The 57,671-nt window shown below is 44.0% G+C and carries 55 protein-coding genes (2 of these 55 cut by a window edge); 21 read left to right on the top strand and 34 right to left on the bottom strand.

The features are described from left to right. The 3 genes from ATB76_RS10790 to ATB76_RS10780 all read right to left on the bottom strand — a co-directional run. On the bottom strand, positions 1–156 hold the 5' end (the start) of the coding sequence (locus ATB76_RS10790) for a TonB-dependent receptor (protein ID WP_061035170.1). Its footprint begins 2,937 nt before the window's first position; the window shows 156 of its 3,093 coding nt (coding positions 1–156); its start codon is at positions 154–156; its stop codon lies beyond the left edge, outside the window. 105 nt (positions 157–261) lie between these two features. Continuing rightward, on the bottom strand, positions 262–1,200 hold the full coding sequence (locus ATB76_RS10785) for a FecR family protein (RefSeq protein WP_061035169.1): 939 nt from the start codon (positions 1,198–1,200) through the stop codon (positions 262–264). 1 nt (position 1,201) lies between these two features. Further along, a complete protein-coding gene (locus ATB76_RS10780) occupies positions 1,202–1,720 on the bottom strand; it encodes a sigma-70 family RNA polymerase sigma factor (RefSeq protein ID WP_042600287.1) in 519 nt (172 codons plus the stop codon). A gap of 530 nt (positions 1,721–2,250) precedes the next feature. Between ATB76_RS10780 and ATB76_RS10775 the strand changes: the two genes are divergently transcribed. Continuing rightward, positions 2,251–3,930 carry a FapA family protein gene (locus tag ATB76_RS10775; RefSeq protein ID WP_061035168.1) on the top strand — a complete coding sequence of 560 codons (1,680 nt, stop codon included), beginning with the start codon at positions 2,251–2,253 and terminating at the stop codon, positions 3,928–3,930. 65 nt (positions 3,931–3,995) lie between these two features. Here the strand turns inward: ATB76_RS10775 and ATB76_RS10770 are convergent, their stop codons facing one another. Continuing rightward, positions 3,996–4,649 (bottom strand): CatB-related O-acetyltransferase, encoded by a 654-nt coding sequence (locus tag ATB76_RS10770; protein WP_042600285.1) that lies wholly within the window; start codon positions 4,647–4,649, stop codon positions 3,996–3,998. A gap of 92 nt (positions 4,650–4,741) precedes the next feature. On the opposite strand from ATB76_RS10770, the gene ATB76_RS10765 reads away from it, so the two are divergent. Beyond that, entirely contained in the window at positions 4,742–5,644 is a 903-nt protein-coding gene (locus ATB76_RS10765) for a LysR family transcriptional regulator (protein ID WP_038871595.1), read from the top strand. A gap of 12 nt (positions 5,645–5,656) precedes the next feature. Here ATB76_RS10765 and ATB76_RS10760 read toward each other — a convergent pair whose 3' ends face one another. The 4 genes from ATB76_RS10760 to murQ form a co-directional block, all read right to left on the bottom strand. Continuing rightward, positions 5,657–5,905 carry a hypothetical protein gene (locus ATB76_RS10760; RefSeq protein ID WP_042600283.1) on the bottom strand — a complete coding sequence of 83 codons (249 nt, stop codon included), beginning with the start codon at positions 5,903–5,905 and terminating at the stop codon, positions 5,657–5,659. Between the two features lie 224 nt (positions 5,906–6,129). Beyond that, the gene (locus tag ATB76_RS10755; RefSeq protein ID WP_039973893.1) at positions 6,130–7,188 is read right to left on the bottom strand and encodes a porin; all 1,059 of its coding nucleotides are present in this window, start codon (positions 7,186–7,188) and stop codon (positions 6,130–6,132) included. 152 nt (positions 7,189–7,340) lie between these two features. Beyond that, the gene (murP, locus tag ATB76_RS10750; RefSeq protein WP_061035167.1) at positions 7,341–8,795 is read right to left on the bottom strand and encodes a PTS N-acetylmuramic acid transporter subunit IIBC; all 1,455 of its coding nucleotides are present in this window, start codon (positions 8,793–8,795) and stop codon (positions 7,341–7,343) included. A gap of 28 nt (positions 8,796–8,823) precedes the next feature. Then, the gene (gene murQ / locus ATB76_RS10745; RefSeq protein WP_042600281.1) at positions 8,824–9,726 is read right to left on the bottom strand and encodes an N-acetylmuramic acid 6-phosphate etherase; all 903 of its coding nucleotides are present in this window, start codon (positions 9,724–9,726) and stop codon (positions 8,824–8,826) included. Positions 9,727–9,967: 241 nt separating this feature from the next. Between murQ and ATB76_RS10740 the strand changes: the two genes are divergently transcribed. Continuing rightward, positions 9,968–10,819 carry an SIS domain-containing protein gene (locus ATB76_RS10740; protein ID WP_038879982.1) on the top strand — a complete coding sequence of 284 codons (852 nt, stop codon included), beginning with the start codon at positions 9,968–9,970 and terminating at the stop codon, positions 10,817–10,819. 20 nt (positions 10,820–10,839) lie between these two features. Here the strand turns inward: ATB76_RS10740 and mpaA are convergent, their stop codons facing one another. After that, positions 10,840–11,550, bottom strand: a complete 711-nt coding sequence (gene mpaA, locus ATB76_RS10735; protein ID WP_080774287.1) for a murein tripeptide amidase MpaA — start codon at positions 11,548–11,550, stop codon at positions 10,840–10,842. Between the two features lie 171 nt (positions 11,551–11,721). On the opposite strand from mpaA, the gene ATB76_RS10730 reads away from it, so the two are divergent. Continuing rightward, the gene (locus ATB76_RS10730; RefSeq protein ID WP_061035166.1) at positions 11,722–13,365 is read left to right on the top strand and encodes an ABC transporter substrate-binding protein; all 1,644 of its coding nucleotides are present in this window, start codon (positions 11,722–11,724) and stop codon (positions 13,363–13,365) included. A 42-nt stretch (positions 13,366–13,407) separates the two neighbouring features. Here the strand turns inward: ATB76_RS10730 and ATB76_RS10725 are convergent, their stop codons facing one another. Then, the gene (locus tag ATB76_RS10725) at positions 13,408–13,992 is read right to left on the bottom strand and encodes a flavodoxin family protein (RefSeq protein ID WP_061035165.1); all 585 of its coding nucleotides are present in this window, start codon (positions 13,990–13,992) and stop codon (positions 13,408–13,410) included. Between the two features lie 227 nt (positions 13,993–14,219). Between ATB76_RS10725 and ATB76_RS10720 the strand changes: the two genes are divergently transcribed. Together ATB76_RS10720 and ATB76_RS28155 are read left to right on the top strand one after the other, a co-directional pair. After that, entirely contained in the window at positions 14,220–14,537 is a 318-nt protein-coding gene (locus tag ATB76_RS10720) for a hypothetical protein (protein WP_061035164.1), read from the top strand. Positions 14,538–14,581: 44 nt separating this feature from the next. Beyond that, positions 14,582–14,896, top strand: a complete 315-nt coding sequence (locus tag ATB76_RS28155; RefSeq protein ID WP_146067555.1) for a hypothetical protein — start codon at positions 14,582–14,584, stop codon at positions 14,894–14,896. A 66-nt stretch (positions 14,897–14,962) separates the two neighbouring features. Here ATB76_RS28155 and ATB76_RS10715 read toward each other — a convergent pair whose 3' ends face one another. The 4 genes from ATB76_RS10715 to ATB76_RS10700 form a co-directional block, all read right to left on the bottom strand. Continuing rightward, entirely contained in the window at positions 14,963–15,298 is a 336-nt protein-coding gene (locus tag ATB76_RS10715; protein WP_061035163.1) for a hypothetical protein, read from the bottom strand. 31 nt (positions 15,299–15,329) lie between these two features. Continuing rightward, a complete protein-coding gene (locus tag ATB76_RS10710) occupies positions 15,330–15,695 on the bottom strand; it encodes a hypothetical protein (RefSeq protein ID WP_061035162.1) in 366 nt (121 codons plus the stop codon). A gap of 8 nt (positions 15,696–15,703) precedes the next feature. Further along, positions 15,704–16,030: a hypothetical protein gene (locus tag ATB76_RS10705; protein WP_061035161.1), complete on the bottom strand. Its 327-nt coding sequence runs from the start codon at positions 16,028–16,030 to the stop codon at positions 15,704–15,706. Positions 16,031–16,372: 342 nt separating this feature from the next. Further along, the gene (locus ATB76_RS10700) at positions 16,373–16,723 is read right to left on the bottom strand and encodes a hypothetical protein (protein ID WP_061035160.1); all 351 of its coding nucleotides are present in this window, start codon (positions 16,721–16,723) and stop codon (positions 16,373–16,375) included. Positions 16,724–16,825: 102 nt separating this feature from the next. Between ATB76_RS10700 and ATB76_RS28150 the strand changes: the two genes are divergently transcribed. Further along, positions 16,826–16,990 carry a hypothetical protein gene (locus ATB76_RS28150; protein ID WP_155647552.1) on the top strand — a complete coding sequence of 55 codons (165 nt, stop codon included), beginning with the start codon at positions 16,826–16,828 and terminating at the stop codon, positions 16,988–16,990. A gap of 105 nt (positions 16,991–17,095) precedes the next feature. On the opposite strand, the gene ATB76_RS27180 is transcribed toward ATB76_RS28150, so the two are convergent. The 4 genes from ATB76_RS27180 to ATB76_RS10685 all read right to left on the bottom strand — a co-directional run bounded on the left by ATB76_RS27180 (position 17,096) and on the right by ATB76_RS10685 (position 19,060). Continuing rightward, positions 17,096–17,461, bottom strand: a complete 366-nt coding sequence (locus tag ATB76_RS27180; protein WP_081094904.1) for a hypothetical protein — start codon at positions 17,459–17,461, stop codon at positions 17,096–17,098. 3 nt (positions 17,462–17,464) lie between these two features. Then, a complete protein-coding gene (locus ATB76_RS10695) occupies positions 17,465–17,842 on the bottom strand; it encodes a hypothetical protein (protein ID WP_061035159.1) in 378 nt (125 codons plus the stop codon). A 382-nt stretch (positions 17,843–18,224) separates the two neighbouring features. Further along, the gene (locus ATB76_RS10690) at positions 18,225–18,554 is read right to left on the bottom strand and encodes a hypothetical protein (protein ID WP_155647551.1); all 330 of its coding nucleotides are present in this window, start codon (positions 18,552–18,554) and stop codon (positions 18,225–18,227) included. A 50-nt stretch (positions 18,555–18,604) separates the two neighbouring features. Beyond that, positions 18,605–19,060: a hypothetical protein gene (locus tag ATB76_RS10685; RefSeq protein WP_061035157.1), complete on the bottom strand. Its 456-nt coding sequence runs from the start codon at positions 19,058–19,060 to the stop codon at positions 18,605–18,607. A gap of 165 nt (positions 19,061–19,225) precedes the next feature. Here ATB76_RS10685 and ATB76_RS10680 point away from each other — a divergent pair, with 165 nt between their 5' ends. The 3 genes from ATB76_RS10680 to ATB76_RS10670 all read left to right on the top strand — a co-directional run bounded on the left by ATB76_RS10680 (position 19,226) and on the right by ATB76_RS10670 (position 27,550). Further along, positions 19,226–19,570 carry a hypothetical protein gene (locus ATB76_RS10680; protein WP_061035156.1) on the top strand — a complete coding sequence of 115 codons (345 nt, stop codon included), beginning with the start codon at positions 19,226–19,228 and terminating at the stop codon, positions 19,568–19,570. Between the two features lie 133 nt (positions 19,571–19,703). Beyond that, on the top strand, positions 19,704–20,069 hold the full coding sequence (locus ATB76_RS10675) for a hypothetical protein (RefSeq protein ID WP_061035155.1): 366 nt from the start codon (positions 19,704–19,706) through the stop codon (positions 20,067–20,069). A gap of 29 nt (positions 20,070–20,098) precedes the next feature. After that, positions 20,099–27,550 carry an RHS repeat-associated core domain-containing protein gene (locus tag ATB76_RS10670; RefSeq protein ID WP_240538035.1) on the top strand — a complete coding sequence of 2,484 codons (7,452 nt, stop codon included), beginning with the start codon at positions 20,099–20,101 and terminating at the stop codon, positions 27,548–27,550. Between the two features lie 489 nt (positions 27,551–28,039). Here ATB76_RS10670 and ATB76_RS10660 read toward each other — a convergent pair whose 3' ends face one another. After that, entirely contained in the window at positions 28,040–28,627 is a 588-nt protein-coding gene (locus ATB76_RS10660; RefSeq protein WP_061035153.1) for a mechanosensitive ion channel family protein, read from the bottom strand. Positions 28,628–28,835: 208 nt separating this feature from the next. Here ATB76_RS10660 and ATB76_RS28795 point away from each other — a divergent pair, with 208 nt between their 5' ends. Next, positions 28,836–28,970, top strand: a complete 135-nt coding sequence (locus ATB76_RS28795) for a hypothetical protein (RefSeq protein WP_009706678.1) — start codon at positions 28,836–28,838, stop codon at positions 28,968–28,970. Between the two features lie 52 nt (positions 28,971–29,022). Here the strand turns inward: ATB76_RS28795 and ATB76_RS10655 are convergent, their stop codons facing one another. From ATB76_RS10655 to ATB76_RS10630, 6 genes are all read right to left on the bottom strand, one after another. After that, positions 29,023–31,137 (bottom strand): type I secretion system permease/ATPase, encoded by a 2,115-nt coding sequence (locus ATB76_RS10655; protein WP_038871576.1) that lies wholly within the window; start codon positions 31,135–31,137, stop codon positions 29,023–29,025. A gap of 18 nt (positions 31,138–31,155) precedes the next feature. After that, positions 31,156–33,069: a LapD/MoxY N-terminal periplasmic domain-containing protein gene (locus ATB76_RS10650; protein WP_038871616.1), complete on the bottom strand. Its 1,914-nt coding sequence runs from the start codon at positions 33,067–33,069 to the stop codon at positions 31,156–31,158. A 5-nt stretch (positions 33,070–33,074) separates the two neighbouring features. After that, positions 33,075–33,758, bottom strand: coding sequence for a transglutaminase-like cysteine peptidase (locus ATB76_RS10645; protein ID WP_061035152.1), 684 nt, complete (start codon positions 33,756–33,758; stop codon positions 33,075–33,077). A 113-nt stretch (positions 33,759–33,871) separates the two neighbouring features. Next, positions 33,872–35,263, bottom strand: a complete 1,392-nt coding sequence (locus ATB76_RS10640) for an HlyD family type I secretion periplasmic adaptor subunit (RefSeq protein WP_038871570.1) — start codon at positions 35,261–35,263, stop codon at positions 33,872–33,874. 113 nt (positions 35,264–35,376) lie between these two features. Beyond that, on the bottom strand, positions 35,377–36,603 hold the full coding sequence (locus ATB76_RS10635) for a response regulator (RefSeq protein WP_061035151.1): 1,227 nt from the start codon (positions 36,601–36,603) through the stop codon (positions 35,377–35,379). Beyond that, on the bottom strand, positions 36,596–38,479 hold the full coding sequence (locus ATB76_RS10630) for a cache domain-containing protein (RefSeq protein WP_061035150.1): 1,884 nt from the start codon (positions 38,477–38,479) through the stop codon (positions 36,596–36,598). The genes ATB76_RS10635 and ATB76_RS10630 overlap by 8 nt, the downstream gene beginning before the upstream one ends. 127 nt (positions 38,480–38,606) lie before the next feature. On the opposite strand from ATB76_RS10630, the gene pdxH reads away from it, so the two are divergent. Further along, positions 38,607–39,242: a pyridoxamine 5'-phosphate oxidase gene (pdxH, locus tag ATB76_RS10625; protein WP_038871564.1), complete on the top strand. Its 636-nt coding sequence runs from the start codon at positions 38,607–38,609 to the stop codon at positions 39,240–39,242. A 63-nt stretch (positions 39,243–39,305) separates the two neighbouring features. Here pdxH and ATB76_RS10620 read toward each other — a convergent pair whose 3' ends face one another. Beyond that, positions 39,306–40,025: a helix-turn-helix transcriptional regulator gene (locus tag ATB76_RS10620; protein WP_080774286.1), complete on the bottom strand. Its 720-nt coding sequence runs from the start codon at positions 40,023–40,025 to the stop codon at positions 39,306–39,308. 779 nt (positions 40,026–40,804) lie between these two features. On the opposite strand from ATB76_RS10620, the gene ATB76_RS10615 reads away from it, so the two are divergent. From ATB76_RS10615 to ATB76_RS10595, 5 genes are all read left to right on the top strand, one after another. Next, a complete protein-coding gene (locus ATB76_RS10615) occupies positions 40,805–41,614 on the top strand; it encodes an AraC family transcriptional regulator (protein ID WP_038879960.1) in 810 nt (269 codons plus the stop codon). A 415-nt stretch (positions 41,615–42,029) separates the two neighbouring features. Then, positions 42,030–45,161 carry a bifunctional proline dehydrogenase/L-glutamate gamma-semialdehyde dehydrogenase PutA gene (gene putA / locus ATB76_RS10610; RefSeq protein ID WP_061035149.1) on the top strand — a complete coding sequence of 1,044 codons (3,132 nt, stop codon included), beginning with the start codon at positions 42,030–42,032 and terminating at the stop codon, positions 45,159–45,161. Between the two features lie 11 nt (positions 45,162–45,172). Then, positions 45,173–45,880 carry a 1-pyrroline-5-carboxylate dehydrogenase gene (locus ATB76_RS10605; protein WP_038871556.1) on the top strand — a complete coding sequence of 236 codons (708 nt, stop codon included), beginning with the start codon at positions 45,173–45,175 and terminating at the stop codon, positions 45,878–45,880. 136 nt (positions 45,881–46,016) lie between these two features. Beyond that, positions 46,017–47,510 carry a sodium/proline symporter PutP gene (gene putP / locus ATB76_RS10600; RefSeq protein WP_038871553.1) on the top strand — a complete coding sequence of 498 codons (1,494 nt, stop codon included), beginning with the start codon at positions 46,017–46,019 and terminating at the stop codon, positions 47,508–47,510. A gap of 179 nt (positions 47,511–47,689) precedes the next feature. Next, the gene (locus tag ATB76_RS10595; protein ID WP_061035148.1) at positions 47,690–48,199 is read left to right on the top strand and encodes a MerR family transcriptional regulator; all 510 of its coding nucleotides are present in this window, start codon (positions 47,690–47,692) and stop codon (positions 48,197–48,199) included. A 124-nt stretch (positions 48,200–48,323) separates the two neighbouring features. Here ATB76_RS10595 and ATB76_RS10590 read toward each other — a convergent pair whose 3' ends face one another. Further along, complete coding sequence (locus ATB76_RS10590) at positions 48,324–48,854, bottom strand: GNAT family N-acetyltransferase (RefSeq protein ID WP_038871549.1); 531 nt, start codon at positions 48,852–48,854, stop codon at positions 48,324–48,326. Between the two features lie 148 nt (positions 48,855–49,002). Between ATB76_RS10590 and ATB76_RS10585 the strand changes: the two genes are divergently transcribed. Continuing rightward, complete coding sequence (locus tag ATB76_RS10585) at positions 49,003–49,242, top strand: RNA recognition motif containing protein (RefSeq protein ID WP_038871547.1); 240 nt, start codon at positions 49,003–49,005, stop codon at positions 49,240–49,242. 41 nt (positions 49,243–49,283) lie between these two features. On the opposite strand, the gene ATB76_RS10580 is transcribed toward ATB76_RS10585, so the two are convergent. Together ATB76_RS10580 and ATB76_RS10575 are read right to left on the bottom strand one after the other, a co-directional pair. After that, positions 49,284–49,760 carry a GNAT family N-acetyltransferase gene (locus ATB76_RS10580; protein ID WP_061035147.1) on the bottom strand — a complete coding sequence of 159 codons (477 nt, stop codon included), beginning with the start codon at positions 49,758–49,760 and terminating at the stop codon, positions 49,284–49,286. Then, entirely contained in the window at positions 49,760–50,365 is a 606-nt protein-coding gene (locus ATB76_RS10575; protein ID WP_061035146.1) for a histidine phosphatase family protein, read from the bottom strand. Before ATB76_RS10575 ends, ATB76_RS10580 begins: the two co-directional genes overlap by 1 nt. A gap of 444 nt (positions 50,366–50,809) precedes the next feature. On the opposite strand from ATB76_RS10575, the gene ATB76_RS10570 reads away from it, so the two are divergent. Next, positions 50,810–51,058, top strand: coding sequence for a hypothetical protein (locus tag ATB76_RS10570; protein ID WP_038871541.1), 249 nt, complete (start codon positions 50,810–50,812; stop codon positions 51,056–51,058). A gap of 7 nt (positions 51,059–51,065) precedes the next feature. On the opposite strand, the gene ATB76_RS28145 is transcribed toward ATB76_RS10570, so the two are convergent. Next, positions 51,066–51,233, bottom strand: coding sequence for a hypothetical protein (locus ATB76_RS28145; protein ID WP_005428989.1), 168 nt, complete (start codon positions 51,231–51,233; stop codon positions 51,066–51,068). A gap of 322 nt (positions 51,234–51,555) precedes the next feature. Between ATB76_RS28145 and ATB76_RS10565 the strand changes: the two genes are divergently transcribed. Next, positions 51,556–52,032: an Lrp/AsnC ligand binding domain-containing protein gene (locus tag ATB76_RS10565; RefSeq protein WP_038871538.1), complete on the top strand. Its 477-nt coding sequence runs from the start codon at positions 51,556–51,558 to the stop codon at positions 52,030–52,032. 68 nt (positions 52,033–52,100) lie between these two features. On the opposite strand, the gene ATB76_RS10560 is transcribed toward ATB76_RS10565, so the two are convergent. Both ATB76_RS10560 and ATB76_RS10555 read right to left on the bottom strand, forming a co-directional pair. Continuing rightward, positions 52,101–52,808 carry a DUF445 family protein gene (locus tag ATB76_RS10560; RefSeq protein ID WP_038871536.1) on the bottom strand — a complete coding sequence of 236 codons (708 nt, stop codon included), beginning with the start codon at positions 52,806–52,808 and terminating at the stop codon, positions 52,101–52,103. A gap of 639 nt (positions 52,809–53,447) precedes the next feature. Then, positions 53,448–55,286, bottom strand: a complete 1,839-nt coding sequence (locus ATB76_RS10555; protein WP_061035145.1) for an ABC transporter ATP-binding protein — start codon at positions 55,284–55,286, stop codon at positions 53,448–53,450. A gap of 405 nt (positions 55,287–55,691) precedes the next feature. Here ATB76_RS10555 and ATB76_RS10550 point away from each other — a divergent pair, with 405 nt between their 5' ends. Next, positions 55,692–56,693: an arginine deiminase-related protein gene (locus tag ATB76_RS10550; RefSeq protein ID WP_042600273.1), complete on the top strand. Its 1,002-nt coding sequence runs from the start codon at positions 55,692–55,694 to the stop codon at positions 56,691–56,693. 75 nt (positions 56,694–56,768) lie between these two features. On the opposite strand, the gene ATB76_RS10545 is transcribed toward ATB76_RS10550, so the two are convergent. Together ATB76_RS10545 and ATB76_RS10540 are read right to left on the bottom strand one after the other, a co-directional pair. Then, positions 56,769–57,476, bottom strand: coding sequence for an exonuclease domain-containing protein (locus ATB76_RS10545; RefSeq protein ID WP_042600272.1), 708 nt, complete (start codon positions 57,474–57,476; stop codon positions 56,769–56,771). Positions 57,477–57,479: 3 nt separating this feature from the next. Beyond that, a protein-coding gene (locus tag ATB76_RS10540; protein ID WP_042600271.1) for a DUF294 nucleotidyltransferase-like domain-containing protein crosses the window boundary here: on the bottom strand, positions 57,480–57,671 show its final stretch. 1,680 nt of this gene lie beyond the right edge of the window; the window shows 192 of its 1,872 coding nt (coding positions 1,681–1,872); its start codon lies beyond the right edge, outside the window — the gene reads right to left on this strand; the stop codon is at positions 57,480–57,482.

Genomic DNA, 57,671 nt, shown 5'->3' with positions numbered 1-57,671 from the left:
TGAAGCATTGAGATAAAACTCAACACCAGACTCCACCGCAAACTGGTTTAACACATGGTCAAGATTACCTGCCGGAATATCGTAATTTACTGACTGTTCTGCCCATGCGGCAAAAGGTGTGATGAGAGAGGCTAATCCTAGATTGGCTTGAATCATAACCGCCAATATCTGGCGTCGTTGAGGGAGCGGCACCTTGCTTTCCTTAATCGGTCTACTAACTGCTCTTTACACCGAATGAGATGTTTAAATCCGTAAATCTTTTTATGGTTTTGCTTTTACACTGACCCACATTGGTGTCCGGTAACGGATTTCGATTGGTAATATTTGGCTGATGTTAAAAAGCGTTTTGTCGACGTTTTTTGTCGAGAACACTCCGGTGATCTTCAAAGAGGACAATTGTGGATCGACGGAGAGAATACCGCGACGGTATCGACTTAGCTCCGCAATAAACTCTGTGAGTGGCATCCCCTGCGCCATGATTTTTTGTTCTAACCATAGGGCGTCGTCACTCAGATTCTTTTGTATATTCGAGGCTTCACGCTGCGTAAAGTGGGCGTTTTCACCAGCAAGTAAGTGCTGCGCTCCCATACCAAGTAAAGGGTAGAGCGCTACTTCGCCTTCATAAACGGAAACTAGCGTATCGTCGTCTCGTTTTTGTACGGTGAAACGGGTACCTATTGGAGCAACTCGACCCTGAGGAGTGGTGACATGAAAAGGGGTGAGATGGTGAGAGCTAGTGACCATAATCTCACCTTCAAGCAGATGTAGACGTCGTTCTTGCTGGTTAAAGTCGACAAATACGCGGGTGGCGGTGTTCATTGCCATTTGAGTGCCATCTGAAAGTAATATGTCTTTCACTTCACCCGTAGCGGTAGTGTACTCCGCACCATTGGGAAGAGAGGTATGAGTAGACATCATCAAACTTAACGTGCCAAGAGAAAGACCACCAAGCATCAGTACTTGTCGGCGGTTCAAACCACGCTGTTTTGGAGCAAGTACTTTGCGGCTGATCGGGGAGTTTGGAATACCAGTGAACTTTCTTTGCAGCTCTTCTAGTTGCTGCCACGCATAAGCGTTATCAGGGTGGGCGCTTCTCCAGTTATCAAAGGCATCTCTATCTTGTTGTGTTACATCATCGGCCCACAAGCGTGCCATCCACAGAGAGGCTTGCTCGATGGATTCACGAGAAACTTGCTCCATGTTACTCGTTCTCACTCAGCATGGTCATCATGCAACCTTGTAGGGCTTTTGCTACGTATTTCTCGACAGAAGAGACTGACACGTCGAGTGCGAGTGCGATTTCTTTGTAGCTCTTGCCTTCCAACTGGCGCATCAAAAGTGCTTGGCGTGCTTTAAGAGGTAAACTATGCAGAAGGGCATCGATTTCGACCAGAGCTTGAACAACCACAGCTTGGTCTTCTGGAGAGCCTGCGACTTCTACAGGTTCTTGTTCGATGAGTTCAAGGTAAGCGGCTTCGATGCGGCGACGTCGGTAAAGATCAATAACCAAACCTTTTGCGATATGAGTAAGGTATCGTCTTGAATCTTTCGCTTCAGGTAACTTGCCTCGGGTAAGGAGTCTTAAATAGGTATCTTGAACTAAATCGGCAGTAGCTTCAGGACACCCCAAACGACGTTTAATAAACACAGATAACCAACTGTGGTGCTCTTGGTACATGTTACCGATACGAGCTGCGCTTGCTGAACTGATAGCCGCCATGATGTGATACTCCTTCCCTAACCAATAGTAATGATAATAATTATCATTACGACAGTTGGCGGAATATAACAGAAAAATAAATAGGTTCCAGAGGAAAAATTTATAAAAATTATTAATGATAAGACTATCGTCACTAAATCAATGACTTTAAAAGTAAAAAAAGAGGTGAACAAAGTAAGGTGTTGCTAGTGCGATAGGTAGAGGAAAACGACCGTACACAAGATTTTTTGAGCTATATAAGAAACATTCTATTGTCGAAGTTGGTTCAGCATTGATAAAACTCTTGCCATTATTTTCTTTGTTTGAAGATGACACAAGGTCAATCAATTTTACGACCCTTTCTAAACCAAATTGCATTTTGTCTAAGATGGTTTTGTTGAAACGATTTTTATGTTCAATGCTTTATATAGCTAAGTTTTGAGCCTGTTAATGCTTTAGTGATGTGAGCCTGATTCTGAGAATTGAGAGGTTTGTTCAGAAAATGATTTTGGTTAGACTGAATTGGGTGATGGGTAGCAGATGGATTGGTTATGTGGAAGATATGCCTTGAATGGTCGGAAGACAAAACGAGGATTTTTGCCCGCCTACCGGGAGATATTGAACTCGGAGGTGAGCTAAATCAAAAGGAGTTGCCTGAACAGCTTCAAGCAATGAATGCCAGTCAGGCGTTTGTTGATGACGCTGAAGTGGTTCGATTCATTAACTGTGCTCGTGAGCGTAAAGCTGAAGCATACGAAGGCATCGTCGTCGCACAGATTAAGAATGCTCAGGTAGAAGTTGAACTGTCGAACAACGACATGCTCGCTAGCATGAACATTGTAGGTGCTTATGGGGGCCGAGGTTTGCGTGGCCCTGAAATCGTTCAAGCACTGGCTCATGCGAGAGTGTCGAAAGGCATCAATAAGTTGGCCCTTAAAAAAGTTATGGTCGTCAGCAATCAACTCAAACCCGGAGAAACCTTCACTCAACCTGTCGCCGTTGGCAAACAACCCGTCAAAGGTAAAGACGCTATCTTTACGCCCCTCGTCAAAGACATCACCAAACGTATCCTAAAGCCGAAAGAAGGCCAATCGACCAGCGACAAGATTGATTTACGCAACTTGGGTGAAACCATTGCCGTTGATATTGGCGACGAGGTCATGCGTCGAACGCCTGCAACCAAAGGTATTCCTGGTTTTACTGTGCAAGGTCGCGTGATTCCTCCTCAAGCAGGCAAAGACAGCCCTATCAAACCGGGCAAAGGAACGGAAATCAGCAAAGCCGATCCTAATCTTCTACTCGCTTCTGTATCTGGGACACCTCTCATCAAAGACAAAACCATCGAGGTCGATAATGCACTGTGCCTGAATAGTGTGGGCGTAAATACCGGACACGTTAAGTTTAAAGGCAATGTCATCATAGGCGGCAACATTGAATCTGGCATGATCGTCAAAGCGACAGGCTCTATTACCGTTGGTGGGTTTATTGAGTCTGCGGATGTGCAAGCTGAGGGTGATATCCAAGTGGCGAAAGGTATTATTGGCCACACTGTCAGTGATGGTCAGCCGAAAAGCTGCCACGTTCGAACCAAAACATCGATTCGTGCCAGTTACGCCCAGTATTGTGAATTGCAGTCTGGTGAGGATATAGAGCTCGCTGTGCACAGCATGAATAATGACATTGTGTGTGGACGCAATCTGACGATACTTGATGCCAGCGGCAAAAACGGCACTTTAAGCGGTGGTGATGCCAAAGTCGGAAGCAAGGTGCTTTGTTCGCAACTTGGTGTAGAAGGCGATACCGCCACGAAAGTCGAGGCTTTTGCTCGCTACGCCTTGTACAAAGAGCGCATTGCCAGCTTAAAAGAAGAATACAAATCGGCCCAAGAAGGCACGATGGATGTGATTCGTAAGGAACTTGAATTTAAGAAGCGTCCTAAAGCAGAGCGTACTGATGAAGAACAAGCTCAAATCGAAGTAATGAAAGCGCAAAACAATGCTCGCCTTGAAGAAGTTAAACAGAAGCTAGAACACACTGAACAAGAGTTTGAAGTCTCGCTAGAAGAGAATATCGTTGAAGCCAAAGATCGCGTATTTACGCGCGTTACAGTGCAATTTGTAGACGAACAGGTGACAACCAAACGCACCCATGGCGGTTGTGTGTTTAGCTTTAACCAATACGAAATCAAAGTGGCGGCAAATTTAGAGGAAGAAGACGTCGTCGCGATTTAACTCTTTCATCGGAAGAATGAAAAAGCCCGTGTATTGAGAGGTACACGGGCTTTTGTTTTTAAACATCAGGCGATGTGTTCTTGGTAGTAAGCACCAAGGGCACGTACATCACGGCTGCACATGATCTTCATTGCTTGTTTAATATGGTTAATGGGCCAATCCCACCATTTGATTTCTGACAACATGGCGACACATTCGTCGTCAAAGCGTTGGCGAACAATATGATTGTGACCAACAACAATCGAGTAGGGCGGGACATCTTTAGTGACGACTGATCGCGCACCAATCACGGCACCATCTCCAATCTTCACGCCCGGCATGATCATCGCTTCGCTACCAATCCACACGTCATTACCTACTACGGTATCACCTGCGCGTTCAAAGCCGCTTTGTACATCTTCTCCAAACTCTTCAGGAGAAAATGGAAAGGTAGAAACCCAATCTACCCGATGGCCTTGATTGCCAGCCATCATAAAGGTCGCGCCAGAAGCGATTGAACAGAACTTGCCAATGATCAGTTTGTCCACTTTTCCATAAGCACCATCTTGCCACTCTTGTTGGGTAACGCTGTCGCCCATCAAATAACGAACTGATTGATCTTCAAATGTTTTACCGTGATAAAACCCCGAGTAATAACTGTAATCTCCCACCTCGATATTCGGGTTAGTGACATGGTCTTTGATCACTTGCCCTTTTAACCAAGTATCGAATGCGTTCATTCGTGATTCTCCGTTCCAATTTTAAGTTGTAAGCAGTGTAGAGCCTTTCTATTATTTCAAGTAGATTGTTTTTAGAGATTCATAATTACCATATGGAAATAAAGTGGCTAAGCTACGTGCCGATGTACATCGCTCTATGTGAAGAGAAGAGTATTGCTGGTGCGGCGAAAAAACTGCGTTGTTCAAACGCGCACGCGAGCCGTCAATTAAGGCAGTTGGAAGAGATTCTGTCAGTACAGTTGATTCAACGTACAACAAGGCAGTTTAATCTTACTTACGATGGGTTGCGCTTTTATCAGCAAGTAAAGGGCTTGATGGAAGGAGCGGAGCAGATTAATGAACAAGTGATGGAAAGTGACCGAGTCGCTGGGCATTTGCGCATCGCGGCGTCGGCATCATTTGGTGCGGCGTTATTGAACCGAGCATTGATCGAGTTTCGCCAGTTATATCCGAAAGTGATGTTTGAAGTGATCTTTTCTGAAACGCCTTTGGATCTTATTGAGTCTGGCTTTGATGTGGCGTTTTTCTTCACGAACAATCCACCCGAGGGTTATATCGGTCACCATTTGCGCTCTTTACACTGTAAACCGTTCGCACATAAAGCGTACTTGTCCAACAAACCAAAAATAGCAATGCCAGAAGATCTTCATCTGCTTGACCATATTGTGTATCGCAATGAAGTGTTAAACCTCGATACGTGGCACTTTCATCATATCGAAACCAAGCAGAAAGTTTCAGTGGTTTTGCAAAGTGTACTCAGCTTTAATTTGGTTCAATCCATGCTTGAAGCCACTCTTGCGGGATGCGGCGTTGCAATGTTGGATGAATTCGCATTGGAGAAACTTAGCGGTGAAGAGCGATCGCAACTCGTGCCGTTACTCCCTGAATGGAAAACGGATGCGATCCTACCGCTCTATATTCTTTATCCTAAACGTGAGCATTTACCAAAGCGAACGCAGGCGTTTATTGAGCATTTCAAACAGCAATCATTTTAAGCTGTAATCATTTTAAACTGACAGGTTGTCTTGAGCATGTAGGTCTTTAATCTCTGCTGTGCCTTGAAAGTGTTGATTACAAGTGCGGCAGTAGAATTGAGGCGTTAACTCGTGATAGTGGTTACCGGTAAAACAGCGTGATACCAACACCATTAAACGGGCTGTTTTGCCGTTGATGTTTTCTGGTGGAGTATTGATGCGTTTCATCACGCGTTTGTGTTCAGTAGGTTTGTTGCAGTGTGAGCAGAATTTTACAGGCATAAGGCTCTCATATTGATTAAGCGTTTATTAATTGACGAGAGAGTACTTTGCTTAATGATGAAAAAGTAAACATGCATGTAATGATAATTGACAGCAATGCCTACTGGGGATTTCATAAAATGGCTAGTCATTGAAAAGAAGGAAGATTTCACTCCTCGACATTTTAAAGGCAGGAAAAATATCGAGGAGGAAATCTTAGCTAACTAAAACGAGTATATGGACATTTACAGCTCGTAACGTAGCCCGAAGTGGTAGTAGCTTTCATCTGCATGTGCACCACCAAACGAGACTTCTTGTGCGTTGTCGTAACCGCGCGAGCCATTACGGTCAACGTAACTGGTGTAGATAGAAGAGCGAGGGGTCAGTTTGTATTGCACTTCAACGGTTGTGTCTTTCAGCTCAAGCTCGTCGCCGTCGCTGTTTTCTAGAGAGCGGTAACCTGCACGTAGCGCCCATTTGTCATTTACACTGTAAACTGCGGTCAGCTCCATGACTTTATCGGTACTGGTTTCAGAGAAGTAACCTTCTAGCTCATCTTCTGAGTAAAGCGCACCTAACATCAAATCACCCAAGTAGTAACGCGTACCTGCACCCCAGAAGGTGTAATCGGTATCGTTATTTTCACGCGCATCGCCTTTACTTTTTTGCATTGCGACTACTGGGGCTAATGTACCCAAATCGCCCATTTCAAGGGTGTAACGTAATGCGGCGTTGTAGCCGTAATCGAGTTCAGACGTGTTGTTACCTAGGATGTAAGCCACAGATGCATCAAAGTTGCCAATACGGTTCTGGTATTGCAGCGTACCGTCTTGACGGAAAACTTGTGTCGCGGTTTTATCCACTTTATTTGCTTGGCGCGCCATAGAAACGTCTGATGACGCGAACACATCACCAATGTCGGTGAACATGATCAATCCTGATGCAACACGGCCACCTGTGATTCGACCGTAATCTTGCGCATCAATACCGGCCCAAACGTAACGCGCTGTCAGAGAAGGCTTGTCGTTCACTTGGTTGGCGTATTCTGCTGCGCCTACTTGGTATTGCGCTTGGCCAATCACAGAAGCATGTTCGTTGATGGTTTGTGAGCCATTTAAACCAATACGACCATCAAACTCGCCGTTTGTGTCGCCATGCTCGTCATTCTTATTGGTGACGTTAAAGCCAAGACGTGAGTAAAGGTTTAAAACTGAACCGTCTTCTGCTTGATAAAGTTGAGCGGCCATCGCTGCGTTCGATGCCATTAAAGTAGGGAGAAGTAGAGTTAAAATGTGCTTTTTCATGTGAACGACCTTTTCGTTTCTATTGTTTTTAAGCACGACAAAGCCCCTTCCGAATAACGGAATAAAATCAATGTCGTGAGAAGTAGAGAGAGGGTGCGCCCTTGAAAGCTCAAGGACGCGAGCTAGTCCATTCCTATAGGGGTTAGAATGATTTAGCTTAAATCAACGTCTTTGCAGCCAAAGAAATAGGTAGCTAGGAAGCCGACAATGTAAGAGATAAGCAGTCCAACGATGAACACCATCATGCCAGCAAAGATGCCACTGTCTGATGTCATCAGAGGAATCGCAACGATACCTGATGGACCGAATACGGTATTAAGGCCAACAGGTAAACCAAGGTAAGAGACTAAGCCGATAAAGAAACCACCTGCAGCACCACCAATACAAGCGGTTACGAACGGTTTAACACGCGGTAGCGTCACGCCGTAAATCAGTGGCTCACCGATGCCAAGTAGACCTGGAATGATGGCACCTTTTACTTGTGTGCGTAGCAGCGCGTCTTTTTTAGCTTTGAAGTACAGCGCCATAGATGCACCCACTTGACCGCCACCCGCCATTGCTAGGATAGGAAACAGCGAGTTAAAGCCTTGTGCTTCCATCAGGGCAAAGTACACTGGCACAAAGCCTTGGTGGATACCAAATACCACGGAAATCAAGAATAAACCTGCCAGAATCGCTGCGCCTAATGGGTTGTCATTCAAGTTTAGGAACAACCAAGACATTCCTTTGAATAGCTCACCACCGATTGGCATGATGATCAAGAAGGTGACCGCGCCCATGATCAAAAGAGTAACAACAGAAGTTAAGATCATGTCCAGTTCGTCAGGCATATACTGACGCACTTTTTTCTCGACCTGAGCACCAACGATCGCTGCCATCAACACGCCAATAATGTTGCCCCGAGGATCAATCGCAAAGCCAAAGAACTCGTTCATTCCGGCGTAAATACCTGAGGTTGCATCGGGGTTGTAACCCAAAACAAATAGGGAGGCGAGTATGGCACCATTGACGCCGGAGCCACCAAACGCTTGCTGTGCGTTATAGCCAATCAAAATACTTAAGAAAGCGAACAGACCTTTGCCAAAGACCTTCATGTAGGCAATCAAATCCAACATAAACTGGCTTGGCGTTTGGTCGAGCACGAAGATTTGTTCCAATAATGTGGCAAAGCCGAGTAGCAAACCCGCAGCAATAAAGCCGGGAATCAGTGGTGTAAATATGGTGGCAAACTTACTCAGAAAACGCTGAACCGCACTGGTTTGCTTACTCTTCATCTGTTTTTTCTGCTCTGCAGCGACAGCAGAAAGATCCTGTTGTGGTGCGTCAGGCTCTTCGCTGTCACCAGAGATTAAGCTGTCGATCAACTTATTCATCATATCGGCAGCTTGCTGAGCTTTACCGGGACCAAGAATGATCTGGAATTGCTCGTCGCTTTCTACCACCCCCATTACGCCGGGAATTTGTTTAATGACGGATTGGTCCGCCAAGCTGTTATTCGCGAGAGATAAACGCAAACGTGTCATACAATTACCGCATTTACTTACGTTGTTACTGCCACCCACTGCGGCGAGCAATTGCGATACTGTGTTAGAGGTAATTTTGGCCATAGGGACTATCCTTCAGGACTAGGGCTATTTAGTTATTATTTAGTGCTGCACGAATAAAACCGTTGTGCTCGGTGAGGCGAGATTTAGCTTGCTGTGCATCCAAATCAGCCAGAATCATTAAAATTGCGGTCTTACAGTGACGTTCACACGCTTCAAGGGCTTTTTCTGCTTCTTCTTTTGGTGCACCGGTTGCTTCAACTACGATGTTGGTTTGACGCTGAATCAGCTTGGCGTTGGTGGCTTCTACATCCACCATTAAATTGCCAAACACTTTACCGCTTCGAATCATTGCGCCAGAAGTCAGCATGTTCAGCACCAATTTTTGTGCTGTGCCCGCTTTCATGCGTGAAGAGCCGGTGACTACTTCTGCGCCCACTACCGGAAGAATCGCGATGTCTGCAGCTTCTGCCATTGCGCATGCTGGGTTACAAGCGATTGATGCTGTTGTAGCACCGACAGATTTTGCGTAATCCAAACCACCTAAAACATAAGGCGTACGGCCGCTGGCGGCGATGCCAACCACAACATCATACTGAGTCAGATTCAGCGTCTTTAAATCGTCTTGGCCCATTTGAGCGTTGTCTTCTGCGTTTTCTACCGCTTTCAAAATCGCTTGATGACCACCAGCAATTAAACCGATAACCATATCTGGGTGTGTGCCATAGGTTGGAGGACATTCACTCGCATCAAGAATACCAAGGCGGCCAGATGTACCTGCGCCCATGTAAATCAGACGGCCACCATTGGCGAACGCTGCAGTAATGGCATCGACGGTTTGCGCGATTTGTGGCAATACTGCTTGTACTGCTATAGCGACTTTCTGATCCTCTTGGTTGATGACTTGCAGCATCTCGATGGTAGAAAGCGTATCGATCTCTGCGCTCGCTTGATTGCGGCTTTCTGTCACCAATCGGCTTAAATCAATTTTCATGTTCTGTACTCTTGTAAATGTTCAATCTGAGGGCGATTCTATGGAATAAAATATTCAATTTAGGTGATAAAAATCACACTTGAGGTTATTCTTTGTTCAGTGAAAGTTTGGAATAATGGCTGGAAATACTGACGCAATATCTTACGTAGATATAAGGGTTGTTAAGTTAATCAGTCAGTTAAAGAAAAGTGCGATTATTTCTGTTTTGGAATAATTTATTTAAAGTTTTTGGAATTTTGTCGTGTCCGTTATCAATAAAATCGTCGCAAGACGTACTCAGCTCTCTCACAGTGGTCGTCTGGTTGGCGATTGGATTGTCGAAAATGCAGAAAAAGCCGCGCAATTGACCAGTCAAGAGCTTGCTGAACAAGTGCAAGTGAGCCAGTCGAGCATTGTTAAATTCACCCAGAGGATTGGCTATAAAGGCTATAGCGAGTTCAAACTGGCGTTGAACGAAGATATTGGCCGCAAACAAGCGATGCAATCTACGCCACTCCACAGTGATATTTTGGCGGATGATCCGATTGCGGTGATTTCGCAAAAACTGGTTAAAGCGAAAACCGACGCTATGTTCCAAACGACCAATGCGCTCTCTTATGAGGCGTGTCATCAAGCGGTGAAGTGGTTAAGTGAAGCACGCCGTGTGCAAGTGGTGGGCATTGGCGGCTCTGCGCTTACTGCAAAAGATTTGAGTTTTAAGCTGCTTAAGCTTGGGATTACCGCGCTATCTGAGCAAGACAGTCACGTACAAATTGCGGTTGCGCGTACGCTCTCTTCGCAAGATGTGCAGATCGCGATTTCTTTTTCAGGAGAACGAAAAGAGATTCTAGTGGCTGCAGAAGCAGCGAAAGAGCAGGGAGCAAAGGTGATTGCTTTGTCAGCTCCGGGGAGAAGCCGCTTGAGAGACATTGCCGATATCACGTTTGATACCATCGCCAATGAAACAGAGCATCGCAGCTCTTCCATTGCTTCGCGCACAGCACAAAACGTGATTACGGATCTGTTGTTTATTATTTTGGTACAACAAAGAGACGAAAGCGCGCGTCAGTTGATCAGTGATATCAGTACCGATATCAAGCAGATCCTTACTTGATCGCTTCGTATAGCTAGAAATTAAAGAGCTGGATCGTGCTGCAACAAAGCAATAAACGCATCGAGATGCTTTTCGATCGTGAGATCCGCAGAGATCGGGGGCAATTCCACCGTAATACAAGGCAACTGGCGTTCATTACACCAAGTTCCGAAAGATCCTGGCGTTTCGTAATCAACATCGTCAACGATGGGTAGCTTGAATTGCTTGCCGAGCCATTTGGCCAAATCAGAATGAGCGGGGTCGTCGACAAACGCTAATGGTTCATGAAACGAGACCACAAATTTTGGTCTGCGCAGTTCAATCAAACTAATTAGTGCGTCAACTTCTGGCTCTAGCTGTTCTTTGCTGCCTGTTTTTACTTTCACGTCTCGAACAGACGTATGCGAGCTCCAACGATAGACTGTGCCGTGCTCTGTCCAATTCTGCGTAGGAAACGCACGGTTTAGATCGACTTGATTGGCGTTGGCTCGTGTACCCAGTTGGTTTGCGTCTGGGTTCATCGATAAAATCACATCGTGGTTCAGACAGTCCACTGGCAAGCTTCTTAACGCGCACGACAATCCGGCGATTGAGGCTGTCTCATCACCGTGTGTACCAGCGAGAATAAGGCCTCGCGAGTCATTTTCTACTTGTGCTGGGAAGTACAACAACGGCGCACCTAGTACCGATCTTCCATATGATGTTGGCGTAATTAAAAATGCCGCTCTTTCCGTTCTTGGAATTAGACTCACCGTAATCTCCTGATTGTTCCAGTAGTATCTATATATAACTCATGTTACAGCAGTTGAACTTAGCATCTTGAGATTACTCGGATATAAACTGAACACTTAAAGTTCGTCAATGCTTGTATGATTATTTGTGGTACTTGCTTCAAAAGACGTGTTAGGAGAACAAAAATCGATATGGAATTTAAAAAACACTCAACAGCCTTACTAATATCCTCTCTATTGACCCCATTTATATCCGCTTCTGCTTTAGCTGACTCTTTACCTGATGGTGTGCAACTCGCGCCGGAACAACATCTAGTGCGAGCAAACGACGCCGAAGCGGCAACGCTAGACCCTGCAAAAGCCGAAGGCTTACCAGAGATGCACGTGATTCGTGATTTGTTTGAGGGATTAGTCATTCAAGACCGAGATGGCAATATCGTTCCTGGCGTTGCGGAATCTTGGCAAACCGAAGACAACCAAACCTTTGTGTTCCAGCTGCGTAAAGACGCCAAATGGTCGAACGGCGATCCTGTAACAGCGAATGATTTTGTCTATTCACTGCGTCGTGCGGTGGATCCGAAAACCGCTTCTCCCAATGTTTGGTATCTCAAACTCACTAAGATCAAAAACATCGCCGACGTAGCAGAAGGTAAAAAGCCACTGGATGATCTTGGTATCACCGCCGTCGATAAACATACTCTGCGCTTCGAACTTGATAGTAAGGTGCCGTACTTTGTCGCAATGACAGGCCACACTTCGATGATGCCGGTACACAAAGCAACGGTTGAGAACAGCGAAAAGCCGTGGAGTGACCCACAGCAGTTTGTTGGCAACGGTGCATTTGTTCTGGATAAATGGGTGGTGAATGAACGCATTGAACTGAAAAAGAACCCAAATTACTGGGATAGCGCGGATACTCATCTCACTGAAGTGACATACATTCCGTTTGAGAATCAAAACGCATCAATTAATCGTTATGCGGTGGGCGAAGTGGACATCACCTCAGATGTACCAACCCACATGGCGCAAAAGCTGAAGAAGGATTACGAGCAAGCGTATACCGCGGTTCCGCTACTTTGTACCTACTACTACGCGTTTAACACCACGCGTCCTCCGTTCGATGATGAGCGAGTTCGTAAAGCTGTGTCTTATTCGATGATGCGTGATGTGATCACGAATGGTGTCACGCAAGTAGGTAATCTGCCTGCTTATACGTTCGCACACCAGTACACGGTTGGCTTTGATGCGACTCAGCCAGAATACAGCACATGGACGCAAAAACAGCGTGATGAAAAGGCGCGTGAACTGCTTAAAGAAGCAGGCTACAGCGACGGCAAATCTTTAGATTTCAAATTGCTGTACAACACCAGTGAATCGAACAAAGCCATTGCTGTGGCCATTGCCTCCATGTTGAAGAAGAACTTAGGTGCGAAGGTCGAGTTAGAAAACCAAGAATGGAAATCTTATCTCGTTTCGCGCAGACAAGGTGATTTCGATGTCATGCGTGCCTCTTGGTGTGGCGATTACAACGAAGCGTCTACCTTCTTGAGTCTGTTACGTTCTGGTTCGTCAGGTAACTTTGCTCGTTACAGCAGTGAAGCCTACGACAATGCGATGAACGGTGCATTGGCGGCAACCGATGAGAAAGCGCGTCAAGGTTTTTATGATGAAGCCGAGCAATTGTTGGCGGCGGATATGCCAATCGCACCGATTTACTACTACATGCAAGCGCGTTTGGTTCGCCCTACGGTTGGCGGTTTTGCCAAAAACAACGTAGAGGGTCGTATTTACTCGAAAGACCTCTACATCAAGAAGTCGCACTCAAACAAACGATAAATATGAAGCCCCGTAGATATGTCTTACGGGGCTTCTTTATTGCTAGCGAGTGGAGAGCTTATTCACGAGCATCGCGACTCGTTTGCCAAGATACTCCGCTGTTGCAACGTCTGAGGCATGCAACTGGCCGTCTTCACCACCTTGTGCAACAATGCCACTTTGCACGCCGTAGCGATTCAGATTTAGCTCGCCAGAATTGCTGATCTTATCTAATCCGACCCATATCATGCCGTGCTGGTTAGTGAGTGTTTGTAGATACTGCAACGTCATTGACTGATCGCCATTCATTGCCCCACCACTAGTAAAGCCAGCCGCGATTTTGCCCGCCCATTTTTGGTAATACCAAGATTCACTGCTTGCATCTGCAAATGCTTTAAACTGTGCTGCTACGCCGCCCATATAGGTCGGTGAGCCAAAGATAATCGCATCGCACTCAGCAAGTTCATCCATTAGGTTAGGGTTCACAAAACGTCCCTCAATGATCTCACTGCCTTCAATTCGGTGAGAGAGGATTTCATATTCACCTTGCTGCACAACCCCTTGTTGTTCAATGCCTGCGGCCATCGCGCGAGCAAGCTGACCAGTAACGTCGGTTTTAGAGAAATAAATAATCGCAATTTTGGACACAATGGTTCCTTTTTCATTGTTGATGTTGAATCGTGCGAATAAGGCTAAAACCTCAAGCTTAGTTGAGGTCAAGAGATGTTTTGAAATGAGTGAACTAAATGTTTGCTGATTGATTTAAGCGTTATGAATGACATTCTTTCACATTATTAGTTAGTGGTGTTTTTATTCTTGTTAGTGATTGGTTATTATTACTCATGACCAATTTAACGCATTTTAAGAGGCTTAGTTTGAGAAAGATTATTTTATTACTATGTATTTTTACATTACCTGCGTTCGCGGCTTCTGGACCCAATTATTTGAGTGGCAAGATAAAAAATCTAACAGCTATCCAGGATGGAATATTAATTATGATGGACAGCGGGACCCCTGATAATTGTGAGGGGTCCTCTTCAGGTTGGATGCTTATCAGACAAGAAAATACTGCAATGATATCAGTAGTTCTTGCTGTATGGGCTGCAAATAAAAAGTCAGGTACAGTATACACTTCAGGAAGGCATAATGGTGTTGGATACTGTATTGTTAACCAATTTGATCCAATAGATTAAGAAAATATATTAGATTATTTTTATTTTTAAACAGGTTAAAAATTATGAAAAATATATTAATTTCTATAGGTTTAGCATTTACGTCATTTTATGCATTATCATCGGCAGGAGTTGTATCAAAAGTAGTCCCTAAAAATCTTCATGTATATAACTTCGCTGGTAATACTTATGTAGATCTAAAATCACATGGATGCTCTGGTTCAAGGTATTATTTAAGCCCAAGTCACCCTAAATATGATGCTATATTTTCTGTTCTTTTGGCTGCACAATTAGCGCAAAAAACTGTTTCAGTTCGATATGACGGTTGTATAAATGGAAGTAATGCTCAGGGAAACATAGTCGGCGTATACCTAGATTAGATAGGGATTATTAAGCCACTTCTAATTAATAACAAGTAATATTAATTAGAAGTGGTAATTAACTTTTTAAATCGCAGGGTTATGTACCATAAAGTATCTTGGAGGTGGAGAGTCTGCATAGGTCGGTAGGGTGTTACATGTAACGCCATTATTGGCATTGTACATAATAGTTACATTAAGGTTATCTTTCACTGCATTGGCCGCATAGGATGCCCAGAGTGAGCATACAACAGTGTCATCATTGGTATTACAAAGCCTTGTCCAATGTTCTCTCCATGCACCCATAATGTTCACATTACCATTTTCTTCTACGTAAACGTTTTTTATCTTTCCTTTATAATATATATTCCCAGCATGGGATAAAGTTGGTAAAAAAAGTATAACAAATAGTAAATTTTTCATAAATAACCTGAAACGATTTCGTTCTGATACTCTAATTTAGTACCCATAAATCACTGATGACTGGTGTAAGACCACCGCTGGTTCCCCAAAATGGAATAATTTCACAACCGGAAGCGTGCAAACCTATTCTTTTTCCTGTTGCAAAGGCCATTAAGGCTGCGGATACCATGTTGTCATGGCCTTTCAAATCACCCTTTAAGTGTACTCGGCTTGTAACAGTGCAGTTATCAAGATTAACTATTGAACCGGAAATATATAATGTTAAACCTCCATTTGCATGATTATGAATTCTAGTAATTTCGACACCTTCAGAGTTTAAAGCAGTGAAATATTTTGCATTGGACGTTAATGGGGATATAGAAAATAGCATTAATATCGCTAACTTTAATAATCTCATTTTTCACCTTATTTCTTTGTAAGTTGAACTGTACCAATGGTTTCACCATCTCCCCATCTTTCACATGAGGATTTTCCTGTGATAACTACTTTTGAATCTGACATGTATGCAGATAACAATAAGCTGAATTGAGATTTACCATACACACTGTGCTCATCTTTTATCATCCAGTAATTGTTCTTAGCACACTGTGGTTTCTCAGTTCTTTCTCCTTCAATATAAAACCAATGTAATCCATCATCTCGAACTAAAATATGTGTAACTTTTCCCGTTTGATTGCTTGAAAAGGCAAAGAAGCTCGCTGAGATAAGAAAGATAAACGTAATTATTCGCATTGAAATTTCTCAATATTATTCGTCAGCATAAATCATTATGTAATTTAGTGTCTCAATATCAGCCGCATTACAAACCCCTGTGGTCATGATTGTAATACTTTTATCAGCCATTAGTGCTGCTAGAGCTGTACTCTGTTGAGCATTGTTTACTATGGTAAAACGGTTGTTTTGGTTGCTGTTTTAATAACATCTCGGTCTAAATATAGTGTATTGTAAGGGCCGCCTATCCCTTCAGACTGAATTCTAAGGATTTCTCCTGAATATGAATCTTTTGCCAACGCAAAGTTTATAGGGAAAATTGACAATATTAATAACAAATTAAATAAATTTCGCATAATGTTTTCAATTCTCAAGCTTAGGACCAAAGTAACAACCAGTTAGCCATTTCCATGGCTGATGGCTTGATTCAGAGCAATCTTTAGAATCGTTAAACCAAAGTGTCACCTCTTTATTTGTTGTTTGTGCAGTTAACAATGTTGAGTAAATCGTGCGACATGCTTCTGCACTAATATTGTCGTGCTCATTGTCAACTTTACATAATCGAGGCCAAGATAAAGGACCGATTCTTTCAACTAAGACATCTCCTGATTTTGCATCGAGGCTAACCCCAATAACTTTTCCTGAACACGTATATCTTGAGGCATGAACATTAAACGATAATAATACTAAGCATACAGCGATTAATTTATTCATAGTCGTACCTATTTCTATTTAGTCATTCTTACGATTTTTCTATATACGTTTGGACTTGAATCCCAAGGCTCACAGCCTCCGGAATTAAGATATGAAACGGTTATGTCGGTATCTGATGCTTCGGATGCTAACAACATTGAAAACATCCTATTTCTGGCTTCTGGTACTAAGTCCTTGCTGATCGCAAAAATGGTTTTGTTCGAACATTCTTCAACTTCTTGCCCTGACGATGTAAGTGTCACTAAAACAGTGTTTGTTTTTGAATAGGTTACGATGCTTTCAACTTTGCCAGAAGTACTAAGCCAAGCTGCCTGTGAAAAGCCTGAGAATAACATTAGCAATATAATGTATTTAAACGAATAAATACTTCGACTAATAATTGACATATCGAATAAATACCTCTTGCCATGATTTAAACGAACTGCAACTTTCTGGTACATTGTCGCCATCAAAATGCACACGGGTTATTGTTTCCCCTGTAGAGCGAGCGCTTAGAAAAATTGAAAAGACAGCTTTGCAGGTGTCTGGGCTCATTACACGGTTTGGCTCACCAGCTACTTTCCAGTCGGAGCCGGGATTACAAAAGAAAACTGGTGTATTCATGGAGCTCAGTTTTACCATTAATCTATTGTTTCCATGGTAAGCGACTTGATCTACTTTTCCTGAACAAATCAAAGATCCTGCGGTAACTGTCGTTGGAAAAAGTAAAAATAGCGACATTAATAATTTATTTTTCATAATCTATTCTGCTAGCCAAATACGATCAAACTTCAAATAACCATTGAGCGTGTCACGCATTTGAATTGTTACTTTTCTTTTGGATGCCTGTGCAGCTAATGCTGTTGAGTAGAACAAACGAGCAAACTCAGGGTTATCATTAACTCTATATATTGCAGCACTTGTTTCTGTAATTGATAAACCAGCTTTAGATGGTTCTGAGAGGTTAATTGGCTCATCAAAATAAATTAAAATGAGATTTCCACTATTAATGTAGATCCGGTCTACCGTTCCAGTGTAACTGCAGTATCCATTGTAATTTGGCGAACAAGTAGGTTTTGCAGCCAAGGATGGGAAAGATATTGCGCATATTATTGATAATAGCGAGAGTACTTTCTTCATTTCACTATCCTTGTGTGAGGAGGTATTAGTTATTCATTTCTTATCATTAGATAGTTAGGTTGCTGGGAACTAGAGTAACCCAAAACTTCACTGCAAGAAGTCACGTTGAAGTATTGTATCGTCGTTGGTTTCTTGCTTGTTAATGCCGATAGAGCAATGGAAACCCATGTTTTACAAGTGTCCGGTTCTATGTTGTTATGTTTCGTCGAAACCTTACATAATCCAATTGGTTTAGTTGCCCAAGTTGCTGATATAAGCAATAGTCCACTAGAGTCTACCCAAGTGTTATTAATATCTCCTTTGCAGTGGATTGAAGAGCTAGAGTAAGAAAATGCAGAATAAAATAGAGTAAGTAAAATAGCGATAGTTCTCATAGTAATCCTTAGTTAACATATATAGTCATATTTTCAAGTTTGTATGCTTTATTAAATGGATAACCGGATTGACATTCCCCACTACCATTTACCCAAACTGATTTTCCTGACATCTGTGAAGAGAGAAGCATTGAAAGAAGTGCTCGGTTATAGTCTGTATCTGGCTTAAAGTAATATCTATTTGAACAGCTATTTGCGCTTCCATCCAGTAATTGAACGATTATGTAGCCACTAGATGCTGATAACTTAACTTTTCCACTGGCTTCTTTACTTGAAGAGAAAGCAAAGCTTGAAAAGAAAAGAGGGATAATCATGGATATTAAAAAAATTCGTTTCAAAATAGTTCTCCTTAAGGTGAGCTGGGGGTAATTTTTACTTTCTGGAAGTTTTATTTACTTTGCATCCAACGAAGATCCTCAATGGTCGTATTCAAGGTACAAATGCCTTCGCCTGACAATGTTACCTCTACACCACTCCTTTGGGCTGCTAATAAAGGGCTAAAAACGAGTTTTCCAGCCTCGGTTGAAGCGTCAAAAGCGTAATCGAAGCCGTTTCGGTTGGTTGCACATTCTGTATTTGTTTCCCCTTCTATATCGACAAACACTAGACCTCTGTAAACAGGGCCATATTCCATTTTTGTTACCAAGCCAGTAGAAACCTCTGCTCGAGAATCTAGTGGAATTACCATTACCAGCACGGCTAGAAGAAAATAAGCTCGAGTTTTCATTTCGTTGGCCAAATTTACTTTGTTATCAAGGCGCAAGCGTACAGGCACTTTGTTTCTAAGCAAAAAGTCAAATATTAAAAATGTGACTGGGTTATATAAAACGAACTTGATATTCATAAAATCATTCAATGTTGTTCATGTTTTTGTGAATGTGTATTGAAATGTAACCATTGAGTTATTTATGATTTTCATACATTTGCGTGATCAATGGCTTGAGTGAGAAGAAGCTTTGCTTTTTGGGTTCACGTTACAAACCATAGTTTTTACCGGTTCAGGATCGTTATGCTTTTGCGAACTTCAGTTTTAATACTTGCTTGTACTTTAAGTATCAGCTTGCCCGTTGCTGCATCTGAGCTTGAGGGCTCCTCTCTTAGCTCAATTGATAGATTGATTGCATACTCAAGGTTTGGAAATGGGGATGTTTTTATCTCACTAGATAACAACGGTCAGCAGTGTGCTAACGGTTATTACATTGATAAAGGAAGCGCAGGTTACGAGAGTATTCTTAGTATGTTAGTTGCTGCTTATCAAGCTAAAACTCCAATCGTTTTACATGGCACGACATCAAAACAATGGTCTGGCAGTAGTAAACCAGTTTGCGAGATATACAGTGTTTCATATCAATAGCTGGAGTAAGGCGCTTTTATATCTGTTTTAGTTGCAAATGTATTGTTGGAAGTATTACAGCCTTGAACCATCACTATCGGTATTGAAGTGCGTCGTTCATGGTTGCCTATTCTAGGGACTAGGAGGAAAAACCTTGGAAATTACTAACGAAGGCATACATGAAACTGAAAAAAAAAGTTTCATAAAACGAGCTTTGTTTTTAGCTGTGTTATTCGTTGCTGCGATCTTGACTTTGAATATTTATCTTTGGAAGGGCGAAAAAGAACAAAGGCAATTAGAGGCTCAAATGCTAGCTGATGAGTCTTTATTTGAACCGGTTTATGAAGATGACTTTTCGGTTGATAAGCTGAACTCACAAGTGAGTGTTAAACAGCTTCGAAAAGCACTTTGGAATGACGAATTACCTCTGGTTTCTTCCGATTCTGAGCAAATCTCTAGTCGAGAATTAGAGGCAAGTATCACCCATCTTTATAACGAAATTGAACAACTAGAAAAATAATCCAGATTATATTTAAAAAGGAAAATAAAATGTCTCGTTTATCGATGCTGTTCCTTAGCGTTTTTGCCTTTTCAATTCAAGCAGTAGAAGTTGGAACCTTACCAGGTGAACTGGTTGTTCAATCAGGCACTGCCCAATATCAGCTTCCAATCTCCGTACCTAAAGGGCGTGGTGGAAATTCTCCACAACTTTCTCTCGTTTATTCTAGTGGTGGAACTCCAAGTGGTGTAATTGGTTCTGGCTTTTCACTTACAGGGATGCCAACCATTTCTCGTTGTGGCTCTCAGCAAACCATTGATAGTCAGGTTAGAGCCGTTCAATACGATGAGTTAGATAATTTCTGTTTAGATGGAAGTCGCCTGATTGTTACGGAAGGTGCAAATGCCAAAAAAGGTTCAGTTTATCGACCTTATATGGAAGATTACTCCAAGGTTGTACTGCGCAAGGATGCATCTTTAGCAGATAGTTCATTTACCGCTTATACAAAAGCTGGTGATATTCTTACATTCGGTAAAAAGCTTGATAACGCTACTTGGTTATTAACGAGAGTTGATGATAGAACCGGAAAAAATCCAATCCACTATCACTACAATGAGATTGGTCAGATTCAAAATATAACCTACGATATCTTTAATATTGTCTTTGTCTATATTGAAGCAGATAAAGTGCAGTCCAGAGATACCACACAAACATATTTTAATAAAGTCAATGGCGTAGTAAGAAAGGGAAATAAGCAATTAAGCAAGATAGAAATAAAAGCTAATAATCAATTGAAAAACTACTATGAACTAAGGCGTCGAGGAGTCTCTCAAGATGACAGTAATTCTGTCTTAGCTCAACAGATTCTGGGTATTAGTTATTGTCATAGTACTGGAAAATGTTTGCCAGAAACTACATTTGAATGGTACCAAAATAAACCAGAAAATTTTCAATTTGAAAAGAGCATTAATCACTGGGGAGGAGCAACCGACGGTGAAACTGAATGGTTTTTTGATGTAAATGCTGATCAAAAACATGATTATTGCAGACCTCGATATTCATCAAACATTTTCGTTAAAAATTTAATCTGCCAATTTGATGTAAAGTCAAAGAGTAGTTCAGATGTCACTTATGCGTTACATCCTGTTCTTTTTATGGATAAGTGGAAGCAATGGGTAGACTTCAATGGTAATGGAGTTCCTAGCCTATGCGGGGTGTTTGAAGATCAGATACATTGTTCTGAGTTTCTTCCGAGTGGAGATATTGAGAAATACTCAATCCCAATCACCAATTCTGGTATGGGTAAAGATTGGACTTGGGCGTTCGACTTTACTGGAAATGGTCGTCCAGACTTCTGTCGGAGAGGAAATAAGAACGAGTTGATCTGTAGTGAAAATAACGGATTAAACACTTTTACGAATACTCATACTATTACTGACATTGCATGGGGGAAATCGGAAGAAACTTGGTGGGCTGATATTGATGGGAACGGTTTCCAAGATCTTTGTTCTGCGACCAAAACAGGAAAAGATGCAGAGCTAACCTGTACTCGATTCAATGCAGGTAAGATAATCGCTAAAAATCAAAAACTAGCCCTGAATGATTTAGGCTTTTCCGATCGTCGATGGTGGGTGGATGTTAATGGTGATGGCGCAGATGATTATTGTAGGGCTACAGGGAAGTCTTCTGGTAACGGTAGCAATCTGACGTGCTCTTTGGGGTCGTTAGGTCATATTAACAAGTTTGATAATGACATTAACCTTGAAGGGGATATTGATGGTGATTGGAACGGTAATTGGGGAGTGGAGAATCGTCGTTGGTGGTTAGATCTCAACCAAGATGGTCGTTCCGATTATTGCCGTATGAGCAAGTCGTCGAAAGCTCTCCGTTGTACGAACATTTTTGCTGAGAACAACCTTTCATTCTTTTCCGGAAGTGATACAACGAATCACCGCTTTTGGATATTGGACTTCAATCAAAATGGTTATCTCGATTTTTGTCGGCAAGTAGGAGCATCCTCCGGAAGTGGGAGCTTCTTGCAATGTGACGAGTTCGATCAGCGGACCACAGCACAGCCGAGACTTAAGTCTGTAACCAACGGTTTAGGTTTTAAATCTAGTGTTGAGTACGCACGCCATCAGGATGTGGGATCCGCAACGTGGCCGACAAAGCTAACCTATCCTTATGTACCATCAAACCCGAATGCTCCTGTCGTCTCAACATTGTCTGCCGACGATGGGATTGGCGGAAAAGTTCATACACAATTTCGTTACGGGCCGGGGCGCTTTCACCTTCAGGGAGAAGGCCATAGTGGCTTTTCTTGGATAAAACAAGTTCAGTATCGAACAGATGATCCTTATGCTAAGGGACGTGAGGTAATATACCGTACTGACTTCCCTTATACCCAATCGGTCTCTGAGGCTAAAGAGTTTATCTTACCTACTCTCTCAACCAATGGATTGAATTGGAATTTCTCTGAATCTGGGACTTTATTGAATTACTCAAAGACCGAATATGCTCATAAAAATTCGGGCAAGAGCGGGCAAATCGTTCGCGTTGAAGCTGCTCAAGGTGGTGCGTACTTACCCAATAATGAGTTTGGTTACTACGAACAATATAGTTACCAAGGGAAAACATACTTAAAAGTTCCAGATACATTTGTCCCAATTGCGGGTGAGATATTGGTGCCGATTATTTTACCTTCTAATGATGTTTATGTTTTGGAAGACAAGGCATCATCAGAAGTCATCGATGGTTCATACACAATATATGATGCGAAATTGGTCAAGCTTAGCCAAAGTCAAGTCGCTCATATCCTGCCACACTTAAGCCACTTGTCCTCAAAATGGTATGTTAATGATTCCAATCATGATGGTTCTCTCGATCTCGCCAATCATGCGCAGTTGAGCAAAAAACGTCTCACGGTTTATCAAACCAAAGAAACGTCAAGCAGTTACGATCTTGGTGGTCGTTTACTTTCTAAAGTTGAGACCACTCAAGATCGTTTAGATGAGTATGGTAACGTTGGTCTGCTAGAAGTAAAAACGACGGCAACGAATCCTGTAACTCAAAAAGAAGAGACGTTCACCCAGCGAACTGAGAGTATTTATAGTAACAATCCTAACTCTTGGATATTAGGACGACTTAGCCAATCAACCGTCACCCACATCGCGCCGAATGGCGATCAAGAAAAGCGCACTTCAAAGTTTGGTTACGATACATCCACAGGTTATTTAACGAAAGAAATTATCGAACCAGGGGACAAGCTTTCCGTTACCAAAAATTATGCGCTTAACTCGGAAGGTGAAGTTGAGACGACAAGTATTAGTGCATGGTCAGGAGATAAAAAAGGTACAGAAATTCGTTCAGGAAGTTCTGTTATTAATTATAACGGCCTAAATGTAGAAGTTGTTTCTACCAATGCAAAAGGTTTTGTGACTCGCTCCAATAAAAACCGTTTAACGGGCTATACAACAGCGTTCGATATAAATGGACTTGAGTCTCGGGTGTTTGTTGATGGATTTGGAAGAACAGTTCAAACACGCACAAAGAGTAAGGGTGGGTTTAACGATACATATACTAAATATTACCCGGTCTCTGATACTCAATGTAGAGCTAGCGGTACAGTACCATCGCAGGCTGTTTATTGTGTCGTAACACAAGCTGATGGGCTTGGTACCAGTATCATTTACTTGGATGTGTTTGAGCGAGAAGTCAGAAAAGCCTCTCTAGGCCTTAACAATAAGTGGGTTATTAAAGACTCCTTTTACAATTCAAAAGGGCAACTCTATAAAGTCACAAGACCTTATTTCGCTGGGGAAACTCCGCAGTATTCAATTACTCATTATGACAAACTAGGCAGAGTTCATTCGATCTCAGAGCCTGGTCCTGCAGGAGAGAAACCTTCATGGATTAAGTTCTCGTACGGGCCATTAACTGTAACAGAAACCGACGCTTTAGCTCGTTCAAAGACCACTTACAGTAATGCAATGGGATGGGAGATCAAGTTTGCTCAGCCTGAAGGTGCCACGGTTGAAAAAACTTACTCTCCTATTGGTAAATTGTTAACAGCGACGGGAGCAGATGGTGCGACGATCGTCAATCGCTACGATAAACTTGGTAACAAATTCTATACCGATGATCCTGATCTAGGAAATTGGACCTACAAGCATAATGGCTTTGGTGAGTTAATTTCCCAAACGGATGCTAAAGGTCAAACGACTACAATGGATTACGATGTACTTGGTCGTATGACATCCAGAACGACTCAAACTATCACCGAGGTTAGCGGTAAAAAGAAGACTGAAGTAGAAACATCGAGTTGGATCTACGATACGTATGGTAAACATTCATGGAAGGGCGCCCTTTTAAGGGAAACTAAACCGGGTTATACCAAAAACCTTACTTATACATCGTTAGGCCAAGTTGACACTGAGCAAGTGATTACCGCTTCACATACGTTTTCTCGTAGTTTTGAGTACAACAACTTAGGTCAGTTAGAGAAGGAAATACGCCCTAACCAATTTAGCTTGCATTACGATTTCGACTCTAAGACTGGGATAAATACTGGAGTTTGGGGAGACAAGTCTCAAGTTAAATTGACATTTAGTGACGCTGAATACCGACAAGTGATTCAGCCTCTGATCAATGAAGCGATGTCGAAATCACGCTCGTATCTATTGAAAGCGGACGAGTTGGTTAAGCAAGTCTACGTTTACGAGGCTAGAGTTTCTGAGTATGAGCTTTTACGTGATAAAATTCAGCACGTTGCTGGCGGTACGAGTGAAATCTACGACCATGTTTATGGTAAGGCGCTTGATGTATTTGTTGCTGCCAATGGGGCGCAATACCTGCAAGTTCCTGACAACTTTGTCCTTATCGCACAGGATATAGCGATCCCGCTTTACGCGCCGCCTGCTTTCCATCTAAAACTGGAAGGTAACTCAATTTCGAAAGTAAGCCTTGATGAATGGCGAGCGATTGAATCGACGCTGACGGCAAGTAACACGACGGTTTTCTATGGTGATTTTGATGGCTCTGGGCAAGTGGGTATTACTGAGGTTCCTGTTGGCCGAGATCATCCACTGTATGACAGCGAGATTAGGCAGCAATTTAATCGCCTACACAATTTAGCTGCAGAAATTCAACGTCTTGAATATGTGCGCAATGACCTGCACCAAAAAGCGACCAATTATGTTTCTGCAGCGCAGCAACTTGTTTCTCTGGCCAAGCAGACAGAATTGATAGCGACTCGTTATCAAACCATGTCTACGGATAGCGAGTTAGAGTCTGAGGCTCTCGAAGGGCTAAAGAGCGAGCACCTGAACAAAGGTCGTGTTTACTACTGGACCCTCAACGGCCTAGATGCTGAAGGTCGAGTACGAGCTGAGTTATACGGGAATGGGTTGGCTAACCTTTATGACTACCATGAAGGTACGGGGCAACTTCTCAATATAACCACCCAAGATGGCACGAAATCTATACGTGCTCTGCATTATGTGTACGACCGAATGGATAACGTTAAACGTCGTACAGATTTAATCAACAATATCGATGAATACTACGATTACGATAACCTTGATCGTCTTGAATCTAATGTTCTCAATGGTTTAAATGGGAAGCACCGTCAAAATGCTCAGTTCTACAAGACTTATTCTGTTAGCTATAACCGCGCAGGTAACATTGACTACAAATCAGATGTCGGACATTACAAATATGATGATCTCGACCATGTTCACGCTGTAACTAAAGCAGGAAACAAGCAATATACCTATGATGCCAATGGCAATATGCTCTCGGGAGACAACCGATCCTTTATTTGGACTGGTTTCAATAAGCCAAGCAAGATAACAAGAGGTAGCCAATGGGTAAGCTTTAGCTACGATAATAATCGTCAGCGATATTTCAAGCAGAATCAAGATGGCGACAAAACGTGGTATCTCGGTAAAGCTTATGAGCGTATTGAAAGAGCGAATGGTGAGGTTGAACATAAACAATTCATTAGTGGTGGTGGCAAACTGGTTGCCGTCAATATTGATCGTAAAAAGTCTAACGCCTCCGGACAAACGGCTTCATTTGATCGCCAAGTTCGCTACTTACACAGTGACGCTTTAGGTTCAAACGATCTGATCACCGATCTATGGGGCAATGTCGTCGATCGCAAGAATTACGATGCTTGGGGTAAAGAGCGTTATTTTGAGTGGGATAAAGAAGCGAACTATCTAGAACAAGATCCAATGGTAAATCGTGGTTATACCGGGCATGAGCAAGTCGATGAAATCGGTCTTACTCATATGAATGCTCGTATGTACGACGCGACGTTGGGGCGTTTTATCAGTGCTGATAGCTTTATTCAAGCCCCTAGCAATAGTCAGTCGTTCAACCGTTATAGTTACGTTCAGAATAACCCGATGAAATATACGGACCCTTCTGGTCATTTCTTTAAGAAGATTTTTAAAGAGATAAAACGGGCGTTCAAAAAAGTTGGCAAATTTATTAAGAAGAATTGGCGTATGCTTGCTGCCGTAGCAGTTGCGGTTGTTGCCCCTTATGCTGCCGCAATTGTTTTTGAAGTAACCGCTATCGCTAGCTTAACTGCAGGGCAACTTGTTGTTACGGGGTTTGTTGCCGGAGCAGTGTCTGGGGCTATAACCGGAAGATCATTTAAGTCCGCTCTGATTGGAGGAATGTCGGGTGCTATGTTTGCCACACTTCACAATTTTATTCCTTCCGGCGCGTATGAGGCTGCGGGTAAAATGGTTGCTCATGGTATGGCTGGCGGGATGTCATCTGTGATGCAAGGTGGTTCTTTTGGTGATGGCTTTATTTCAGCGGCCGTGATGCAGGGAATTAGCTTAAGCCCACTTGGAGGAGCAATGGATACGTTCAGTAGTGTAGAGTTAAATAACCAAATATATAATGCTGCAATGAGTGCAGCTATTGGAGGCACCGTTTCAGTCCTTACTGGAGGAAAATTCCAAAATGGTGCAGTAAGTGGTGCATTTTCTAGGATGCTAAATGATCTCCTTGTGCCCAAGTTTAATCAAGTTACTCAGTCTCAAATGGAAGCCGATAATCTTTTGAGTAACGCTAATGCTATAGCGGAAAGGCAGACTTATACAGCTATGAGGGAGGCAGATCATTTAGGTATTGGGCTTGATGTTTTAGGGGTCGCTGGTGGAGCTACTGATTGTGTACTCGCGACTCGTGTGGGCTGTGCTGTAGCTGCAAATAGTGCAGCTAGTATACGTGCGAGGCTCTATGACGAGGAGCACATAGTGCACCAAGGAGCGAAGTCAACAGCAATTGCGCTTGGTGTAGAGGCTCAAACTGCAAATAAAGTCGGGATTTGGACAAGTGCTGCTACAAATGTTGCTCTATCTGCCAAAGGCTTTTCTGGTTATATGAAGGCAGAGTATAATGCTAGTAATATCGTGGACACCACTGGTGTTATTAAGACAGTTGTTATCGATACACCACTTGCTTTAGATAATGGTAATTAAGTATGTTCATTCGCATTTTGTTACTATCGCTCACGTTAGTCGTAAGCCTAGTCTGGTGGTTTTATTTACCACCAGAACTCAGACCTGTGAAGTTTGAAAGGTTTATTGCTACAAATATTTCATGCGAAAAGTATTACAGCGGGCGGTCATATACATATGGATTTACCATTTACTCTGATGGTAGAGAGTTTTACTTTGATGAAATGTCTTCTTTTAAGTGTTCGCTTTTATTAAAGCAAGTGAATATAACAGATAAAATAGAACTAGCCTTTGACAAAAGAAGTAAAAGTAGTGAGCGCATTCCAATATATAAATTATTAGTTAATGGAGAACTTCTGTTAACTAGCAATTATAGAGATGGTTCCATATGTGAATTTTTCCCTGCAAGGAACTGTCTTAAAATAAGTAATTTAACAGACTGAACCTATTAACTTATTCATGTGATTAATATAAGTAAAGCCGATGTAGATACATCGGCTTTTTAGTGGGCTATTTCTTTCTGCGGGTATAAATACGTGAGGTGGTTTTTGGCTCCTCAGGCTTGGGTTTTTCTTTTGCCAGTTTTAAGACCGCTTTTTGTAGCATCAAGTTGTTCGGGTAAGTGATCAGGTTGCCGTTGTCGTGCTTGATCAACACATGGAACATACGAATTTCCTGAATCTCACCACTGATGTCTTCGTCTTTATCTACCACTTTAATTCGGTCACCGACACGGTATGGGAAGACAAAGAAAATCAGAAAGCTTGCTGTAATGTTACTAAGAATCGACCATTGCGCGATGAAAGCCACACCTAATACTGCGAAAATCGATGATAGGAACAGCGACACATCGCCATAGCCAATACCAGTAACGATCGCGAAAATCGACACAAACACGAACAAAAAAGCGACGTTGAAGCAACGCTGTATAAAGCTCAGGCGTGCTTTTTTAACCCCTTTGGATTCTGCTAAATTCAGAATGGCACGGTTAGCGATTTTCTTCAGTACACGATAAGCAATCAGAATGATGACGCCCATCAACACTTTATAGCCAATAGAGCCAGCCGTGAAATACTGGCTGATTTGCTCTAGATGCATCCAATGATTCATTTCTTCAACTCGAGAATATTAAGAAGGCGCGTGTTATAGCCGATTTTGTCTCTCAAGTAATTATAAATTTCGTTTCCGCATGAGATTTGTTTTGAACAAATTTTGAGCTATATCTCAGTTCCGAATTGAGAATAGACGAACTCTAATATCTGGTGTGTTGGCTGCTGCTAATCTAGAAACGGAGCTTACGATCGTTATGGAAAATGGTAGGGATGCGATGGAAGAAGATGAAAGGGCAATCATGGGATTAGTGGTTATTGTTGGTTTTGTGCTGCTTTGGATATTCCTTGAAGAGTTTGGATACTTTGGATTACTGACTATCAATAAATAAGCCTCGCGAAACGCTGTGTTCAACGGGGCTTTGATTTTCTGTTTGTGCGGTTTTAGCTCACGGCACGAACTTTACCTTGCTTCAAGTCGTTCAGTACTTGCGCTTTCGGACCATCAGCAATCACGCTGCCTTTTTCCATCACTATTACGCGATCAACAATATCGAGCATTGAAGTTTTGTGAGTAATCAAAATCAGCGTTTCGCTCGGTTTTAGCTGTGCTAACTGATGTTTGATGTGCATTTCTGAACGGTTATCCATTGCACTGGTTGGTTCATCCATTAAGAGCACTGGAGGACGCCCCAAGAAAGCTCGTGCAATTGTCACAGCTTGACGTTGACCACCAGATAACATGCCGCCACCTTCGCCCACTTGACGCTCTAGACCCGCGGGATCTGATTGAGTAAAGGCGGTGACACCTGCACGGTTTGCGGCGTCTAATACGTCGCGGTCATCGGTGAGCGGACGACCTAGGGTAATATTGTCGCGAATAGAACCGAAGAACAGATTCGAATCTTGCGGTACACAGCCAATATTGCGTCGTACGTCCACATGGTGAAGCTGTTCGATGTCTGTGTCATCAATACGCACGTGACCCTCTGTCGGCTTGTACAGGCCCATTATCAGGCGTTCTAACGTGGTTTTACCTGAACCAATACGACCGATGATTGCGACTTTTTCACCTGGATTAATCGTTAGGCTTAAATCACGAATCGATGCCACTGGCGCATCTGGGTAATGGAAGGTCACTCGGTCAATCTCAATCTTACCTTGAACGATAGGACGATGAATGTAGCGTTTACCTTCTTCTTGCTCGTCTGGCATTTCCATCACTTGATTAATGATGGTCATCGAAGACTTCGCTTGGTTGTAGCGTGTAGACAACAATGAAAGCTGAACCATTGGACCAATTGCACGACCACTTAGCATGGTTGCTGCAATCAAGCCACCCATCGTCAAATCGCCGTTTGAGATGAGATAAACACCCAGAATGATCATGCCGACGTTACTACTTTGTTGAACAAAGCCCGCTGCGTTTTGAATGCTGTCGGTAATACGACGGCTCTTGATGTTCCAGTTTGCCATGTGTGCAACGGCTTCTTCCCAACGGTATTGGAATTGGCTTTGTGCACTCAGCATTTTCACGGTTTCTAGGCCGGAAAGGCTTTCAATCAGGTTGGCGTATTTCTGCGAAGCAAGGCGAGAACCTTCTTCAATTGAGCGGCGCAGTGGACCTTGAATCAACGCCGAGTGAATCATCAGAATCACCACACCAATCATTGGCACGTAAACTAGATCGCCCGCCATCAGCCAGATGATGACTAGGAACAAAATCGCGAAAGGTAAGTCGATCAGAGCACTCACGGTTGCAGAGGTGAAGAACTCACGAATCGATTCGAACTCTTGTAAGTGGCGAGCAAACGCACCCACTGAAGGTGGTTTGGACTCCATTCGGATGCCCATCACTTTGCTGAAAAGCTTTGAAGAAATCAGGATGTCGGATTTCTTACCCGCAACATCAATAAAGTAGTTACGCAGTGATTTGAGCAAGAAATCGAACAAGAACACTACGAAGATACCACTTGCCAGCACCCATAGAGTTTCAAATGCGAGGTTAGGGACTACTTTGTCGTACACCAAGCGAGTGAACATTGGTGCGGCAATGGCGAAGATGTTGATGAGGATAGAAGCGATAAGTACATCGCGGTAGATGCGTTTAGACTGCCATAAGGTTGACCAGAACCAGTGGCCTTCTTTGGTTTTGAGCACTTCGGGAGAGCGCTCATCATATCGAAATTGTTTTTTAACTAAAAAGTAGCGACCAGTGTACTGCTCAAGTAGTTCTTCTAGAGGGATGGAGATGGGCACCAAACCGCTTTCTAGGGTGGTGATCTCTGCTTCTTGTGTCTCCAAATTAATACTATTGAGAACGCAAGAGTCGCCACCTTTAAGAAGTAAGATAGCCGGCAGAATTAGGCTTGAGATTTTGTCTAATTCTGCACGGTTTTCCTTGGCAACCAATCCGGCCCTTTCCGCCGCTCTCGGTAGCAGAAACGGTGTGAGCTTACCCTCAGAGAGTGGAAGCCCATTAATTAGCGCTTCCGGAGAGTTGGCTAAACCGTAATAACGGCTAACGTAAATCAGCGAGTTCAGTAAAGGGTCTTTCATCCTTGGTATACCTTTTCTTTATTCCTTGTCGACGATGAAACCTTGGAAGACCTCGACGAAGTGCTCGGTGAGGAAGTCCAACTGAATCTGCGTTTCTACACGTGATGCAATCGTCGTGATACCCAAGTTGTGAGCGGTTCGCGAGATCGAAGTCAGCGTGAATTTCTGTTTTTCGTCATGCAAGTTGTGCGTGAACAGGTAATCCAGTTTTACGTAATTCGGGCGGAACTCCTGAATGTACTCAAGTGACTGGAAGTTACGACCATAGTTATCAACACCGAATTCTGCACCTGACTGACGAATGGCATTACACAGTAGTGCTGTATGGTGTGGATGATCGATGAAACACGCTTCTGGAACCTCAAAGTGCAGCATTGGCGCAACTTTCGAGTGCTTCTCTAGCATGCTGGTGGTCCAGCGAATGAACGAAGGTTGCGACAGACTGCTTTGTGCAATGTTGATGGCAACAGGTTCGTTCAACTCACCGCTTTCTAGCATTTTAATCATCGACTCAATGACGTATTGGTCGAAAATGTTGGTGGCATCAAGCTGCTCTAAAGCAAACAGGTATTGGTTGGCACGGAAGGTCTCGCCATCTTTTTCGATACTAGAGAACACCTCGTTGTGGAATACCTTGCCCCATGTGTTTTTCGCAGATTGAAAACGGAATTTAATCCAATCACCGTGAATCGCTTCTTCAACCAGCGCTTTCCATTGCTGCTTACCCATTAGGTTAGAAGAGTTTTCACCACCCACGAAGCCGTAAGCTCTGTCTGGTTGCGCTTTTGCTTTCGATAGTGCGTTATCCACCATGGAAAGCACTTCTGAGCGTGTTTTCTGATCTTTACTGTGTGCCACTCCGAGCGAAGCTTTTGGTTTAGCAAGACCTGTTGGGTCTGTGTTCAGACCATTCACACAGTTGACGATGCTATCCGCTAGGATGCGCAGTTCGCTTTCATCCATGTGTGGGAATAACAGACCGAATTCGTCGCTTGATAGACGAGCAATGGTTGCTCCTGGTACATCGATGGTGTTTTTAAGACGTTGAGACAACTCTTTCACGTGGGCATCAGCGCGTTGGTAGTCTTTCGTTTCGTAGATGTCACCAATGTACTCTGCATGGAGTAGCGCGATACCCCCTTGCGTTTGTTCTGCCAACCATTGGTCAACTTGGTTGATGTAGAACGAGCGGTTACCCAGTTTGGAGATCGGATCTAGGTAAGCTTGTGCGCGTAGACGCTGCGCTTCTTTCGCTTGTTCTTTGAATGACAGTTCAATCTGAGCCGACATCATATTGATACCGTCTACGACTGCAATGAGGTCTTTGGTCTTTGGACGAGCAAGCGGGTCACCAAATTGGTTGTTGGCGATTTCGTGCATTTTCTTCACGATGGCTGCTAAAGGTTTGAGTGAGCGACGTAGGATGTAAGAAATCGCGACTAAACCCGCTAGGAAGATAACGCCAAATGCCGATAGCAGGCGAATAAAGCCTTGCCACAACTGTTCGTAAGCAGCACCCGGGTGGCTGATGATTTCTACTTCAGCCAGCTGCATCCAACCACTGGTTACGACGCGTTTATCGTGAATCGCTTTAAATAGATTCAGGTCGATAAACCACTGCGGGACATGGCTTGGTTTTACTGGGTACGAGCGCACGATCTGGTAATCCGAATCTAACGCGGTGAGACGTACGACAGAATAAGTACTGCCGTCAAACAACGCATTAATCACGGACTCGACTGCCACCTTATCTTTATCTTTTAGATACGGTGCCAATGCTAAACCAACGGTGTTAATGGTGTTGTTGACCTCTGAACGTTGCTGCTGCTCTAAGCTGTCTCGAGTAGTGTTGAATTGGATTACGAATACTGATGCCATCAAAAGTAAAAAGACCGTAACCATTCCCACTACAAGCTTCTTATATAGGGTCATGTTTTTCACTCGTCATAGTTAATTTTAGGTTTCTTTAACTGCAACTTACGTTCGCGCGAGCGTAAGTCATTCCAAAGACTCAAACGTGAGGCTTTTCCTGCTAACTCTCCAGTGCCAGCAGAAGACTTCATTAGCCATAGGTTTGAACCATTAAAACTGTAAATCGGTAGCAAGTCGCTACGTTTGGAGGCTCGAACAATGTCTGGGTTGATATTGTCGAGAATGAGCGGCTCAGAGCTTGGGGTCGGGTAGTAGGCCAATACCATGTGGAATTGATCCAGTTCGATGGCTTTAACATAGATCAAGCGCATCTTAGAATCGGGTATGCCTAGCTCCAGCAGTGAGAAGTACTTAGCAATAGTGAAATCTTCACAATCGCCCGCATTACTGCCCAAAAATTCGAGCGGTGTTGCCCAGTAGTCTTTCTTTCCCCAAAGTTTGATGTCGTCAACGAAGTAAAGTTGGTTGAAAAAGTCGTTAACGCCTGCAAGCTTCTCATGAGTCTCCAGTGTTTTAAAAAAGTCGATGTTTTCCCGCCATGTTTTCACGCGCATTCCTGCCCGCTCACCATAAACTGAAGTGACCGTATCGACCCATCGCTGTTCCTTGTTGTTGAGCGCCCCAATTTGGAACGAAAAACAACTGATGCTGATTAATAATGTAACTTTACGCTTCAATTTGGGTGGCATATTCGACTCACATCACAAGTGTACCTTTGAAATGCGTTCGTGGGTGAGAAAAGTGCTTTTTATTTAACCACTTGTCGTCACTTAAGAATACATTATTTGTACCTTGCAGATACTTACTCCTTCAGTGCGTTGGTTTTGGCGCTCAAAATCGGTTTAAGCAAGTATTCCAAAACGGTTCGTTTCCCTGTGATGATATCGACCGATGCTGTCATACCGGGAATGATTGGTAAGTCAGCATCCTGTCCAAAATTGGTTTTATCGGTACGGACTCGAACAATGTAGAAGCTGTTGCCTTCTTCATCTTGTGTGGTATCCGCACTGATGTGTTCTAGTTCACCTTCTAGACCGCCATATTTGGTGAAATCATACGCGGTAAACTTCACGATGGCGTGAAGGTCTGGACGCAAGAAAGCGATGTCTTTTGGGGCTATCTTTGCTTCGACCAATAAAGTGTCTTCGGTTGGAACGATTTCAACAATGTCCATACCTGGCTGAATAACACCACCAACGGTGTTCACGTTGAGAGTTTTGATGGTGCCGGTTACTGGAGAAACCACCACAGTGCGGTTTACTCGGTCTTCTAGGCCTACCGCGGATTCTACGAGTGCGGACAGTTGGTCTTGAGTGCTATTGAGCTTTTCTTGTTGTTCAGAGCGGAATTTCAATGCCACATCAATACGGTTAAGCATGGATTCTCGTATCGCAGAACGAAGCACTGGAATTTTCAGTTCGCTAGAGGTCATCTCACGGCGAGTATCGTTTACTTGGCGTTGAAGTTTGAGTAGCTCAATACGAGGTACGACACCTTCGTCTGCCAGTGGCTTCGTGATGTCTAGCTCTTTCTTCGCGAATCGGTAGCTTTGGCGCAAGTTGTTAACTCGCGCCCTAATTTCAACCAAATCTTGTTGTTTCTGCTTAACTTGCTGATCGATAACTGACAGCTGGTTGCGTAAGTTGTCGAGATCTTCGCGGTACTCTGCTTTTTGGCGTTGGGTGAGGCGAGGTTGGTTCTCTTCAAGTGTCGGTGGGAACGTCAATTTACCGTAATCGAGTAAGACACTTTGTTCCCAGTCTTTGTCTTCAAAATCACGGTTCACTTCTACACTGCTGATGGAGGCTGAAAGCTGCAACACCGAAGCCGTTAAGTTCGCTACTTGTTGTTCACGTTCTCGAAAGTCTGAGCGAAATCGCGTGTCGTCAATCAGCAACAGCTGCTGGCCTTTCTCTACTTGTTCGCCTTCTTTTACTAAGATCTCTTTGACCAAGCCGCCTTCAAGGTTTTGTACCACTTGGATTTGAGAAGAAGGAATGACTTTGCCTTGACCAACCGTCACCTTGTCGATTTGCGCCCAAGATGCCCAGCCAATAGCAGCAACAAAAAACAACACCATAACCCACAACATAAGGCGGGCACTACTCGGCGTGTTCAGGAGCAAAGCAGCGGTTTTATCGTCAACAAAATCCAACTCGTCGTTGCTTAGCTTGTTGTAGTTGTCTCGGCTCATCACATTCCTTGTTTTATAAAGACGGTTTATCTTTTTGATCTTATTATTATTAACCGACCATGTCAGCATGCTCGGTTAATAAAAATGTGTGAAAGGGGTAGATGGTCCCTCTTTTACAGTGCCTTGAACTTTGTTTTATCCAACTGATGTCGTTTTAGTTTGTCATACAACGTTTTTCGCGACACCTGTAATTCTAGTTGAACCTCTTTGAGTCTGCCTCTATGTCGTTGTAGTGCATCGAACAATAAGCAATATTCAAAGTGTTCTGTGCGTTGAGTCATACTTTGGATTTCAATGCTCTTTTCACTGTTCCAGTCTTCCATGCGAAACGCATCTGGTTTGAGGGCGCGCAATTCCGCAAACTGCCTCAATTGTTTGATGTTTTCTGGCCAAGTCAGTTCTGTTATTCGTTTTACTTCTGCCAAACTGATTTGTGGTGGTTGCAACTGATAACGACTGGCAGCATGGCGAACAAAATGTTTATACAGCGGGCCTATGTCTTCTTTGCGCTCGTCCAAGCTCGGCATACGAATCAACTTAGCCAATGTCTCGACTCCTTGCACTACTTTGTTTGCGGCCCCAAACACGCGTTGTAAGCTTGGGTGCTTAAACAGGCATTGCCATTGTGGTAATGAGATGTGTTCGGCACTGTGAAGATACAAACTGCAATGTGGCCTCCCTTGTGACAAATGATAAATCGCTTTGTCGAACGCATCCGAGCTTAATTCATACAAATCTTCACCAGACGCGACGATCATTTCACTGTCTGACGTGGCATGAATATCGTGGGCAAATTGCGCAGCGAGCCTTCGTCCTGTGCCATCTTCGCCAAAAAAGATCAGTGGCTGGTGGAGTGAGGCGCTGATTAAGGTTCGGCGAATATCGACCATAACTTGGCTATGACCAATCATTTTTGGCCCCACGTGCGTTTGCATATCGAGCTCTTTTTTCAACCAGACGTTTTCTTGCAATAGAGTCAGTTTGTCACTGGCGTTATTCAGTGATTTTAACAGTTGCTCTGTCGAGAATGGCTTTTCGAGAAAGTCATATGCGCCACTTTTCATCGCCTCTACCGCTGTTTTTACATCACCGTGGCCAGTGAGGACAATAAACTGAAAGTGATTGTTTTTGCTCAGCAGCGTGCTCATAAACTCTAAGCCGTTCATCACTGGCATATGGATATCGGTAATGATCAAGGCTGGTGTGTGCGGGTCGATAACGCGTAGTGCTTCGACTGCATTGGGAAAACAGGTTACTTCGATATCTTCAATTAAAAGCGCTTGTGATACAGCATCACGAATATGTGGTTCATCATCGACAAAGAAAACGGGATTATGCATAGGTGTTTTCCCCTAAGGAAGGTGTTGTAGCGAGTGGAACCGTGATAACAAAAGTCATGCCGTTTACTTTTTGTGTTTGAGCGTCTAGATGTTGGTAAGCGCTCAAAGCACCTTGATAGCTCTCTAAAATACGTTTTGAAATGGTTAATCCTAAGCCCAATCCCTCGGGCTTGGTAGTGAAGAATGGGTCGAAGACTTTTGCTAAGGCACTCTCGAACATGCCTGGGCCGTTGTCGGAAACTAAAATATCGCAGTGAGTTTCTTCGCATTGCACGGCAATCGAAATTTGTGGATCAATGCAGTAGCTATCCATGGCTTGCGCCGCATTATGAAATAGGTTAATCAGCACTTGCTCAAGCTCAACGCTGTGAATCGCTAACCTCACGTTATATTCGATAGTTGGCACTTTTAATGTTACGCCTTGCTTGATCAGCTGGTTACTCAAAATTCGCGTGGCGTTGTGTACAGCATCATGCAGGATGGCGACTTCGCTGTGTTGGTTGCTGTCGGTTTTGCGTGTAAAGACTTTTAAACGAGCAATGACTTCGGCAATCGTGTCGTTGAGTGACAGCATCTTATCCAAATTGCTTGCCACCATAGGGTAACGCTCCTTTGCCATCAAACGTTGTGAGTTTTCGGTGTAGGTTCGCAGCGCGGCAAGTGGCTGGTTAATTTCGTGATTGATGCTGGCGGACAGCTCCCCAAGCAGTGCGAGTTTGGCGGCTTGCGTCAACTCTTGTTGAGTTTGCTTGAGTTCTTGCTGACTCTTCTCATATTGATGCACGGTTTGCTGCAATTTGTGGTTGGCTTGGCTGAGGACCAAAGTTCTTTCCGAGACTTTTTCTTCCAAGTTCGCGTTCACATTCGCGAGGCGTGCTTTGTTGACCAGCATTTGGAACCAAGCCAAAGCAATTAAACCAACCAAGGCATACAACAGCAGATAAATGACATCGGCTTGAAGAACGGCGGTGAGTACTTCTTGCTGGCTGATCAGTGCTACAACACGAAAGCCTTTTTCAAACAACTGGGTCGCGTATGCTAGATAGTTTGGAGAGAGTAGAAGTTGATTGTTTTTAAACTGCGTCGCACCACTTTTTCCGGTTAACTCACCACGATATTCTGGTAGGGAGTGGCCGTATTGTTGGGTTTGACTGAGTTCATGTTTTGCTGCTTCGGAAAGTGGAAACAATGCGCGATAACGCCAATCCGGTAGATTACTCATGAAAACGACGTCATGCACGCCTGTGACGAGTAAATCTCCATCGTCTTGAACCAACCTTTGTTCAAGTTGTTCTAAGTTGACTTTAACCGTAATCACTCCCGCGACTTTGTCATCAACCCAAAGCGGAGATGAGAAGAAATAGCCCCGCTTATTAGAGCGAACGCCTAATCCAACGTATTGGGCTTTCTCACCATTGAGCGCGTTCTGAAAATAAGGGCGAAAGGCAAAGTTAGAGCCCACAAAACTGTCGTCTTGCTGGTAATTACTTGATGCGATTACTAAGCCCGTTTTGTCGTGGACATAGATGGTATCGGCCAAGCTTTGTGTGAGCCATTCCGCCAACAAACGGTTAAGTGCATCAGACGGTTTTCCGATTTTTATAGCGTCGAGCAATCTTGGATCGTGGCTGAGTAGATTGGGGATTTGTTCAAACTTAGCCAACTCATAATCGATCTCCTGAGCAACTTGCGTGGCTTGGGTTTGAAGTTTTTTTTGCCATTGATCATGTTGATGCTGGGTTGCGTACTTATGAGTCGATATTAGCCCGACCATACCGATGGCGAGCAACACCAGCAAAAAATGGCGCAGAGCTTTGGGGTTGAGTAGGTTCACGGTTGGCTCACTCGTTTTTAACGCCATGTTATCAAAAGGCATTTAACGATGCTGTGAGCCGCAGCGACAACGTGACACAACACAAATCGCAATCAGAGTTATCGTTTGCTGTCCTTGAAATTGAGTATCATCGGGCGCACAATCGGAAAAAACGAGTGAAGGAGTGAAGATGGAACTTGCTGATATTCGTCGTGAGTACACAAAAGGTGGCCTGCGTCGTAAAGATTTAAAAGCAGATCCTGTCGATCAATTTAATTTGTGGTTGGCGCAAGCGGTAGAAGCTGGCTTGACAGACCCTACTGCAATGACCGTTGCCACGGTTGATGAGAATGGCATGCCATTTCAACGTATCGTACTACTGAAAAGTGTCGATAAAGACGGTTTTGTGTTTTACACCAATTTAGGCAGCCGCAAAGCACAGCAGCTTGGGCACAATAGCAATATCAGCCTACATTTCCCTTGGCATCCGCTTGAGCGTCAGGTCCATATTACGGGCGTTGCAGAGAAGCTGTCACCGATGGAGAACATGAAATATTTCACTTCTCGCCCGAAAGAGAGCCAACTTGCTGCGATCGCCAGTAAACAGAGTAGCCGTATTTCCGCTCGAGGCGTGTTGGAAGGCAAATTCCTAGAGCTGAAACAGAAATTCGCCAAAGGGGAAATCCCAATGCCAACCTTCTGGGGTGGCTTCCGTGTGAAACCGCAAAGTATCGAGTTTTGGCAAGGTGGCGAGCACCGCTTGCATGACCGTTTCTTATTTTCTAATCAAGAAGGGACGTGGGATATTGATCGTCTTGCGCCATAATCACGCGAAAACAAAGAATAGAAAAACACCGCCCAATTTGGCGGTGTTTTTGTTTATTAAGAATCAGCGTTCGCCGTTAAGCACCACAGAGAGCTGATGTTTAAGTAGGGTCTTTGGCACAATGGAGCCGTAACCAGCTTCCATCGCTTTGTCGATCAACTCATTCTTGCTGTTGGCTTCAAACTTCGTACGTAGACGAGCAACATGCCCCTCTACTGTTTTAGTGGAAATACCCATGACCTGAGAGATGAATTGCGGTTTTTTTCCATACAGCAATAGGAATAAGGTTTCTTGTTCGCGGCAGGTTAGCTTTTCGGGTTCGGGTTTCAGGTTAGAGAAGCGGAAGATTGATTTTTTGCTCGGGTTTCCACCAATGGCTCGACAAACCCAGTAGCCAACTTCAATGACCGCGGTGTCGGTCAGTTCACGCCCATAAAAGATGGTGCCAATGATGTTGCCATCGTCATCTCGCCACGGCGTTTTAGTAAAGATATGCGCTCGCCAATGACCATCAGGATAGGGGTGGATATCGAGGATCTTCAGTGACTCGCCAGTCTCAATAACATGCTTATCTTGCTCTTGAAACTCTTTTGCACACTCAATGGTTGGGCTCGCCATTTCAAAGTCTGTCTTTCCAATACAGGCTTCAGGTGAATCGTAGCCTATCAATTCTGCGTATTCCTGATTCACATATCGGAATACTGACGCTTTATCTTTGCATCCCCAACAACCCGGTAGCTGTCGGAGGAGCGACTGTTCTATGGTATTGACTGGAATATTCACAAGAGGGCTCACTACTGCTACGTATCGCCTGCTTTATTGCAGGTCAGTGTTCTCACTTCGATTATCCTGAAATTTCTCTTACGAAATCGTTCCTTGATCATGCTTTCAGGAATTGCGCCAGACAAACTGGAAAAGAGAGAAGATAGATCAAGTTAGCTCAGCGTGATGATTAAGCTCAGGATACGGTGAGGTGGCCCATATAATATCAGCTTATGCCATTGTTTTCATTGGCGTAGAGCAAAAAAAAGGCCAGCCTGAAGACGGGCTGGCAACACAAGATATAATCTTGTCGACGTGTAGAAGAGGTTCTAAATTACATAGCGAGGGTCTGCTAAGTAAGTTAGAGGTATCAAGTAGATACCGGTGAACTCAGGGTCGTATGCATCCTAGAGCTCGAGGTCTAATGTATTGAATTGAGCGTATATTGGTAAGGGGGGAATTCCCTCTATGTTGCTGTTTTCTGGTTAATTCATGCGCTTTTGATCGTAATTTTGACCTCTTGACTTACATTGGTGTGCACTTAAACCGCAAAGATCTTTTGAGTCGAGCTGTCTCAACTTTAGTAATTTTGACTATCTATCCGTTTTTGTTAAAAAAATTGGTTGCACATTGACCGTAAGTTACTCTTACATGATCATCGTTCCGGAACTATGATCATGTAGAGTGCCTTGATCGTGTTGGTTTGATCTTGTGCGATTGAGTTGGGGAAGATTTGCAACCCCACCGAGAAGGTATATGATGCCAAGGTGTAAGCCGACCGTGAAAGACGACTGTTTTAAATGAGTGATTCAAATAACCCGAAAGCCCCGCTGTATAAAGAGATCGCGCTGCCTAAACCAGCAGAGTTGATCACGCTTCCGTCTTATATGGATTGCCATGATCATGCTTACACGCAGATCGTGATCGGTTTGAAAGGCCAAGCGGAATTTGAAGTTCGTGGACAGGGTAATTTAGTTGGTCCGGGACAAGGCTGCATCGTAACGGCGTCTTCTGATCATGCTTTCGGCGGCGTGATTCATCAATCAGACATTTTGGTACTCAACATGCCAAAGCCTGCCAACGATGATCCCGAGATGCTACAGAAAATCAACAATCTAGAGCGCTCTCATCTTTACTTCCAACTGGATGGTCAAATCCAAAAGCTGATTCAGATGTTGGTACAGGAGATGCGTAATCATCCTGATGATTTGCTGCTTAGTCGCGCTTGTAACGATACTGTGATTGCGTTGATGCAACGCCATATCTCCTCATTTGAAACATCAAAAAAAGATTCACGATTCGATTTGGATGCGATAGATCGTTACATCGAGCAGCATTTGAGCCATAAAATCAGTGTTGCGCAGTTGGCAGGTAGTGTGTTCTTGGGCGAAAGCCAGTTCCATAGCTTATTTAAAGAGCAAATGGGTATAACGCCGCATCAGTATGTGCTAGGTAAACGTATTGATATGGCGCGTGATTTGATTGAGCAAGGCCACCTTACGTTCGGCCAGATAGCCGAATTTACAGGTTTTTCTAGCCAAAGTACTTTCACGCATACTTTTACTCGTTTACAAGGTTTGTCACCTTCGCAGTATAAGAAACAGAGTTAATAAAATATCTTTCTTTTTGTTCGTCTTGTTGCTTATTGATAGAACGCCGCGCATTGGTCGCGGCTTTTTTACGTCTGTATTTTGCACAGGAAAGTCGAACTTTTTTGCGTAATTCCCCTTTAAATTTTCAGTGTTTTTGCCCGTTCCTCACAAAATCACAATCTAAATCCTTCTTATTCAAATAAAAATTGCCCAAAACCTCTCTACTTTTGTTGTAAATGACATGCAAAAATTAATTTTTACAACACAATATATTATCTAATTGCGTGTGACTATGTAGATGTTTTGTTATAAAAGCGAGTTTTTAGCAAAAAGCTCGGAGTTTTTGACAAGTATTCTTCTCGGGCTCAAAATACACTGCCAGCCATTGATGATCCTCGAAGCGGTTTTCGAGGAGAGAGATTGAGGAAAACGCATGTTTACTGCAACAAACGTGTTAACACCGGAATTTATCGAGCAACCGCTTGATAAGTTGTGGTCACTGATCTCGCCATTGTACATGGTGGACGAGTCTCAATGGCTAGAGCAATTATTGCCACTAGCAACGCCGACAGCGGAAGAAAAGTCGGCAATCACGACCCAAACAACTCAGCTTATCGAAGCCATTCGTGCCGATAAGAAGTCAATTCAGATGATTGATGCGCTGTTGTTGGAATACAGCCTAGATACTCAAGAAGGCATCTTGTTGATGTGTCTTGCAGAAGCGTTGATGCGTATTCCGGATTCAGCGACGGCCGATGCACTGATTAAAGACAAGTTAAGTGTTGCGGATTGGAAATCTCACCTTAAGAGTTCAGATTCTGTCTTCGTTAACGCTTCAACTTGGGGGTTGATGCTGACAGGTAAAGTGATTGGCATTGGTGACCAAGAAACCCAGAGCCCAAGTCAGGCTGTAAACCGTCTGGTGAACAAATTCTCTGAACCTGTGATTCGTAAAGCCATGTATCAGGCAATGAAGATCATGGGTCACCAGTTTGTACGTGGTCGTACGATTGAAGAAGCACAAAAGAACGGTCGGCCAATGCGCGACAAAGGTTTCACTTACTCATTCGATATGTTGGGTGAAGCGGCGCTAACCACGGCAGACGCAAGTAAGTACTTCAAAGACTACCTAATGGCGATTGAAGCCGTAGGTCGAGAAACGTATGGCAGTGACACGAGTCCTGCGCCTTCTGTTTCTATCAAGCTTTCAGCACTTCACCCACGTTACGAAGTAGCGAATGAAGAACGCGTGATGACTGAGCTTTACGATACGCTGACGCAACTGCTTAAGCGCGCTATCGAAGTGGATGTTGCCATCACGATTGATGCAGAAGAAGCAGACCGCCTTGAGCTGTCACTGAAGCTGTTCGAAAAACTGTACCGTAGCGATCTACTCAAAGGCTGGGGCAAGTTTGGTCTTGTGGTTCAAGCCTACTCGAAACGTGCGCTGCCAGTATTGGCATGGTTGAACGGTTTAGCGAAAGAGCAGGGCGATCTTATCCCACTGCGTCTCGTGAAAGGCGCGTACTGGGACAGCGAAATTAAGTGGTCGCAACAAGCGGGTTACGAGAATTACCCTGTTTACACGCGCAAAGAAGCGACGGATGTTGCTTACCTCGCGTGTGCACGCTTCTTACTAAGTGAAGGCGTGCGCGGTAATATCTTCCCGCAGTTTGCTAGTCACAACGCGCACACTGTTACTGCAATTGCTGTGATGGCAGAGCACAAAGATTACGAATTCCAGCGTCTGCATGGTATGGGCGATTCGCTTTATAACCATGTGATGGACACTTATGGTCAGCCAGTGCGTATTTACGCGCCAGTCGGTAGCCATGCGGACCTACTGCCTTACTTGGTTCGTCGCTTACTAGAAAACGGCGCGAACAGTTCATTTGTGCACCGTTTAGTGGACGCGCGTTGTCCAATTTCAGAGCTGACGCATCACCCTGTTGATGTGCTGACCTCTTTTGATACCTTGCACAACGGTCAAATTCCAATGCCAACTGGCATTTTCCCTGAGCGCAAAAACTCATACGGTGTGAACGTTGATATTGATAGCGAAGCGAAGCCGTTTGAAGCGCAGGTTGAAATTTTCCTGAATCAGAAGTGGACTGCGGGTCCGATCATCAGTGGCGTGAAACATGCCGAAAGCATGATCAAGGAAAACTCCGCAGAGATCATTACTGCCCCTTACGATCGTCGTATTGAAGTGGGTCAGGTGGCTTTCGCAAGCCTTGATCATGTTTCCGCGGCAATCGAAGCGGCTGATGCTGCATTCCCAGAGTGGAAAGGCACCGCAATTGAACAAAAAGCGGCGTGCCTAGATAAGCTTGCGGATCTGATGGAAGAAAACTTGGCTGAGCTGGTGGCGATTTGTCACCAAGAAGCGGGTAAGACGATTCACGATAGTATTGATGAAGTGCGTGAAGCGGTCGACTTCTGTCGTTACTACGCGAAGCAAGCGCAAAACCTCCAGCCGTTCGAGTTGGAAGGTTTTGATGGCGTGAAACGCATGTCTAGCCGCGAAGGTTTGGGCGTATTCGTTTGTATCAGCCCATGGAACTTCCCATTAGCGATTTTCCTTGGTCAAATCACCGCGGCATTGGTTGCAGGTAACACAGTTGTGGCTAAGCCCGCTGAGCAAACTAGCTTAGTTGCGGCGCGTGCGATCGAATTGATGTTAGAAGCCGGCTTCCCAGCGGGCGTGATTCAGCTATTGCCGGGTCGTGGTGGTGAAATTGGTCATGCACTAACGTCTCATGATGCGATTGCAGGTGTAGCATTTACTGGTTCGACGGCAACGGCGCAGCGCATCAACGTGACGCTTGCCGAGCGCAGCGCGAAGCCAGTCCCGTTTATCGCTGAAACTGGCGGTCAAAACGCCATGATTGTGGATAGTACGGCACTACCAGAACAAGTTGTGCGTGACGTGATTCGTTCCGCTTTCGCTTCTGCAGGCCAACGTTGTTCTGCTCTGCGTGTTCTGTTCGTTCAAGAAGACGTTGCGGATCGCATCATCAACCTTATCCAAGGTGCAATGAATGAGCTGCATGTTGGTATTCCTTACCTACACAAAACGGATGTAGGGCCGGTTATCGACAGCAATGCAAAAAATAAACTCCTTGCTCACCTAGAGCACATGACAAGCACACAAACCAAAGTTGCTCAATTGCAATTGGATGAAACGTGCCAGCACGGTGATTTTGTGTCGCCAAGTGCGTTCGAAATCTCGGGCATTGATGTTCTGAAAGAAGAGCAATTCGGCCCTATCTTGCACATTGTTCGCTTTAAAGCGTCTGAGTTGCCAAACGTAGTTGAGCAAATCAACCAAACCGGTTTTGGCCTCACAATGGGCATCCACAGCCGTAATGAAACCACTTACCGTTGGATTGAAAAACACGCTCGCGTGGGTAACTGCTACATCAATCGCGATCAGGTTGGTGCGGTCGTTGGCGTTCAGCCATTTGGTGGTCAAGGTTTGTCTGGTACAGGTCCGAAGGCGGGTGGTCCTCACTACCTATACCGCTTCACTAAACAACATCTTGTTCAAGCAGAGAAGGCGTAAGGAGTCGCATTATGGTTCATCAGATCACGTATTTTAAAGATGCATTCTCTGCTTGGGAGCAGTGGAATCTGACCGATTTTGATTACAAATGTGAGCATTTGCTGGCATTTAAATCTGCGATAGAAGAGCAGCATAGCGTGGCTGGCAAAGTGGTGTCTTACCACTTGCAACAAGCGTCAGCTCTGTTAGCAGAAACTCATCAGTTAGTTGGCCCTACGGGCGAAACTAACGAGCTGTACGCGGCGGGGCGTGGTGTGGCTTTGGTCGTTTGTGAAAACAACCTAGCGAATACTGAGAACGCACTGTACAGCACTTTTGCAATGATCACCTGTGCCCTGATTGCGGGCAACAGCGTGGTGATTTGTAGTGACAATACAGAACTTAATCAGATGGTTAAGCAGGCTGTAACGTCAGCAAACTTCCCATCTAACTTAATCCAAGTGGTTGCGTACGACGCGTCTTCCCCGCTGTTAGACAGCGACGTACGTAGTGTTGGTTATGTTGGGCATTCACAGGTTGAGCATGCGCTTAACCTGCAACTGGCTAAGCGTGACGGTGCCATCGTCGGTTTAGTTTCTGAAACGGATTTAGAGTCACCGACATTGACTCATGATCCTCATCTGTCGTTGCGCTTCATTACTGAGCGTACTCGAACGATAAATATTACAGCAGTGGGCGGTAACGCGACTCTACTCGAGTTGGGAAGCGACTCCCACTAACCTGACTTGTGATACCAATCTGAATAAAAGAGCCTGAGAGCTTACTCGGGTTGGTATCTCTTGTTCTGGTGTATTGCTGAGACGGCAAAATACCCGAAGAAACAAGGAAGGAAATAATTATAACGAGGACTATCAAATGATAGAAAATAGCTTTGCTATCACGACCACTTTTGTGGCGTATTTACTAATTATGGTTGCCATTGGCGTTTACGCGTATAAGAGGACTTCCAATTCATCTGACTACTTCCTAGGTGGTCGTAGCCTTGGTCCATGGCCAGCGGCACTCTCTGCGGGCGCATCAGACATGAGTGGTTGGTTGCTGCTGGGTCTTCCGGGGTATGCGTATGCAGCAGGTATCGAAGCGTTCTGGCTAGCGGGTGGTCTGCTACTGGGTACGTGGGCAAACTGGTTGATCAATGCGAAGCGTCTACGTACGTATAGTATTCAAACCGATTCACTAACGCTGCCTGAGTTCCTGTCGCGTCGCTTCAACGATAAGTCGAAACTGATTCAGACAATCTCTGCGTTCTTCATTCTTTTATTCTTCCTTTTCTACACCAGCTCAGGCTTGGTTGCAGGGGGTAAACTGTTTGAAACCGTATTCGGCTTGGATTACAGCATTGCCGTTATCATCGGTACCGTGTGTGTGGTTTCGTACACGCTATTTGGTGGCTTCCTGGCGGTATCTTGGACGGATTTAGTACAAGGTCTATTGATGGCGGCGGCACTGATGATTGTGCCTGTTGCTGTAATGGACGGCGGTCTAGGTCAACTAGCGACTGACATGCACAACATCAACCCAGAGCTATTAACGCTATGGAACGATGTGAAAGGTGAACCTCTATCGGCTATCGCGATCATTTCGCTAGCGGCTTGGGGCCTAGGCTACTTTGGTCAGCCACATATCCTAGCGCGTTTTAAAGCTTCTCGTTCAAACAAAGACCTAACAACAGCGCGTCGTATCGCTGTGGGTTGGACTGCGCTGTCTATGGCGGGTGCAATGCTTGTGGGTCTTGTTGGTCTAGTGTGGGTAACAGGTCACCCTGGTACCCAACTGGATGATGGTGAGAAAATCTTCATGCTATTGGTGAATACGGTATTCCACCCAGTGATTGCAGGTATCCTACTGGCGGCAATTCTTGCGGCGGTAATGAGTACTGCAGATTCACAGCTTCTAGTATCTTCATCAGCTCTTGCTGAAGACTTCTACAAGCAAGTGATTAAGCCAGATGCAACGTCTGAAGAAGTGGTAATGATTGGTCGTGTAGGCGTTATCGTGATTTCTCTTATCGCGCTATTCCTAGCAATGACGCCAGATAGCTCTGTTCTAGGTCTTGTATCTTACGCTTGGGCAGGCTTTGGTGCTGCGTTTGGTCCGGCAGTTGTACTTAGCCTTTACTGGAGCGGTATGAACCGTAACGGCGCACTAGCAGGTATCCTAATCGGTGGTGTGACTATCGTGGTTTGGAAACAGCTAACAGGCGGTTGGTTCGATGTGTACGAAATCGTACCGGGCATCATCTTCTCTACTATCGCTATCGTGGTTGTGAGCAAAATGACTGGCGGTGCTGCGCAAGACGTACTAGAGCAACACAAAGAGTACCAGAAGAAGTTGGTTGAACTAGACTAATCATTCTCAAGTGAAAACAAAGCCCGCGACCATCGCGGGCTTTTTTGTGTTTGTTCGATAGCAATTTGAATGACCACTAACACCTCAATTAGAGAATTTCTGAGATATAGTAAAAAACGTGTTGACCCGTCTATCAATGTAGGGCTGATGCTATGTCTGTACCGACAAAAGGAGCCACTATGCTAACCGTAACCCAACTGGCCAGAGAGTGTGGACTCTCTCGTACTACGATTCTTTACTATGAGCGTGAAGGCTTGCTAGCGCCTGCACATCGTTCAGAAAACGGTTATCGCTGGTATGGAGAAAAAGAGATGCAGCGTTTAAAAACGATCTCGTCTTATCGTTCTTATGGGTTACCGATTTCCAGCATACGCACTTTGTTGGCACAGAAAGGCAAATCTCAAGCGGAGATCTTGAAAGACCATTTCAATGAGCTCGAACGCGAGATTCAAAACCTACGAGCGCAGCAAAAAGCGATCGTGGTGCTATTACAAGAACCACAACTGATAGAGGATAATATTGTGACTAAAGAACGTTGGGTACAAATCATGCAAGCAGCGGGTTTCTCTGAAAACGACATGGTGACATGGCACCAGAAATTTGAAGAGTTGGAGCCTGCTGAGCACCAAAAATTCCTTGAATCTTTGGGGATTGAGCAAGACGAAATTGTGCGCATTCGTGCTCTATAATTAGCGCCTAAGCAGCGCATTAAAAACCGGTTAAATAAGAATAAGCCTCTTCGTGAGGCTTATTCTTATGGCGTTATATTTAATAGAAAAAAGTTTAATAACAGGCAGCTTGATAACAAACCGTTTAGTTACGGATTTTTGAGTAAACTACAGTGTTACTTAATTCCCCTGAGGTAGACAGGCGGTCGTGTCTCAACTCGCCTTCAAAATCATAGCCACAACGCTCTGCGACGGCGCGGCTTTTTAGGTTGGTTGAATCTGCCGTAATAGCAATGCGCCTCGCACCAAGATCTTCAAACGCGTAGCGCTCTAGTTCAAGCACCGCTTCGGAGATGTAACCATTGCCTACTGCGGTATCATCTAACCAGTAACCGATCTCAAATGCTGGTACTTCTTGGTCTCTAATCATCAAGCCAACGGCGCCAATTAAGCGGTCGCTTTCTTTCTCAATGATGAAGTAACGCAGTTCCTCTTCGAAGTTTTCAAAGTTGGCGATGGCTTTTTCTGTTCCCTCAATCATGGCTTCTAGTGTGAGCACATGTGGCACCCAAGGAAGGTACGTTTCGAGCGTCTTCTGGCTGCGCACAACCGCTTGATGTGCTTCTTCTGCACGTTCCAAACAAGCAGGGACTAACTTAAGACGTTTCGTTTCCATATCGATTCTCCTTTGGGTGAAAAATGAACGAAAAATCATTTAATCAGATGTACTTAGAATGATCTAGTCGTTAGTACAATATTATTCGCTTGGTTTGCTTGGAAGAACCTGAGAGAATCGTACGGTTATTAAACCAACTAGGTTCATTATGAAACTTTTAGTAAGAAACTTGGCTCGTGAAACGACCGAGCAAGATATGCGCACATTATTCTCAGCGCACGGCAAAGTAGAACTTTGTACTCTGGTTCTTGATCAAGAAACGGGTCTATCGAAAGGGTTTGGCTTTGTGATCATGCCAGATGAAGCAGAAGCAATTGCTGCACTAGAAGCGCTAAACCTTTCTAGCGTCGCGAAAAGCAAAATCCGCGTGAAAGTTGCTCAAGACTAAGATAGAGAAAAGCCAGCATCATCGCTGGCTTTTTTGTCCCTTCAAACGAACGTTTTTTGATAGACACAAACTTCACGCTCAGCCCCTTTAGGACCAACCCAAGTGTTTTTGACATAAGGTACATTGAGTTTGTTTATCACCGATTTGGAACGGTGGTTTTCTACTAAGTGCAGTACCTTAATTCCGGCTAACTCAAAGTCGACACGTGCGAACTCGATTAGGGCGTTCGTAGTTTCAAACGCGTAACCCTTCCCCCAGTAAGGGACACCTAGCCAATATCCTAAAGTGCCATAACCATCCTCAATTCTCGGTATGCTCACGGCCCCCAATAACTCTCCTGACTCACGCAAGGTAATCGCGTAGACGACACCTCTGCGCTCGTTGTACATTAGCTCATGTCCTTCAATCCATGTTTTCGCCATAGACAGCCCATAAGGATGTGGAATGTTCGCGGTCATATCTGCGATGACTTTTTCACCCGCGAGTAAAGAGTTTTGGTTGTGTTGGCATAACGGCATCACCTTACAGATTGAATGACCCAAACATCAAGATCAGGTCGGTAGGTAGTATCGAAGTAGCCTAAATCGTGAAATGCGAATTGAACTCCAGCTTCATTCGCTCTAGGTTGGTTGCCGCAAATCACATTGAACATGGCGCTCATAAAACGGCCGTGGGAGACCACCAAGTAACGGCCACGGCCTCTTCTTATGATGGACTGAAGAGCAAGGCTAGCACGTGCAAAAAGTTCCACACCGCTTTCCCCTTCATTGGCAGAGACAACGCAAGGTTGGTACGGGTTGACGAAATCAGCCATAGGGTATTTGTGTTGAGATTCGCTAAAAGGTAGCCCTTGCAAAGGGCCGTTATCACGCTCCATCAATTCATCATGTGTGGTCATAGGGACATTTAGGTGTGTAGAAAATATCTCTCCAACATGACGTGCACGCTGCATTGAGCTACTTAAAATCGCATCGTACTTTCGCCCTTCTTCGGCAAATTGTTTCGCGCGATTTTCGGCTTGTTGAATCCCTATTTCGGTGAGCGGACTATCAAAGCGCCCTTCGTGAACGCGTAAATCATCCGCTTGTGAACGTCCATGACGAACAAAAGTAATGTGGATCATCGGTGACTTCCTTGTCAGTTATTTTTATTTGGCAGGCACGCTGAACAATAGCATGGCTTTACCAAATAAAAGTGGGTTCAACTAATTCATATCCTTGTGATTCTCTATTATTTTTGGATGAAATTCACACTGTAAATCGCTGAAATTTGAGCCGGTGATGATGGGGGGCTTGATAATTGTCAGCCGTCGCCAATCGCTTTTGAATAAAAACAAACCGCAATAATAACTTATGTGCTATGTCGCGTAGAATTACATACATAAGCGTTATTTTTCATAGTTGAGGAATGAAAGTTGAGGTCTGACCAAGGTCTCATAATTTGACCACTGAAAAGGGATTTTTTGGAGGTGGGACACAAAAAAACAATGGAGCTTTTTTATTGTGGAATTATTTTGAACAAAATATGTCAATTGTCAGTAGCACAGGAAAAAGCAGGGAGAGATGTAATGCCAGATATTTATTGCTCAGCTTGTAGAAGATCAACGCAGCATAAAGTGATCATGAAGCGTTGTGAACCAGAGCAAATTGCGACACTGAGCGGCAAAGTGGTGAGCTTTACGCAGCTGATGGCCAAGTTTGTAACAGGTGAACACTATTACGAAATGGAGCCTCAATATTATTGTCGTTGCTGTAACCATCGCGCTATTGGTGAATTAGTTCAGCATCCAGCGCGACAGACATCAGCGATAATGTAACCGGCGTTTAGGCTGCGAGTTCTTTCTCGGTAGCAAATGGTAATCCGTCGATCATAACTGGCCAGCCGTAAGAGGCATATTCAGACGCCAGAGACTTTGCGACTTCGTGTGAAACGGTCGTGTACGTCCATTCGCCAACACCAAATGGTTTGTACGCGAGTTGTAGGGTTAACATTGCTTTCTCCTCATTATTTTTGCCTATTATTACCTTACTATTTGGCTCATTTCTTTTCTTTAAAGCTCGTATTTTTCTCTCCAAAGTTCATCATTCCATTTTTTCGTTAACAAAATTATCTTATTAATAAAGTCACCTATATTGGTCTGTGTATCTATAAATTTGGCATATGAATGTTTTCATTTTTTGAACGTTTGACACTTTTTTGTACATGGCAATCGTTAAATGTATGCAGGTTTCACACGTTCTCTCTTTCACTATTTGCAAACTGAATAGTAACTATTAATCTGAAGGCTCCTAAGTTGTTAAAAGGATGTGGTTAATGAGTTATCAACTAGACAGAATTGATTTACAGATTTTAAGGATTCTGCATTCTCGAGGCCGAATTCCGATCGTTGAATTGGCAAAACAAGTCAATTTAACCACGTCTCCATGCTCTGAGAGAGTCAAAAGACTCGAAAAAGAAGGCTACATTAATGGCTATCACGCCGAACTTAATGCGGAAAAGTTAGGTTTAGATGTACAAGTTTTTATCCATATTCGTCTCGATCAAACCAGCTTTTCGATTTTTGAAAAATTTGCTAAAGCCGTAGAGCTGATGCCAGAGATTGAAGAGTGCTATTCATTGTCTGGTGATTTTGACACCATGATTAAGGTAAGAGTAAGGAATATGAAAGCTTATCAAGAGTTCATGTCGAGTAAGCTTGGGACGTTGCCTGGTGTGATTCAGACTCGTAGCGAAGTGGTGATCGAAGAGCATAAAACGGGGTTTGGCGTTAATCCAGAGCTGTTAAGCTAACTAAGGCTAAATGCTAGATACAAAAAAGGAGCCTACTGGCTCCTTTTTTGTATCAGGTAGATAAATGCTTATGCGCTAACGTAGGTGGTTAAAATACCAATTAAACCACCAAAAACACCGCCCCAGACGACTAGCCAACCCAAGTGCTCTTTTATCATCTTCTGCACGATTTCTTTAACAAGAGCGGGCGTCAATTCACTTAGCCGCTGATCAATAATGCTTTCAATGTTTTGTTTGATTTCATCCATCATCGCTGGCGATTCCAATTGATCTTTTAACGCTGCTTTGATGGTGTCGCTTTGGCTCAGTTCTACAATTGATTCCTGCATCTTTTCAACAAACGGTTGTCTCATTGGTTGCAGGGCTTCTGTGCCCCCAAACATTGCAAGCATACCTCCAAACTGTGAGCCTTCGATGACTTCGACAAGTGAATCAAACGCTGGGTTTAAGTCCACTTTTTCGATGACAGGTTGAAGGTTGATGTTTACGCCTCCTGCCATTTCTTTATTAAGGAAACGGTCGATGTTTGCTTCAGTAAAGAACTGCTCCATCATCAAGTTTTTGATGGCCAGCTTAAACTCCTCGAACCGTGCAGGAATAACGCCAGAACCATAAAGCCCTGGAACTTTCTCAAACAGCATGTGGATGGCTAGCCAGTTGGTAATTGCGCCAGAAAACGCAAACAAACCTGCATACCAAAGGTAATCGTTTTGAATTTGGTATCCTGCACCCATCAGAGCGATAGCAAGGATATTAGTCAGCAAACTTTTGTTCATAGTGAGCGATTATGTATGAATTGAAGAAGGAATAAGTGGACATGATTCTATACCTAAGTCACACCGAGATGCTAGGTTGTGAGAATAATCGATTGGGTAAGGCGTGGTGATAAAGAAGCACAATGTTGATAAAGGCCAAAAAAAAACAAAACCCGACAATCATTGTCGGGCCACTGCTTTTTCTTAGAAAATCTAAGCGTCTTTTTTGGTCTTTTAGAAGCGGAAGATCTTACAGCAAAGTTGGCATTTCCAGCGCTCTGAGTAGCCGAATAGTTTATCTGCCCAACTTTGTTTTACTTGTACGATCTGCATTGAACCACATTTGCACATAAGCTAATTACCTTATTATTAGATTAATAACTAAGCCATCGATTGAGTATAGCTGTTTCTCAAAAAGTGAAATAACAAATGAAGCCAGCTCAATACTCTGCGTTGTGTCCACTGCTTTCGAATACGCAACGGGGCGCTATATTAACAGAAAAAATGTGATATGCACCCATATTGTTGTTTCATATGTGAGACTTTAAGTGATCTCGATCACCTTTTATTTGGGGTTATCAAAATTACCTTAGTAGACAGAAGGTAATAAAAACGGCGCTTGAAGCGCCGTTTCTGTTGGTCTCTTTTTTTGAAAGAGATTTAGCTATTGGATTCTTCTCCAAGAAAACCACCGGTCTGGTGTGCCCAAAGCTGAGCATAAATGCCGTTGTTGGCAATCAGCTCTTTATGAGTCCCTTGTTCAACCACGTTACCTTTATCGAGCACTATTAGGCGATCCATTTGCGCAATGGTCGACAAACGGTGTGCAATAGCAATAACCGTTTTACCCTGCATGAGTTCGTTCAAGCTTTCTTGAATTGCCGTTTCAACTTCTGAATCCAGTGCTGAAGTCGCTTCATCAAGTACCAGCAAAGGTGCGTCTTTTAGCAGTACTCGCGAAATGGCGATACGTTGGCGTTGACCACCAGACAGTTTCACACCACGTTCACCTACTTGTGCGTCGTATCCAACGTTGCCAAACGGGTCAGTTAGGGTTTCGATAAACTCATGCGCGTGCGCTTGCTTGGTGGCTTTGATCAGGTCTTCTTCGCTTGCATCTGGGTTGCCATACAAGATGTTGTCACGAATCGAACGGTGCAGCAGTGACGTATCTTGTGTCACCATGCCGATATTTGAACGTAGCGAGTCTTGTGTGACACTTGATATCTCTTGTCCGTCAATCTTGATACTGCCTTCTTCAACATCATGAAAACGCAGCAACAGGTTCACTAAGGTGGATTTACCAGCCCCTGAACGCCCGACCAGGCCGACTTTCTCTCCTGGTTTGATATTGAGGTCGAGGTTGCTTATCACTCCCTTGTTTTCACCGTAGTGGAAGCTGACGTTGTCAAAGTGAATACCACCTTGAGAAACTTGCAGATCTTTTGCATCAGCTTTGTCTTTAATATCGATAGGTTTAGACAGTGTCTTCATCCCATCGACAACCGTGCCCATGTTTTCAAATAGAGCACCGACCTCCCACATGATCCACATTGACATGCCGTTCACGCGCAGTGCTAAACTGACCGCAATCGCGATGGCACCGACACTGATCGCGCTGTCTAGCCACAAGTAAATTGATAGAGCCGCTACCGAGAAAACCAGCAGGTAATTTGAAATCTCAACCGCGATATCAAAACCAGTCACCAAACGCATTTGACGGTACACGGTATTTAAGAAGCCTTTCATACCCTCTTCGGCGTAGTCGGTTTCACGCTTACTGTGCGAGAACAGCTTTACCGTCTGAATATTCGTGTAACTATCGACAATACGACCTGTCATGGTAGATCGAGCGTCCGCTTGTTCAGACGCAACGTCTTTCAGTTTCGGAACAAAATGCACTTGAATGGCAATATAAGCCAATAACCAAATGATCATTGGAATCATTAAACGCCAATCTGCTGCGGCTAACATCACGATCATGCTGGTGAAGTAGACAGACACATAAACAAAGACGTCCATCGTTTTCATGACGGTCTCACGCACGGCCAGTGAGGTTTGCATTACTTTGGTGGCAACTCGTCCCGCAAAATCATCCTGATAGAAGTTCAGGCTTTGATTAAGTAAATAGCGGTGTGCCAACCAACGCACCGACATAGGGTAGTTACCAAGCAAGGTTTGGTGAATCAACAAAGAATACGCAACCACCAAAATGGGCATGACAATCAGTAACAACGCGCCGTAAAACATCAGTTCTGCTTTGTTGTCTTGCAAAAACGTTTCAGGGTTGCTGGTGGAAAGCCAATCGACCAACTGACCCATGGCACCAAATAAAGACACTTCCACGATCGCCACAATGGTCGACATGATCGACATGATGATCAGCGGTTTTTCAAAGCCGCGAGTGTAGTGGCGTAAAAACGCGAAAATCCCAGTAGGGGGCTGGTCAGGCTGTGATTTGGGGAACGGCTCGGTAAAGCCTTCAAATCGTTTAAACATAACTCTTCCTAAAGTTAATGATTCCCATCTCAGTCATTGAATTCATCAATTCTTCCTGCCTTGGACTAAGCAGTTAATACTGAGTATGGGGTAAGACATATTGTGGTCTGCTAGCCAGAAAAGCAGACAAAGTTACGAATGTGAGAGAGGCGAAAAAATAGTCTAACCGATTGTCTTTTAAATGTAACTAGTTGGTTATTGCTTAATAGTCGGTGCATTATTCTTGAGAATGTGATTCACACTTCATAAAACAGTAAACCTTCAAAGTGACAATAAAAAATCGGGCTCTAGTGATTTTTCGCAGTAAATATTACTTTTGACTAATGGAATTATTATTAAAAACAGTAAAACTGAAGTTAACAATAATTTTACAATCTCATCATTCTAGTCAAAAGGAATGTTTGGATGCTATTACACGAATCAGTGCCTCAGAATGCACATGGAAAAGAAGAAAGCACGCAAAGTGCTCTGCGTCATACCGCAAATTGCGTTGTGATGGTGCCACCTAAAGAGTTTCGTTTTAACGAAGAAACTGCGCAAGACAACGAGTTTCAACACCAAGTTTCTCTGACTCAAGAAGAAGTCTCACGTAACACCATGGCTGAATTTTCCGCGATGGTTGAAACCTTGCGTAAAGAAGGCGTGCAAGTGGTTGAGTTTGATTACCCTCAATCAGACATTGCCACGCCAGATGCGGTGTTCCCGAACAACTGGTTTAGCACTACCTCAGAAGGCACTTTGTATACCTTCCCGATGGCGTGTGATAACCGTCAGCATGAAGTTCGCCCAGATGCGCTGGTCGCGGCATTAGCGCAAGCGGGTCGAGAAGTACATCAACAAGACTCACTGACTGAATATCTGGATGAAGAAGCCTACCTAGAAAGCACGGGCGTGATGGTGTTCGATCACTTCAACAAAACCGTTTATGCCGCGCTCTCGCAACGTTGTGATCGTCTGGTGTTAGAAGATTACGCCAAGCGTATTGGCTATGATCGTGTGATTTCTTTTCAAACTCGTTTGCCTTCTGGTGCTCCGATTTACCACACTAACGTGATGATGGCTGTGGGTGAGCAGTTTTGCGTGATTTGTGATGAAGTGATCCCTGAGTTTGAACGCCGCTTTGTGCTCAAATCGTTGGCGAAAGACAAGCAGGTTATCTCGATTTCACTTGAGCAGATGAACCAGTTCTGCGGCAACATCCTTCAACTGGAAACGGTACGCGGCGATAACGTCATTGCTATGTCTCAATCGGCTTACGATGCGTTCTCATCAGCACAAAAAAATCAACTGGCGACTCACGGTAAATTGCTGCCATTCGACGTTTCTACCATCGAATCGATTGGTGGTGGTTCTGTACGCTGCATGTTAGGCGAAGTGTTCCTACCAAGCCGCAAAGCTGTGCTGTAAACCATTTCTGAATTTCCCCCAAAAAGCACCATGTTGAAAGATGTGGTGCTTTTTTATTGATGGGCTCCAGCGGGTTTACAACATGACCTTGTGTAGAGAGGCATTGGCGAGTGAAGTTGTTTTATGCACTCTGGCAATAAAAAGCTCGGCACAGGCTAACGCATCACTTGCTGCGCTGTGGTTGTAGTAAGCAGGGAATCCAAGGTTCTCCCTGAGGTCATCAAGCTGAAAGCTGGCAGGGCTATGAGCAAGGTTTGATGATAAGAATCGTCGTTCGAGCTCCATCGTATCGATAAAGTAAAAGGGAGGTTTAACGATGCCAAACTTTTTGCTGAGGTAGCGCGATAGGAAGCCTTTCTCAATGAATGCGCCATGAGCTAACACCACTTTTCCTGCCAAGGCTTCAAAGAGTTTATTCATTGCAGCATCGATAGTGAGCCCTTGGCTGAGGTGCTTGGGGGTTAATTGGTTCACGCTGGCACTTTTAGCGGTGATGTATTGCCCGTGTGAGATAAAAAGCTCGTCGACGGTCGACAGTTCGATCTGTTGAAAACTGAATGGCACTAAACCAATAGACAAAATCTGGTCGTGTTTAAAATCGAGTCCACTTGTCTCGAAGTCAATAGCGACATATTCAAGCTGTTGAAGTGGTGATGTGACTGAGGGCAGTGGAGTGCTGAGGTAGGCTCCCCAACCGCCAATCCATTCACCTTGGTCTTTGATATGTTGTCGAAGTGCCTCGATGTTCTCCAAGTGGAATTTGTGTTTTAGACTCGTCAACATGGCTTATTGGTTTCCTTTTACAAACCTAAGCTTTGCAACGTCTTGCAAATTACCGATGATTTTAAACGCTTCTTTGAGGTGCTTTCTTTCAAAACTGCTGAATTGATCGGGTGCGATGTGGTTATCGGGTATATGCCTGTTTTGTATAGCATGCAATTGATGGCGGAAGCGAACTTGGCTGATGAATCTCAGCGC

It is taken from the genome of Vibrio sp. MOR3 (assembly GCF_001557775.1).
Taxonomy (GTDB): Bacteria; Pseudomonadota; Gammaproteobacteria; order Enterobacterales; family Vibrionaceae; genus Vibrio; species Vibrio jasicida.
This window is presented reverse-complemented; position numbering and strand designations above follow the sequence as displayed.

Excerpts from the sequence above, each read along its gene's own strand:
- ATB76_RS10785 (WP_061035169.1), bottom strand. The coding sequence starts at position 1,200 with ATGGAGCAAGTTTCTCGTGAATCCATCGAGCAAGCCTCTCTGTGGATG.
- ATB76_RS10780 (WP_042600287.1), bottom strand. The coding sequence starts at position 1,720 with ATGGCGGCTATCAGTTCAGCAAGCGCAGCTCGTATCGGTAACATGTAC.
- ATB76_RS10775 (WP_061035168.1), top strand. The coding sequence starts at position 2,251 with ATGTGGAAGATATGCCTTGAATGGTCGGAAGACAAAACGAGGATTTTT.
- ATB76_RS10770 (WP_042600285.1), bottom strand. The coding sequence starts at position 4,649 with ATGAACGCATTCGATACTTGGTTAAAAGGGCAAGTGATCAAAGACCAT.
- ATB76_RS10765 (WP_038871595.1), top strand. The coding sequence starts at position 4,742 with ATGGAAATAAAGTGGCTAAGCTACGTGCCGATGTACATCGCTCTATGT.
- ATB76_RS10760 (WP_042600283.1), bottom strand. The coding sequence starts at position 5,905 with ATGCCTGTAAAATTCTGCTCACACTGCAACAAACCTACTGAACACAAA.
- ATB76_RS10755 (WP_039973893.1), bottom strand. The coding sequence starts at position 7,188 with ATGAAAAAGCACATTTTAACTCTACTTCTCCCTACTTTAATGGCATCG.
- murP (WP_061035167.1), bottom strand. The coding sequence starts at position 8,795 with ATGGCCAAAATTACCTCTAACACAGTATCGCAATTGCTCGCCGCAGTG.
- murQ (WP_042600281.1), bottom strand. The coding sequence starts at position 9,726 with ATGAAAATTGATTTAAGCCGATTGGTGACAGAAAGCCGCAATCAAGCG.
- ATB76_RS10730 (WP_061035166.1), top strand. The coding sequence starts at position 11,722 with ATGGAATTTAAAAAACACTCAACAGCCTTACTAATATCCTCTCTATTG.
- ATB76_RS28155 (WP_146067555.1), top strand. The coding sequence starts at position 14,582 with ATGAAAAATATATTAATTTCTATAGGTTTAGCATTTACGTCATTTTAT.
- ATB76_RS10715 (WP_061035163.1), bottom strand. The coding sequence starts at position 15,298 with ATGAAAAATTTACTATTTGTTATACTTTTTTTACCAACTTTATCCCAT.
- ATB76_RS10710 (WP_061035162.1), bottom strand. The coding sequence starts at position 15,695 with ATGAGATTATTAAAGTTAGCGATATTAATGCTATTTTCTATATCCCCA.
- ATB76_RS10705 (WP_061035161.1), bottom strand. The coding sequence starts at position 16,030 with ATGCGAATAATTACGTTTATCTTTCTTATCTCAGCGAGCTTCTTTGCC.
- ATB76_RS10700 (WP_061035160.1), bottom strand. The coding sequence starts at position 16,723 with ATGAATAAATTAATCGCTGTATGCTTAGTATTATTATCGTTTAATGTT.
- ATB76_RS28150 (WP_155647552.1), top strand. The coding sequence starts at position 16,826 with ATGTCGGTATCTGATGCTTCGGATGCTAACAACATTGAAAACATCCTA.
- ATB76_RS27180 (WP_081094904.1), bottom strand. The coding sequence starts at position 17,461 with ATGAAAAATAAATTATTAATGTCGCTATTTTTACTTTTTCCAACGACA.
- ATB76_RS10695 (WP_061035159.1), bottom strand. The coding sequence starts at position 17,842 with ATGAAGAAAGTACTCTCGCTATTATCAATAATATGCGCAATATCTTTC.
- ATB76_RS10685 (WP_061035157.1), bottom strand. The coding sequence starts at position 19,060 with ATGAATATCAAGTTCGTTTTATATAACCCAGTCACATTTTTAATATTT.
- ATB76_RS10680 (WP_061035156.1), top strand. The coding sequence starts at position 19,226 with ATGCTTTTGCGAACTTCAGTTTTAATACTTGCTTGTACTTTAAGTATC.
- ATB76_RS10670 (WP_240538035.1), top strand. The coding sequence starts at position 20,099 with ATGTCTCGTTTATCGATGCTGTTCCTTAGCGTTTTTGCCTTTTCAATT.
- ATB76_RS10660 (WP_061035153.1), bottom strand. The coding sequence starts at position 28,627 with ATGCATCTAGAGCAAATCAGCCAGTATTTCACGGCTGGCTCTATTGGC.
- ATB76_RS28795 (WP_009706678.1), top strand. The coding sequence starts at position 28,836 with ATGGAAAATGGTAGGGATGCGATGGAAGAAGATGAAAGGGCAATCATG.
- ATB76_RS10655 (WP_038871576.1), bottom strand. The coding sequence starts at position 31,137 with ATGAAAGACCCTTTACTGAACTCGCTGATTTACGTTAGCCGTTATTAC.
- ATB76_RS10650 (WP_038871616.1), bottom strand. The coding sequence starts at position 33,069 with ATGACCCTATATAAGAAGCTTGTAGTGGGAATGGTTACGGTCTTTTTA.
- ATB76_RS10645 (WP_061035152.1), bottom strand. The coding sequence starts at position 33,758 with ATGCCACCCAAATTGAAGCGTAAAGTTACATTATTAATCAGCATCAGT.
- ATB76_RS10640 (WP_038871570.1), bottom strand. The coding sequence starts at position 35,263 with ATGAGCCGAGACAACTACAACAAGCTAAGCAACGACGAGTTGGATTTT.
- ATB76_RS10635 (WP_061035151.1), bottom strand. The coding sequence starts at position 36,603 with ATGCATAATCCCGTTTTCTTTGTCGATGATGAACCACATATTCGTGAT.
- ATB76_RS10630 (WP_061035150.1), bottom strand. The coding sequence starts at position 38,479 with ATGCCTTTTGATAACATGGCGTTAAAAACGAGTGAGCCAACCGTGAAC.
- pdxH (WP_038871564.1), top strand. The coding sequence starts at position 38,607 with ATGGAACTTGCTGATATTCGTCGTGAGTACACAAAAGGTGGCCTGCGT.
- ATB76_RS10615 (WP_038879960.1), top strand. The coding sequence starts at position 40,805 with ATGAGTGATTCAAATAACCCGAAAGCCCCGCTGTATAAAGAGATCGCG.
- putA (WP_061035149.1), top strand. The coding sequence starts at position 42,030 with ATGTTTACTGCAACAAACGTGTTAACACCGGAATTTATCGAGCAACCG.
- ATB76_RS10605 (WP_038871556.1), top strand. The coding sequence starts at position 45,173 with ATGGTTCATCAGATCACGTATTTTAAAGATGCATTCTCTGCTTGGGAG.
- putP (WP_038871553.1), top strand. The coding sequence starts at position 46,017 with ATGATAGAAAATAGCTTTGCTATCACGACCACTTTTGTGGCGTATTTA.
- ATB76_RS10595 (WP_061035148.1), top strand. The coding sequence starts at position 47,690 with ATGCTAACCGTAACCCAACTGGCCAGAGAGTGTGGACTCTCTCGTACT.
- ATB76_RS10590 (WP_038871549.1), bottom strand. The coding sequence starts at position 48,854 with ATGGAAACGAAACGTCTTAAGTTAGTCCCTGCTTGTTTGGAACGTGCA.
- ATB76_RS10585 (WP_038871547.1), top strand. The coding sequence starts at position 49,003 with ATGAAACTTTTAGTAAGAAACTTGGCTCGTGAAACGACCGAGCAAGAT.
- ATB76_RS10580 (WP_061035147.1), bottom strand. The coding sequence starts at position 49,760 with ATGCCGTTATGCCAACACAACCAAAACTCTTTACTCGCGGGTGAAAAA.
- ATB76_RS10575 (WP_061035146.1), bottom strand. The coding sequence starts at position 50,365 with ATGATCCACATTACTTTTGTTCGTCATGGACGTTCACAAGCGGATGAT.
- ATB76_RS10570 (WP_038871541.1), top strand. The coding sequence starts at position 50,810 with ATGCCAGATATTTATTGCTCAGCTTGTAGAAGATCAACGCAGCATAAA.
- ATB76_RS28145 (WP_005428989.1), bottom strand. The coding sequence starts at position 51,233 with ATGTTAACCCTACAACTCGCGTACAAACCATTTGGTGTTGGCGAATGG.
- ATB76_RS10565 (WP_038871538.1), top strand. The coding sequence starts at position 51,556 with ATGAGTTATCAACTAGACAGAATTGATTTACAGATTTTAAGGATTCTG.
- ATB76_RS10560 (WP_038871536.1), bottom strand. The coding sequence starts at position 52,808 with ATGAACAAAAGTTTGCTGACTAATATCCTTGCTATCGCTCTGATGGGT.
- ATB76_RS10555 (WP_061035145.1), bottom strand. The coding sequence starts at position 55,286 with ATGTTTAAACGATTTGAAGGCTTTACCGAGCCGTTCCCCAAATCACAG.
- ATB76_RS10550 (WP_042600273.1), top strand. The coding sequence starts at position 55,692 with ATGCTATTACACGAATCAGTGCCTCAGAATGCACATGGAAAAGAAGAA.
- ATB76_RS10545 (WP_042600272.1), bottom strand. The coding sequence starts at position 57,476 with ATGTTGACGAGTCTAAAACACAAATTCCACTTGGAGAACATCGAGGCA.